This is a genomic window from Pseudomonas gingeri, assembly GCF_013385635.1.
In the GTDB taxonomy this organism is placed as follows: domain Bacteria; phylum Pseudomonadota; class Gammaproteobacteria; order Pseudomonadales; family Pseudomonadaceae; genus Aquipseudomonas; species Aquipseudomonas gingeri_A.
On the sequence record NZ_JACAPR010000020.1, the window covers coordinates 1 to 55,321 of the forward strand.

At 57.1% G+C, this 55,321-nt stretch carries 48 protein-coding genes and 1 pseudogene; 25 read left to right on the plus strand and 24 right to left on the minus strand.

Going from position 1 to position 55,321, the window contains the following annotated elements:
• Nucleotides 1–126: 126 nt before the first annotated feature.
• The 3 genes from HX851_RS44915 to HX851_RS44925 all read right to left on the minus strand — a co-directional run bounded on the left by HX851_RS44915 (nt 127) and on the right by HX851_RS44925 (nt 5,116).
• Nucleotides 127–1,974, minus strand: coding sequence for a UvrD-helicase domain-containing protein (locus HX851_RS44915; protein WP_177066078.1), 1,848 nt, complete (start codon nt 1,972–1,974; stop codon nt 127–129).
• Entirely contained in the window at nt 1,971–4,265 is a 2,295-nt protein-coding gene (locus HX851_RS44920) for an AAA family ATPase (protein WP_177066080.1), read from the minus strand. Before HX851_RS44920 ends, HX851_RS44915 begins: the two co-directional genes overlap by 4 nt.
• A gap of 434 nt (nt 4,266–4,699) precedes the next feature.
• Nucleotides 4,700–5,116 carry a DUF6124 family protein gene (locus tag HX851_RS44925; RefSeq protein ID WP_177066082.1) on the minus strand — a complete coding sequence of 139 codons (417 nt, stop codon included), beginning with the start codon at nt 5,114–5,116 and terminating at the stop codon, nt 4,700–4,702.
• Nucleotides 5,117–5,666: 550 nt separating this feature from the next.
• Here HX851_RS44925 and HX851_RS44930 point away from each other — a divergent pair.
• From HX851_RS44930 to HX851_RS44965, 8 genes are all read left to right on the plus strand, one after another.
• Entirely contained in the window at nt 5,667–7,130 is a 1,464-nt protein-coding gene (locus HX851_RS44930; RefSeq protein WP_177066093.1) for a TolC family outer membrane protein, read from the plus strand.
• A gap of 169 nt (nt 7,131–7,299) precedes the next feature.
• Nucleotides 7,300–9,444, plus strand: a complete 2,145-nt coding sequence (locus tag HX851_RS44935) for a type I secretion system permease/ATPase (protein ID WP_042935241.1) — start codon at nt 7,300–7,302, stop codon at nt 9,442–9,444.
• Nucleotides 9,445–9,450: 6 nt separating this feature from the next.
• Nucleotides 9,451–10,875, plus strand: coding sequence for an HlyD family type I secretion periplasmic adaptor subunit (locus HX851_RS44940; RefSeq protein ID WP_017125835.1), 1,425 nt, complete (start codon nt 9,451–9,453; stop codon nt 10,873–10,875).
• Between the two features lie 108 nt (nt 10,876–10,983).
• Nucleotides 10,984–11,553 (plus strand): hypothetical protein, encoded by a 570-nt coding sequence (locus HX851_RS44945; RefSeq protein WP_146049244.1) that lies wholly within the window; start codon nt 10,984–10,986, stop codon nt 11,551–11,553.
• 10 nt (nt 11,554–11,563) lie between these two features.
• Complete coding sequence (locus HX851_RS44950) at nt 11,564–17,092, plus strand: SPM autocatalytic domain-containing protein (RefSeq protein ID WP_177066084.1); 5,529 nt, start codon at nt 11,564–11,566, stop codon at nt 17,090–17,092.
• Between the two features lie 250 nt (nt 17,093–17,342).
• The gene (locus tag HX851_RS44955) at nt 17,343–18,590 is read left to right on the plus strand and encodes a DUF1173 family protein (protein WP_177066086.1); all 1,248 of its coding nucleotides are present in this window, start codon (nt 17,343–17,345) and stop codon (nt 18,588–18,590) included.
• Between the two features lie 184 nt (nt 18,591–18,774).
• A complete protein-coding gene (locus HX851_RS44960) occupies nt 18,775–18,981 on the plus strand; it encodes a hypothetical protein (protein ID WP_177066088.1) in 207 nt (68 codons plus the stop codon).
• A gap of 579 nt (nt 18,982–19,560) precedes the next feature.
• Nucleotides 19,561–20,034: a hypothetical protein gene (locus HX851_RS44965; RefSeq protein ID WP_177066089.1), complete on the plus strand. Its 474-nt coding sequence runs from the start codon at nt 19,561–19,563 to the stop codon at nt 20,032–20,034.
• A 212-nt stretch (nt 20,035–20,246) separates the two neighbouring features.
• Here HX851_RS44965 and HX851_RS44970 read toward each other — a convergent pair whose 3' ends face one another.
• The 4 genes from HX851_RS44970 to HX851_RS44985 form a co-directional block, all read right to left on the minus strand.
• The gene (locus HX851_RS44970; RefSeq protein ID WP_256262852.1) at nt 20,247–20,864 is read right to left on the minus strand and encodes a hypothetical protein; all 618 of its coding nucleotides are present in this window, start codon (nt 20,862–20,864) and stop codon (nt 20,247–20,249) included.
• A gap of 163 nt (nt 20,865–21,027) precedes the next feature.
• Nucleotides 21,028–21,522: a DUF1640 domain-containing protein gene (locus tag HX851_RS44975; protein ID WP_177066090.1), complete on the minus strand. Its 495-nt coding sequence runs from the start codon at nt 21,520–21,522 to the stop codon at nt 21,028–21,030.
• A gap of 372 nt (nt 21,523–21,894) precedes the next feature.
• Entirely contained in the window at nt 21,895–22,389 is a 495-nt protein-coding gene (gene radC, locus HX851_RS44980; protein WP_042935502.1) for a RadC family protein, read from the minus strand.
• 106 nt (nt 22,390–22,495) lie between these two features.
• Nucleotides 22,496–23,146 carry a DUF3577 domain-containing protein gene (locus HX851_RS44985; protein ID WP_177066091.1) on the minus strand — a complete coding sequence of 217 codons (651 nt, stop codon included), beginning with the start codon at nt 23,144–23,146 and terminating at the stop codon, nt 22,496–22,498.
• 496 nt (nt 23,147–23,642) lie between these two features.
• Here HX851_RS44985 and mobH point away from each other — a divergent pair, with 496 nt between their 5' ends.
• On the plus strand, nt 23,643–25,577 hold the full coding sequence (mobH, locus tag HX851_RS44990) for a MobH family relaxase (RefSeq protein WP_177066092.1): 1,935 nt from the start codon (nt 23,643–23,645) through the stop codon (nt 25,575–25,577).
• A 147-nt stretch (nt 25,578–25,724) separates the two neighbouring features.
• On the opposite strand, the gene HX851_RS44995 is transcribed toward mobH, so the two are convergent.
• Nucleotides 25,725–26,198: a hypothetical protein gene (locus HX851_RS44995; RefSeq protein ID WP_256262853.1), complete on the minus strand. Its 474-nt coding sequence runs from the start codon at nt 26,196–26,198 to the stop codon at nt 25,725–25,727.
• A gap of 904 nt (nt 26,199–27,102) precedes the next feature.
• Between HX851_RS44995 and HX851_RS45000 the strand changes: the two genes are divergently transcribed.
• Complete coding sequence (locus HX851_RS45000) at nt 27,103–27,969, plus strand: hypothetical protein (protein ID WP_256262854.1); 867 nt, start codon at nt 27,103–27,105, stop codon at nt 27,967–27,969.
• Nucleotides 27,970–28,362: 393 nt separating this feature from the next.
• Here HX851_RS45000 and HX851_RS45005 read toward each other — a convergent pair whose 3' ends face one another.
• Entirely contained in the window at nt 28,363–30,132 is a 1,770-nt protein-coding gene (locus HX851_RS45005) for a hypothetical protein (RefSeq protein WP_177066087.1), read from the minus strand.
• 631 nt (nt 30,133–30,763) lie between these two features.
• Between HX851_RS45005 and HX851_RS45010 the strand changes: the two genes are divergently transcribed.
• The 3 genes from HX851_RS45010 to HX851_RS45020 all read left to right on the plus strand — a co-directional run bounded on the left by HX851_RS45010 (nt 30,764) and on the right by HX851_RS45020 (nt 32,255).
• The gene (locus HX851_RS45010; protein WP_218171795.1) at nt 30,764–31,354 is read left to right on the plus strand and encodes a hypothetical protein; all 591 of its coding nucleotides are present in this window, start codon (nt 30,764–30,766) and stop codon (nt 31,352–31,354) included.
• 123 nt (nt 31,355–31,477) lie between these two features.
• Complete coding sequence (locus HX851_RS45015) at nt 31,478–31,987, plus strand: transporter suffix domain-containing protein (RefSeq protein WP_017126657.1); 510 nt, start codon at nt 31,478–31,480, stop codon at nt 31,985–31,987.
• 106 nt (nt 31,988–32,093) lie between these two features.
• Complete coding sequence (locus HX851_RS45020; RefSeq protein ID WP_017126656.1) at nt 32,094–32,255, plus strand: DUF2986 domain-containing protein; 162 nt, start codon at nt 32,094–32,096, stop codon at nt 32,253–32,255.
• Nucleotides 32,256–32,313: 58 nt separating this feature from the next.
• Here the strand turns inward: HX851_RS45020 and HX851_RS45025 are convergent, their stop codons facing one another.
• Nucleotides 32,314–33,708, minus strand: a complete 1,395-nt coding sequence (locus HX851_RS45025; RefSeq protein ID WP_177066085.1) for a sensor histidine kinase — start codon at nt 33,706–33,708, stop codon at nt 32,314–32,316.
• On the minus strand, nt 33,686–34,369 hold the full coding sequence (locus HX851_RS45030) for a response regulator transcription factor (protein WP_017126654.1): 684 nt from the start codon (nt 34,367–34,369) through the stop codon (nt 33,686–33,688). The genes HX851_RS45025 and HX851_RS45030 overlap by 23 nt, the downstream gene beginning before the upstream one ends.
• A gap of 322 nt (nt 34,370–34,691) precedes the next feature.
• Here HX851_RS45030 and HX851_RS45035 point away from each other — a divergent pair, with 322 nt between their 5' ends.
• Complete coding sequence (locus HX851_RS45035) at nt 34,692–36,311, plus strand: glucan biosynthesis protein D (protein ID WP_177066083.1); 1,620 nt, start codon at nt 34,692–34,694, stop codon at nt 36,309–36,311.
• Nucleotides 36,312–36,441: 130 nt separating this feature from the next.
• Here HX851_RS45035 and msrA read toward each other — a convergent pair whose 3' ends face one another.
• From msrA to msrB, 3 genes are all read right to left on the minus strand, one after another.
• On the minus strand, nt 36,442–37,167 hold the full coding sequence (msrA, locus tag HX851_RS45040) for a peptide-methionine (S)-S-oxide reductase MsrA (protein WP_177062385.1): 726 nt from the start codon (nt 37,165–37,167) through the stop codon (nt 36,442–36,444).
• A gap of 19 nt (nt 37,168–37,186) precedes the next feature.
• Nucleotides 37,187–38,995, minus strand: a complete 1,809-nt coding sequence (locus HX851_RS45045) for a cytochrome c biogenesis protein DipZ (protein WP_177066081.1) — start codon at nt 38,993–38,995, stop codon at nt 37,187–37,189.
• A 169-nt stretch (nt 38,996–39,164) separates the two neighbouring features.
• On the minus strand, nt 39,165–39,683 hold the full coding sequence (gene msrB, locus HX851_RS45050; RefSeq protein WP_177062389.1) for a peptide-methionine (R)-S-oxide reductase MsrB: 519 nt from the start codon (nt 39,681–39,683) through the stop codon (nt 39,165–39,167).
• Nucleotides 39,684–39,854: 171 nt separating this feature from the next.
• On the opposite strand from msrB, the gene HX851_RS45055 reads away from it, so the two are divergent.
• Both HX851_RS45055 and HX851_RS45060 read left to right on the plus strand, forming a co-directional pair.
• A complete protein-coding gene (locus HX851_RS45055) occupies nt 39,855–40,571 on the plus strand; it encodes a response regulator transcription factor (RefSeq protein ID WP_177062391.1) in 717 nt (238 codons plus the stop codon).
• Nucleotides 40,568–42,031: a sensor histidine kinase gene (locus HX851_RS45060; RefSeq protein WP_177062393.1), complete on the plus strand. Its 1,464-nt coding sequence runs from the start codon at nt 40,568–40,570 to the stop codon at nt 42,029–42,031. Before HX851_RS45055 ends, HX851_RS45060 begins: the two co-directional genes overlap by 4 nt.
• Before the next feature lies 1 nt (nt 42,032).
• On the opposite strand, the gene HX851_RS45065 is transcribed toward HX851_RS45060, so the two are convergent.
• On the minus strand, nt 42,033–42,620 hold the full coding sequence (locus HX851_RS45065) for a TetR/AcrR family transcriptional regulator (RefSeq protein WP_177062395.1): 588 nt from the start codon (nt 42,618–42,620) through the stop codon (nt 42,033–42,035).
• A gap of 40 nt (nt 42,621–42,660) precedes the next feature.
• Nucleotides 42,661–43,584 carry a LysR substrate-binding domain-containing protein gene (locus HX851_RS45070; protein ID WP_177062397.1) on the minus strand — a complete coding sequence of 308 codons (924 nt, stop codon included), beginning with the start codon at nt 43,582–43,584 and terminating at the stop codon, nt 42,661–42,663.
• A 94-nt stretch (nt 43,585–43,678) separates the two neighbouring features.
• Between HX851_RS45070 and HX851_RS45075 the strand changes: the two genes are divergently transcribed.
• Complete coding sequence (locus HX851_RS45075) at nt 43,679–44,560, plus strand: EamA family transporter (RefSeq protein ID WP_177066079.1); 882 nt, start codon at nt 43,679–43,681, stop codon at nt 44,558–44,560.
• A 6-nt stretch (nt 44,561–44,566) separates the two neighbouring features.
• Here HX851_RS45075 and HX851_RS45080 read toward each other — a convergent pair whose 3' ends face one another.
• On the minus strand, nt 44,567–45,697 hold the full coding sequence (locus HX851_RS45080) for a patatin-like phospholipase family protein (RefSeq protein ID WP_177062400.1): 1,131 nt from the start codon (nt 45,695–45,697) through the stop codon (nt 44,567–44,569).
• Nucleotides 45,698–45,918: 221 nt separating this feature from the next.
• Complete coding sequence (locus HX851_RS45085) at nt 45,919–46,674, minus strand: DUF899 domain-containing protein (RefSeq protein WP_177066077.1); 756 nt, start codon at nt 46,672–46,674, stop codon at nt 45,919–45,921.
• Nucleotides 46,675–46,926: 252 nt separating this feature from the next.
• Between HX851_RS45085 and HX851_RS45090 the strand changes: the two genes are divergently transcribed.
• From HX851_RS45090 to HX851_RS45100, 3 genes are all read left to right on the plus strand, one after another.
• Nucleotides 46,927–47,352, plus strand: coding sequence for a YciI family protein (locus tag HX851_RS45090; RefSeq protein WP_177062404.1), 426 nt, complete (start codon nt 46,927–46,929; stop codon nt 47,350–47,352).
• A 23-nt stretch (nt 47,353–47,375) separates the two neighbouring features.
• Nucleotides 47,376–47,783 carry a VOC family protein gene (locus tag HX851_RS45095; protein WP_177062406.1) on the plus strand — a complete coding sequence of 136 codons (408 nt, stop codon included), beginning with the start codon at nt 47,376–47,378 and terminating at the stop codon, nt 47,781–47,783.
• Nucleotides 47,784–47,900: 117 nt separating this feature from the next.
• A complete protein-coding gene (locus HX851_RS45100) occupies nt 47,901–48,605 on the plus strand; it encodes an HAD family hydrolase (RefSeq protein WP_177066075.1) in 705 nt (234 codons plus the stop codon).
• A gap of 12 nt (nt 48,606–48,617) precedes the next feature.
• On the opposite strand, the gene HX851_RS45105 is transcribed toward HX851_RS45100, so the two are convergent.
• Nucleotides 48,618–48,818, minus strand: coding sequence for a hypothetical protein (locus HX851_RS45105; RefSeq protein WP_177062410.1), 201 nt, complete (start codon nt 48,816–48,818; stop codon nt 48,618–48,620).
• Nucleotides 48,819–49,059: 241 nt separating this feature from the next.
• Here HX851_RS45105 and HX851_RS45110 point away from each other — a divergent pair, with 241 nt between their 5' ends.
• Nucleotides 49,060–49,761 carry a PFL_4669 family integrating conjugative element protein gene (locus tag HX851_RS45110; RefSeq protein ID WP_177062412.1) on the plus strand — a complete coding sequence of 234 codons (702 nt, stop codon included), beginning with the start codon at nt 49,060–49,062 and terminating at the stop codon, nt 49,759–49,761.
• 18 nt (nt 49,762–49,779) lie between these two features.
• Here the strand turns inward: HX851_RS45110 and HX851_RS45115 are convergent.
• Nucleotides 49,780–50,157, minus strand: a pseudogene (locus tag HX851_RS45115) (Lrp/AsnC ligand binding domain-containing protein); the annotation flags it as partial.
• A gap of 103 nt (nt 50,158–50,260) precedes the next feature.
• On the opposite strand from HX851_RS45115, the gene HX851_RS45120 reads away from it, so the two are divergent.
• Nucleotides 50,261–50,593, plus strand: a complete 333-nt coding sequence (locus tag HX851_RS45120; protein ID WP_177066071.1) for a PucR family transcriptional regulator — start codon at nt 50,261–50,263, stop codon at nt 50,591–50,593.
• A 43-nt stretch (nt 50,594–50,636) separates the two neighbouring features.
• Complete coding sequence (locus HX851_RS45125) at nt 50,637–50,981, plus strand: hypothetical protein (protein ID WP_177062417.1); 345 nt, start codon at nt 50,637–50,639, stop codon at nt 50,979–50,981.
• 44 nt (nt 50,982–51,025) lie between these two features.
• Here HX851_RS45125 and HX851_RS45130 read toward each other — a convergent pair whose 3' ends face one another.
• Nucleotides 51,026–52,597, minus strand: a complete 1,572-nt coding sequence (locus HX851_RS45130) for an aldehyde dehydrogenase (NADP(+)) (RefSeq protein ID WP_177066070.1) — start codon at nt 52,595–52,597, stop codon at nt 51,026–51,028.
• Nucleotides 52,598–53,224, minus strand: a complete 627-nt coding sequence (locus HX851_RS45135) for a cysteine hydrolase family protein (protein WP_177062419.1) — start codon at nt 53,222–53,224, stop codon at nt 52,598–52,600.
• A 99-nt stretch (nt 53,225–53,323) separates the two neighbouring features.
• On the opposite strand from HX851_RS45135, the gene HX851_RS45140 reads away from it, so the two are divergent.
• Together HX851_RS45140 and HX851_RS45145 are read left to right on the plus strand one after the other, a co-directional pair.
• A complete protein-coding gene (locus HX851_RS45140; protein WP_177066068.1) occupies nt 53,324–53,821 on the plus strand; it encodes a winged helix-turn-helix transcriptional regulator in 498 nt (165 codons plus the stop codon).
• 211 nt (nt 53,822–54,032) lie between these two features.
• On the plus strand, nt 54,033–54,293 hold the full coding sequence (locus tag HX851_RS45145; RefSeq protein ID WP_017126621.1) for a type II toxin-antitoxin system RelB/DinJ family antitoxin: 261 nt from the start codon (nt 54,033–54,035) through the stop codon (nt 54,291–54,293).
• A 43-nt stretch (nt 54,294–54,336) separates the two neighbouring features.
• On the opposite strand, the gene HX851_RS45150 is transcribed toward HX851_RS45145, so the two are convergent.
• Both HX851_RS45150 and HX851_RS45155 read right to left on the minus strand, forming a co-directional pair.
• Entirely contained in the window at nt 54,337–54,609 is a 273-nt protein-coding gene (locus HX851_RS45150) for a type II toxin-antitoxin system RelE/ParE family toxin (RefSeq protein WP_177062421.1), read from the minus strand.
• Nucleotides 54,610–54,864: 255 nt separating this feature from the next.
• Nucleotides 54,865–55,321: ribonucleotide-diphosphate reductase subunit beta (locus HX851_RS45155; protein ID WP_177004854.1), on the minus strand; the 457-nt coding region annotated here is incomplete at its 5' end.

The window sequence follows — 55,321 nt, forward strand, 5'->3', positions numbered from 1 at the left end:
GTTTGGTAGGGGCAAGTCCACTAACCAATTGAAAAACAAGGAATTTTATAAAACTGCCTGATGCCTTAAATTCTTTATAAATCAGTTGGTTAGGATGAAACGGCAACAGCCCCTAGGAGGAAGGCCTCACAGGATTTCGACCTCGCTCTCCTGAAGCCAGCCAGCAGCAACAACGTTTCGCTTGGCGAGTGTAGGCTGGGGTGTGTATACGACAATCGCCAGGCTCTTTTCAGCCCGACTACATGTCACGTAAAGCAGCCTACGAGTACGTGCTAGTGCGTTGTCCTTGCCGTCACGCTCGTTGTCCCGGTCAGTCTTTGTTGGTTCTTTTACACCCAGCAATTTGTCGTAGCTGAATAAGAAGCCGCCTGCCTCCTCATCGTTGATGACGACCATGACTCGTGGAAACTCCAGCCCCTTTACCCCTTGATGTGTACCGTAGGGTGAAAGGCCATCCGCATAACTCGCAAAGGCTGCCAGTTCCGAAAATGGACGCTCAAGGAATAGCTGGTAGGCGTAGTTGGTCATCGCGTTCGTATCTTCAGGATCTGGAGCCTCACTAGGGGCTCCCAGCACCATAGCCCCAACCAGATTGTCAGGAACGTCAAGCAGTTGGGTTTGCAACAGAAGCGTTGCGACCTCGCTCAGTGTTGGATCGTTTTTTTCGAAAAGAGAGAGCAGGGCATGCGTCGCGTCCTCTACACGTTGCATGTGGGCCGATTGATCCCCTGTTGATTGCATTGCATCCTTGCTGAGCAAGGGAGAGCGAGAGCGTACGGCTTCAAGCAGAAGGAAGTGATCGTCCTTTGCGGTAAGAATGGGAAGAACGCCTTCGCTGAAAACGCGAAGTGCGGGCAAGGTTCCATCCAGCAAGCCTGTTTGAAGGTGCTCAACCCCGTATAGGGGCGTGAACAGCTTTTCGAACCCCATCCGCCGTCCAGCCATCTTATGTTCGAGGATCAAGGTTTTTCGGCCTTCAGGACCGGTAGCCCATTCGCCGTCGTCGGTGATTGCAGCCATCGACTGAGCGATGCCTTCCTCAAGATTTGGTGCCTGTTCTTGGCTTTGACTAATGCAGTACATGCGCACTACACCTTCAATGGCATCGGGCTTGGGGGTCTGCTGATGGGTGTCTGCAGCGCGTCGAATCACGTTGATAAGATCTACTACCCTACGAGGGCAGCGGCGATTAACGACCTTTTCAGGTTTCAGCCAGTCATCCGGTATCGCTTTATCAAGGCGCGTTACTCCATGGCCGTAAATCTGTTGCATGGTGTCGCCCAGTAGTCCCAGGCAGAAGCGTGCCTGCGCCAATTGCTGGACTTTCAGAAAAGCCTCCATTACTGGAGCGTGGGTGTCCTGGCTTTCGTCGATCAATACAACTGGGTAGCGGTCTACTAGAACATCCAACAAAGGGCGTTCAGGAGCGAATGCTGCAGTTAACTTGATGACCTCATCGTGATTGAGAGCTTGCCGCTCTCTGTTGTCACCTGTGGGGCTGTAGATGAACTTGGTAATCTCGTCCAGAGTCTCAAGTCTACGTATTTTGCTTTGTAGCTTCCGTCGGTTTGCTCGAGATGTTTTATTGTCGCCTCTCGAGCGTGCTAGCTCGCCCTCGATCTTCCCAATGTCCTGGGCAAGTTTGATCCTTAGCCACTCTCTGATCTCGTTGTCGAATCCTTGAATTAGGCGCCAAGCGAACGCGTGAATGGTCGAAACTTCCACGAGTGGATCAAACTCTAGCCTCCGAAGAACTTCATCGCAGGCTGCGTTTGTATAGGTGATCACCGCAATGCGCCGGCCCTCGAACGTCAGGCGTTCTCGCTCGCGACTTTTGAGTTCGCGGATAGCCTCGACGAGTGAGTGGGTTTTTCCTGAGCCAGCACCTGCGTAAAGAAAAAAGCTCTTCGGGTCTGCCAGATTCAGGCAAGCCTGCATAATGGTGTCGGCATCTGCGACAGCTGCCTCGCTCATGGCGTCACCTCCGCGCCCTCGGGCGGAATTACCAGTAGCTCTTTTTGCTTGCTTCGCAATTTCGACTCAAGCCAGTTGAGGCCTTCACTGATGTATTCAGGGATTTCAAGGTTGGGGAAGTTTTTGTCGCCCAAAACGAGCAACACAAACTCTGCTTTCTTTCCTTCGCGTAATTCGTTGAAAAAACCTTCTCCGACGGCTTCCGATGTTTGCGCTTCATTCAAAATTTTTACGAAGGCCTTCATCAGACCAGTGCCGTTTGTTTTTTCCGCAAAGTGACCGGCGTTGCTAAGCACAAAGCTGTCTTCAAAGGTATTTGGTAGAGCTTGTATTGCTTCACCAGTAGCGGGCAGGTGGGTGGAAATAGGAGTTTGATAGGCGATGCGTACCGAGTACAGGTCGTCGATCTGGTGCTCTTTTTGATTCGCTGGCAGCTCAAGCAGCTCATCCACTGTGCTGCCCAGATGCATCAGTTTCATCCAGCTCCGCAATGTCGGATTGTTCGTAATCTGATCTGCGTTTCTTTGCACCGGTTTTGCCGCTTTATTAAATCCTGCATCGAGGTCTGTAATAACCAGAGTGAGGATGCCAAGCGCGTCAATTAAAGGCCTTAGTCGGTGTGCGTGACTGCCACCGATATCGAGGGTTGTGATGTAGCAGCGGTCAAGGAATGGAAACTTATTCCGCAAAAAATGCGGCAACATCATTCGCTCTGCTGAGCCCTCTACCAAGATGACGGCGTCGGCGAAGAATATGTCTGCGTGCTGTGCCCGCAGATACCTGGTTACGAACTCCTTCGTCTTTGTTCCATCGCCGAACACGTTAGAGAGGTTAGAGACCGTCGACACCGGTACACCGATGCCATACATCCCTGCTGGGAGTCGCCTGAAATACCTAAGGTTCTGGTACTCCACTTCATGAGTTACATGGCTGGAGTGCGTACTCACCAAAAGCTGAGTCTTCAGATTTGGGTAGCGTTCAAGCAAAGCGTCTCGGCATAGAACTTGGTAGGCGTGCCGCACGAACACTTGCTGCACTTGAACATGAAGGTGGGCTTCAGGCTCTTCAATGAGCACGAGGTGGATGGGCTCGACGCGGTCTATTACCTCCGCGCTGGCGGCCCTGGTTTTTCTTAGCCACTCATCCCTAAAACCCATCAGCCGGAAAATCATAGATATCAGGTTTTGATATCCCAACCCGTTAGCGGTCTCTGGTAAATGAAGAGGAGGGGCTCCTGGGGCCCCCTGAATTGAATCCAACTCAAAAAGGACGGCCGCTTCATGGTTCATGCCGTCAGTTGCTGCCAGGCGACTTGCGACTTTGATGCGTGGGTCATTGCGGCCAGGGTAGCCCAATCCCTCGACCTCTCTAATAGCAGATTCGAAGCTGCTACTTAGCCTGGTATCGAATGCCGACTGGGCTGCTTCTATCGCCCGCAACGCTTCGAGATCTGAGATATCTGGGCTGTCACCTGGATCTAGGTGTCGGGAGTAATAGGATCTGAGTTGTTCCGAGAGTTTTCGGGCACCGCTGGGTCTAGTGTTATCGCCTTGATTGTCGTCCGAATGGTCGCCGAATCCCCGCTGTGCATTGATCTCATGTACTCGAATTAATCCACTGAGGGGATTGCTTTCCAGAGGCAGGGAAGTAGGACTCAATTGCTGCATTTGAGCCATTCGAGTCGACTTGTCAGGCTTCTTAAGTTGTTGCGGATCTAGGCGATACCAACGAACCTTGAATTTATCTCCCAGCCGACGGTTCAAGTAATCATGAAGGCTCTGTGGCCATAGCGTCAGCGGGCTACCAGGCGGGTCCTCCTTCCCTAAAGCATCCTCAAGCTCTGCAACCCTCGCGCGCTCCTTGCGATAGTCCGTGTACAGCATATTCATATCATCTGGTTCAAGCAGGAAACGCATTCCCACAAGCCCCCCGCGCCACGCAAAGCTGGGAATGAGATCGCGGATGAAGTGGAACTCTCCTTGATCTGCCGACACCCAGATATCCAGACTAGGGAGCCAGTCGGCCCAGTCCTTGGCTGTAGGAATTTCAAAGTTTGCTGGTGGGTTCTCCCACTCCTTACCAATCTCGTCAAGCTTGGCGAAATGACAAAGAGTCAGATCCTGGAGCCGAAAAGCAGAACCCTTCGAAACCAAAAATCTCCGGAGTGCCAGCATGGCGGAGGATTTGCCGCTGTTGTTGGCACCTACAAGCAGCGTGGTCTCATTAGCGAAGTCAATTCGCACAGAAAGCAGCTTTCGGAAGTTAGATATCTCTACGTGCTGGATGCGCATGGATCGTCCTTGAAAGCCTGAGGAGTGTCAGTTTGCTATCAATATAGCTAGCTGCCTATAACAATCAAAGAGAGAACAATGGAGACAGATTTATTTTTGTAGCTCTAAACGGCTGCTTTTGGCCGATTGCTGCCTGTCGTCATCAGAGGCTGCGTTTTTCATGTCCAATGCGCACGGTCGTCATCATGAGTGCAAATGGGAGAGCAAGTGGAGCGCGGTTTCGTGTCTACTCACGGCTGACGGTACGGCTCAGATCCCGTTCTAGGATCGAAGCAGGAATTGTGTTGGCGGGCGGTGCGGGGTTTGCCGAGTTCAGGTCTTCCAGTTCTACAGACCTGACACTACCGACAAAAGCTTGAGGCTCGGCAAATCCCTTTTTGACCCAATCGGTCAGTGATCGGCAGCCGCAATATCGCTACTGCCGATTACTTGACTTAGGTGTAGGAGGGTGTGGCTGTCCCGTCAAGCAACGCATCCACAACCGTCCTGGACAACGTAACGGAGTGGATCAGCCCCATCAGCAGGTCCCGTTCAAAACCCTCGAGGCGCGGGCAGATTTCATCGGCGTTCAACTCAGCTGATTTGAGCAACTGCGACACCTGAGTCAGCGCTGCCTTGGCATTGACACCGGGTTGAACAGAGAACAGTGGCGGGGCAGATGAGTTGTCGGGCTCCACTGGTTTAACGGCTGCGAAGGAGAGGGCATAGAGGAGCTTGGACAGGAAGTTGCTCGGGGGCTTTGAATCGATCAGGGTCAAAGCTTCATGCATGAGCTTGCTCAGGTAGGTCGCTCTTTCCTCAACACTGGCAGTGTCGCTGGGTGGTGGATCAGGGGTGATTTTCTTGACCATTGTGAATCCTCTGTGTGTTGGAGGCGTTCACCACTTTCGTGTCCAAGCGAAGGGTGGCGAACTGTACGCAGGTTGGACAACCGGGACACAGAGAACCCGGCACACTCGAAAGTGTCCCGCGCACAGCCCGCCATGATGCGAGCACAAAAAAACCGCTATCGCGGTGCTGTACGCACTGTGTGGTCCCGGGTGTCCAAGCCCGATCGCTGAATTTGCAGCGATCTCCGGACTCTAGACACACTGGCAGGCGCACACAATATTCTCCCACGCCCATAGCGTGTAGGAAACCGGCGTATTTTCGGAGGGCTATTTCGCGTCGTTACCAGGTGTTGCGGCAGTTGGGCGGAAAAGGGCGAATACCTATCCAGACATTCGATAGCGCCACTCTCACTGCTTGTGATCACATCTATCTTCGCCAAGCCAAAGCGCATCGGTGGACCGCCTTCGCTTCATACGATTGTTGACCTGCAACACGCTCTAGCATAATTTCCTCGCCCGCGAGGCCACTATGCCCTTATCTCTCCTCCGGGCCTCACAAAAGGACTTGTTCATGACCCGCAGGTATTGCGTCTTCTTGATGGCGTGCATGGCACCTGCCAGTGTGTTCGCGGCGCAATCAGCCTCAGCGCCCTCGGACCGCGCGCAGCTTATGTCCGTCTACCAGGAAGCGGTCACCAACAACTCCGAAATCAAGGCAGCCCGTGCAGGATTCGAGGCGCAGAAGGAAGCCATTCCCCAGGCCCGGGCGAATCTGCTGCCGGCAATCACGACCAGCGCAACCATCGAATCGACACGACTGGAGCGTGATGCACCCGCACTGACGCGCGTGCGCAGCGGAACCACCTACCAGGCCAATCTGCGGCAGCCGCTGTTCCGGGCCGACGCCTGGTACGGCCTGAAGGTCGCCCAGGCCAGCACCTCGCAGGCAGCCTTTGAGCTGTCAGCAGCCGAGCAGGAACTGATCCTGAAAACCGCCGAGACCTACTTTGAGACCCTGCGCGCGTCGGATACGCACGCCGCCGCCGAGGCCGAAGAGATCGCATTCAAGCAACAGATGGATCAGGCCCGCGGGCGCCTCAAGGGGGGCCTGGCGAGTATCACCGACGTGCTTGATGCTGAGGCGGCCTACGATAACGCCCAGGCCAACCGCGAGCTGGCGGCGCGCAAAGTCGATGACGCCTTCGAGCAACTGATCCGTCTGACCAACCACGATTACGCGAGCATTGAGGGGATCGAGCATCAATTGCCCGTGCTGGTGCCGGTGCCTGCCGATGCGAAACAGTGGGTGGATGCCGCGATGAAGCAAAACCTCAAACTGCAGGCCAGTGATTTGGCCGTTGAGGCGGCGGAACAAAGCCTTTCCCAGAGAAAAGCCGGACACGCGCCCACCCTGGATGCCGTGGCGTCCTACCGCAAAGGCGATAACGACAGCTTCGGCTACAGCAACCCCAGCGACTTCGGTCGGGACGGCTATCAGAACAACGTCGCTCAAAGCTCCATCGGCTTTGAGGTCAATCTGCCGATCTACAGCGGTGGTCGGGTCAGTTCCCAGGCGCGCGAGGCTTACAAGAAGCTGAGCCAGAGCGAAGAGCAACGCGAAGGGCAGCGCCGGGAAGTGGTACTCAACACCCGCAGTTTCTACCGGGCGGTGAATTCCGACATCGAGCAGATCAGGGCGCGCAAGAAGACCATCCTCTCCGCGCAAAGCTCTCTGAAGGCCACCAAAGTCGGCGCCGATATCGGCAGCCGCAACACCGTGGACGTCCTCAACGCCCAGCGCCAGTTGTTCACCTCCGTGCGGGACTACAACAACGCCCGCTATGACTACATCCTGAACAACCTGCGCCTGAAGCAGGCGGCAGGCACACTCAGCCCGTCGGACCTGCAAAGCCTTGCCCAGTATCTGAAAGCTGACTACGACCCGCGCCGCGACTTTCTGCCGCCTGAAATGGCCGGTGCGAACCTCGAGCAACCGCGCCCATCTTCGATCCGTAGGGGCGCTGAGGGGCTGTAAAACGGGCGGTTTTCGGTCTTTTTTCATGTCAAATGAAATATTGCATCAAAAATGATACCGGTGATGTCGTTTTGCTCTTCCGCTGGTGAATCCAATCCGCCTATGATCAGCTTTCTCCCAGTTTCACGGGGGATTTCGAGCTTGAAGCCATCGGCAAGGATGCGGTTGTATGCACGGACAGGGCGAGGGGGCTGCGCAGCCTTCGGATACTCTTGATACAGGCCTGGCGTGCTTGGTCATGTTGGCAAGGTTTCACAGCGTGGCTGCATCGGCCGAGCAATTGGCTCACGAATACGTCGCCGAAGGTCAGCGTTTCTCAAGGCCGGAAATACTGCTCGCTGCCAAGCAGTTAAAGCTCAAAACCAAAGCCCTTCGCACCAAACCCGAACGCCTTCCCCAGACCCCTTTGCCGGCCATTGCCTGCGCGGACGACGGCAGCTTCTTCATCATTGCGCGCGTGGACCAGGAGAAAACACTGATCCACGATCCGCGCCTGCAGCGTCCGATCGTGCTCAGTGCCGAGGAACTGAAGGCCCGCTGGAGCGGCGAGTTGATCCTCATCCAGTCCGAGTCTTCGCAGGCCGGCGAGGTGTCGCGGTTCGATTTCACCTGGTTCATTCCCGCTATCGTGAAGTACCGCAAACTGCTGGGCGAAGTCCTGTTGGTCTCGTTCGTCCTGCAGATATTCTCCCTGCTGACACCGCTGTTCTTCCAGGTCGTGATGGACAAGGTCCTGGTTCACCACGGGCTCACGACGCTCGATGTCATCGCGGTCGGGCTGCTGGGCATCATGCTGTTCGAGTCGGCGTTGAGCGGCCTGCGCAGTTACGTGTTCGCCCACACGGCCAGCCGGATTGACGTGGAGCTGGGATCCCGACTGTTTCGTCATCTGGTGACCTTGCCCCTGGCGTACTTCCAGGCGAGGCGGGTGGGGGACTCCGTGGCTCGGGTTCGCGAACTGGAAAACATTCGCAGCTTTCTGACCGGCAACGCGATCACGCTGCTGCTGGACGTGCTGTTCTCGGTGGTCTTCATTGCGGTGATGTGGTTCTACAGTGGCTGGCTGACCCTGATCGTCCTGGTGTCGCTGCCGCTGTATTTCATCGTCTCGCTATTTATCACACCACTGCTTCGGGCCCGGTTGAACGAGAGCTTCGCCCGCGGCGCCGAGAACCAATCCTTCCTGGTCGAAACCATCAACGGCATCGACACCCTCAAGTCGATGGCCGTCGAGCCTCAGATCACCCGCAAGTGGGATAACCAGCTCGCAGCCTACGTGTCGGCCGGGTTCAAGACCCAAACGCTTTCTACCATCGCCAACGAAGCCGTTTCGCTGATCGGCAAGCTGGTCACGGTAGCGACCCTCTGGTTGGGCGCACGGTTGGTGATAGATGGGCAGTTGTCGGTCGGCCAACTGGTGGCCTTCAACATGCTTGCCGGGCGCGTGGCTCAACCGATCATGCGCCTGGCCCAACTCTGGACCAACTTCCAGCAGACGGGCGTTTCGGTTCAGCGACTGGGCGACATCCTCAATAGCCGGACCGAACTGTCCCAGGCCACCCGCAGTGCGCTGCCGACGCTCAAAGGACGTGTGGAGTTTGATCAGGTGCATTTTCGCTACCGTCCGGAGGGTTCCGAGGTTCTGCGCAGCGTCAGCCTGGTGATTGAGGCCGGAGAGGTCATTGGAGTGGTTGGGCGCTCGGGTTCGGGCAAAAGTACCCTGACTCGTTTGCTGCAACGGCTGTATGTCCCTGAGCGTGGGCGCGTGCTGGTCGATGGCATGGACCTGGCGCTGGCCGATGTGTCCTCGTTGCGCCGCCAGATCGGGGTCGTGCTGCAGGACAACATGCTGTTCAACCGCAGCATCCGCGAGAACATTGCGTTGACCGATCCAGGCGCGCCGCTGGAAGCCGTCATGCAGGCGGCCAAGATGGCCGGAGCCCACGAGTTCATTCTTGAGCTGCCCGAGGGCTACGACACCGTGGTGGGCGAGCATGGGGCCTCACTGTCCGGCGGCCAGCGCCAGCGCGTGGCAATCGCCCGGGCGCTGATCGGCAACCCCCGTATTTTGATCTTCGACGAAGCCACCAGCGCCCTGGACTATGAGTCGGAGCGGATCATTCAGCAAAACATGCAGGCAATCTGCAAGGGACGCACGGTGATCATCATCGCGCACCGGCTTTCAGCGGTGCGCGATGCCAACCGCATCGTCGTGATGGACCGAGGGCAGATCGTCGAGCAGGGCAGCCATGCTGAACTGCTGACTCATCAGGCCGGACACTACTCACGCCTCTACCGCTTGCAACAAGGATAAGTTGTCATGAGCCAACCATCGGCAGGTCGAGAGCTGTTTCGACGGTATCGTCGTATCTGGAAGCAGGCATGGGGGCAACGCAAGCTGCTGGATGCCCCCCAGCGTCTTCCCCATGAGGTGCAGTTTCTGCCGGCAGCGTTGGCGTTGCAGGATCAACCCGTCCACCCCGCACCGCGCTACATCCAATGGACGATCATGTTGTTTGCGCTGCTGGCCTTGCTCTGGTCCATTTTTGGTCAGATCGATGTCGTGGCCACGGCCACCGGAAAGATTGTGGCCAGCGGCAAGAGCAAGACCATCCAGCCGAGTGAGGTTGCGGTCGTCAAGTCCATCCAGGTCCACGATGGGCAGGTGGTGAAAGCCGGTGACGTGCTGGTCGAGCTGGACACCAGCGCGACGGGGGCTGACATCAAGCGCCTGAAGAGTGATCTGCTCGCCGCCGAGGTGGATAGCGCACGCGCGACAGCCCTGATCGAGTCCATCCAGACGGGTAAGGAGCCTGGCTCCCTGGCCGGCCATATTCCCCAGGCTGCCCCTGAACAGGAGAGGGCTGCCCAGCGTTGGGTACAGGGGCAGTACCTGGAGCTACGCAGCTCCCTGGAACAGATCGACGCTGAAATTGAACAGCGATCGGCAGAGATTCAGTCCACCAGGGCGACGTTGGCGTCGTTGCAGAAGACGCTGCCCATCGCACGCCGACTGGCCGAGGATTACCAGCAGATGCTGGAGCAGCAGTATGTCCCGCGCCATGCCTACCTTGAGAAGCAGCAGGCTTTGCTGGACCAGGAGCGGGACATGGCCGTGCAGCAATCCCGACTGGCCGAGGTCGGCGCCTCGAAGAAGGAAGCTGAACGCCGAAGGGCCGCTCTGCTGGCTCAAAGTCGGCGAACGATGCTGGACCTGCAGCAGCAGTCCGAGCAAAAGGCCGCGTCACTGACCCAGGAACTCAACAAGGCCGAGCAACGCGATCATTTGATGAGCCTGACCGCGCCCGTGGATGGCACCGTTCAGCAACTGGCGGTGCACACCATTGGTGGCGTGGTCACCGCCGCACAGCCATTGATGATCATCGCCCCGAGCGATCAGCCGGTGGAAGTCGAGGCGATGTTCGAGAACAAGGACATCGGCTTCGTCCGCCCTGGGCAACCCGTCACCGTGAAGGTGGAGACTTTCACCTTTACCAAGTACGGGGCCGTCGATGGCGAAGTGATCAGTGTGTCCAAGGACGCCATCGAGGACGAAAAGCGTGGCCCGATCTACAGCAGCAGGATCCGCCTGCTCAAAGACAAGGTCACCGTACAAGGCCAGGAGGTGTCGCTGTCTCCGGGTATGTCGGTGACGGCAGAAGCGAAAACGGATAAACGGCGCGTGATCGAGTACTTCCTGAGTCCGTTGGAAGCTTATGCGAGTTCGAGTTTGAAGGAGCGATAAATGCTATCTATGGTAGTGGTCATGCACTTTTATAACTACAGTGGCAAGTAAAATTGCCTTTCTTTGTTAGGTAGTGTTTTTTTTATTGTTTTTTTCTGAGGTCTTTCGATGAGCATTAATTTTAAAAATGTTTTGTTGATTTCGGGGGTAGGCATAGTAGGTTTCCTATTCCTGTTAAGACTTTATATCATGCAAAATTCGAGCGAGTCGGACCATTGGTCTGCTGGACGGTGTGTGTATGGCCCATTCGAGCTAAAAATAAATGAGCATGATTGCTCTAGAGTCAGGTTAGGTGGGGGGGAGGTTCTGACCCTTGGCTATGATCTTGATGGTTCTAAGTTGATTCGTGACGGCGCGGTTGAAGGTAATAAAGTTACAATAAGGATAAGGCCTCGGGGCAATTCTCTCGGGCGCTCGTTTTTAAATATTGAAGGAATGCAGCCGATCAAGTCGGAGCATGGCCGAAGCGTATATATGGTTAAAGGTGAGAAGGTAGTCGTTTTTCAAGGAGAGGATGGCGGGCAGGTCTATGTTGATACAGTGATTGCTACTTATGAACTAGATCGCATATACAGAAAAAAATACGAGGTCCTTTATCAATTTGATAAATCTATTGATGATTTTGAAAATGTTGATAAAGCGGTTTTGGAATTGTTGGATAAAATAATCGTTCGGTGAGAGGGAAATCATGAATCTTATAAATATGACGTCGGACCAAGTTTCTACCCTGAGTGGTCTTCGGGAGCAGGGAGACTATCCAGGCGCCTATAGATATCTTAGGAGTCTGGTAAATAATCAGTTGTTTTCTGCTGAGGGTGGTGGGGCTGATGCTTCGAGCCTTGTAAAGATTTCGAACTGGCTAACGGCTGCGGAATCAATCAATAAAAATGATGGTAGTTTTTTTAGCGATACGGTTCGTGGTTCGGTTAGGTTCGCAGGAGCGGCAAGTGGGAAAATTATTGGTGACTCTGAATTTCAGGTTGCCTCTGATGTGCTGGCTAATCAAGTAATTTCTGATGTTTTGGATCGTGGTGGCATACCTGAAGCCGGTTATATTATTGATGCAGATGTGCAATCCGCCGTTATCGGCTTGAAGCTTGAAAAGTGGAACTGGGCAGGGACAATTGGGGATTTTTTACCTTCTCCTTTTGGGTTGGGAGAAGATTACGTTCAGGTTGAAGGCGATTCTTTCTCCGAATATATGAAGAATCTGACCGAGGCGATGCTTCAGAATGCGGCAGGCTTGTCAAAATGGCTGGGTATTGATGCACCTATCGGATCTGTCTTTGAATGGATGTGGGGGGATCTTGGTTTAGATAAGTTTGGTCAGGCATTAGGGAGTTCAATCTATGACCAGATATCCTTTGGTCAGGGTCTAATTGAAAGTCTTAAAAAGCAGTTTGGGACGGCAGAAATTACCCGTAGTCCATTGATCTTAGATCTTGATGGCGATGGCGTACAGACTATTTCAGTGGGACAGGGCGTTAATTTCGATCTTGATGGGAATGGTTTCGCAGAGAAAACAGGCTGGGCAGGAAGGAATGATGGGCTGCTGGTCTGGGATAAGAATGGAAACGGAAAGATAGATAGCGGTTCCGAGCTTTTTGGTAATAATACAAAGTTAAAAAGTGGAGAGAATGCAGCAAATGGTTTTTTGGCACTTGCTGACCTTGATGAGAATCATGACGGAGTATTTGATGCACAAGACTCCGCGTTCTCAAAGTTGAAAGTTTGGCGGGATTTGAATTCTGATGGTGTGGTGCAAAGTGGTGAGTTGGCTGGGTTGAGTGAGTCAGGTGTGTCTTCATTTGATCTAAAATATACGGAGCCAGGAAAGGCCGATGCAAATGGCGATATCTCAAGCTCAGTAAAAGATATTAATGGAAATGAACATCGCCAGACAGGATTTTATACCCGTGCCGATGGAACTGTCGCTGCTATCAGTGATGTGTGGTTCGCTGTGGACGGAGCGAATACAGTAGATACTCAACTCGTAGAGGTCTCAAATGACATCCGTGCACTACCCGATATTTTAGGTTTTGGTAACGTTCATAGCTTGCATCAAGCGATGGCGCGGGATACGACTGGGAAATTGAAGTCGTTGGTGGAAAGCTTCTCGAAGGAAACAAACCCCGACCTGCTTCATCAGATTGTGCAGGAAATAGTCTATCGTTGGGCAGGCGTATATGATATTGATCCTAAAAGTCGCGCAGCTACGCAGATTTATGGGAACGTAATTGGCGATGCAAGAAAGCTGGCGACGCTTGAAACTTTTTTAGGTGAAAGTTATCTGGGAACATGGTGCTGGGGAGCGAGGGACCCGAATCCGCATGGTCCGGCAGCAGCTATTTTATTACAGGGTTTTGATAATCTCACATCGGCAGTTTACGATAAATTAATGTTTCAAACGCATTTTGGCTCATTTCTAGATGGGCTGAAAATCATTAAGACCAATGATGGTGTTTCTTGGGATGTGTCGTCGATAGTTGGAAAGCTAAAAGATAGATATGATTCGAATGAAGCGGCAGGTCAAGAATTTTTCAAGACCTTTGGAGAGAGCTTAAGTGGTCTCGGAAGCTTTGGGCTTGAACTGTTGTCTAAACTTAGGGGTGTCAATCCTACAGGTGTAGTGGGTTTTGATAACTTGATGATGGGTATCGGTATTCGTAGTCTTGTTGGAGGCAGCGGTAACGATGTTATTAATGGAACAGATGCCGACGATGTGATCTTGGGTAATGCGGGTGGGGATCGCATATATGGCGGTGCAGGTGATGATCATCTGGTCGGTGGTGTCGGTGATGATTATCTTGTCGGAGGAGATGGTAGCGATACCTACCATTTCTCACGAGGAGATGGGCATGACACCATTCTCAACGCAGATCAGGATGCTGAAGGCACAAAGCTTGATAGGTTGGTTTTCGGTGTAGGTATTAAAAGTTCTGATGTCAGCGTTAAGCGCAATTATTATGATCTTGTTGTTCAGGTAGATGGTGGTGCGGAAAGTGTCACTATTCAAAGCTATTTTGATGAAGATACGGTCGCAAACCACGGTTATGCTGTCGACGAAATTGTTTTTTCGGATGGTACTGTTTGGAGCGTGCATGACGTAAAAGCAATGCTTGTACGGCCCACTGATGGTGATGATCAAATATTGGGGTATCGTTCTGATGATGTGCTATTTGGCGGGCTGGGCAACGACACGATTTTGGGCAATGACGGAGACGATCTGATCACTGGCGGTAAGGGTAATGACTTTTTGGTCGGAGGTTCAGGGGCTGATGTTTATCACTTTGAAATTGGTGACGGGAAAGATGTAATTCTCGAAACTTTTGAACCGCAGCAGGAATTAGAAGGAAAGAAAAAAGATAGAATTAGTTTTGGTCAAGGCATAAACGCGTCCGATTTAAATTTTGAAGTTGGCTATGGTGCCGACGGCACTTCGGTACTGCAAATAAGCTACCCGGGTGGTGTTATTTCTGTTGTTGAGGGTATGTTGGGTGCGATAGGTGCTGTGACATTTTCGGATGGATCGTCAGTGGAATTGTCCTCACTGATCGCGCAGTCCCCGATCAAAGCGAACCTAGGAGATTTAGGTCATGAGTTCTTTGGGTCCTCGCGGAATGACGAAGTTAAGGGAGGAACTGGAAATGACAAAATCTATGGTGGTGACGGGGCAGACACCTTATTGGGAGGGCAAGGTAACGATTTGCTATTTGGAGGTGCTGGCGATGATTGGCTCGATGGCGGTAGCGGAAGTGACCGGCTAGATGGAGGGGAAGGGAACAACACATTTGTATTTTCAAAATACATGGGACAGGACACGTGGATAGCAGCCGAAGGCAGTCTGAACACTGTTTTGGTTTCAAAGGATATCTCTCCCTCTGAACTGCTCTTTGAACGAAGTGGTGATGATTTAGTCGTTAGCTATTTATACGAGTCTGCTAGCAATACTAGGTTAACTAATTATTTTTCCAATCCTGGCCTATGGAATATTTCATATGGCGGGGCTTCTCCTTTGTCATTGTCTCAGGCGATTGACTCTAGTCAGGCTAATCCGTTATCTCAAACTGATTATTATGCTGGCATATTCAAAGAGCGGATTTTAAACGGTCATGTCAGGCAGTTGCTGATTGATGGGTATGAGGGGAGGGATGGACTATATTCTTACAATAAAGTTCTAGTTCAGGGGAGGATTACATATTATCAGGACTCTAAATATGACGTTCGATTTGTAGAGGGGGCGCTGCAAAGAAGTGTAGGCGGTATGCAGGGTGGTAATGGTGAAAATGCTGTTTTAAGTTCGTATTTTACTGAGTCAACAGAGTCTAGTACGTTTGAGCAGGGGAGTACATATAGTACATCTTATAGAAATAGTAGCGGAGGGTTGTCTTATTGGACGTTTAAGTCAACTCAAATTCTTGTTGAGGCTGGTGAAAATGATCCTGATGTCAAGTTTATAAATCACTACTCTAATAATTCAAGTGTTATCACCTACTCTGTGATAAAGGGCGGAGATGTTGGTGGGCGCTATAATGTTCAGGGCGGTAACGGATATATAGGCGGAAAAGGTGATGACAAAATCGTTGCGTATGCATTCAATCCAGACGATCCGATAGGTGAAGGAACTTTCCTGGCAGGTGGCGAGGGGAATGACACACTGGTTGGTAATTGGGGAGATGACTTTCTTTTAGGTGGCGCAGGGACCAACTATTTGTCGGGGGGGGATGGGCGCGACACCTACATTATTGATGGCAATCAGACGAAAGATATCATTGTTGATATCAACCTCCCCGTACGTGATTGGATGACTGGCAGGTGGAGTTACCCGAATAACTCCTTGGGGTCGAGTGATGTTGTGGTTTTGCCGGGCGGCGTGAAATTTACTGATCTGTCTTTTTCCTGGGGCGCCGAGGTGGTAGAGGACATTGACGGATATAGAATATCGGCTGGCTATTCGGGGACGAGCAGTGACGGAATTCGTGTTGCGACTCAAAAAACAACACTGGATATTCGTTGGGGAACTGATCACTTGGTGCGAATAGCAATGCCAAACAGTACTGATTTTTTCAGTACGGGTATTGAATATATTCAGCTTGCAAGCGGGGAACGTATCAGCACTGCTGAACTGATACGTCAGGCCGGTATTGGAACGGCTCCAGACCTCCATGAAAATGGCATGAATGTCACTTACAATGGTCTGGTACAACTTTCCAGTGCCAGTAACGATTTATCATTTTCCGGTGGAAAGGGAAATGATTTTATTCGTGCTACACATGGCGAGACCATTTTCGGACGAGAAGGCGATGATGTATTAGAAGGTACTAACCTGGTAGGCGGTGAAGGTAATGATACCTTTTCGGTTTATAAATTCTCTGGCGAGCCTTCTCGTGGGTATTTCGATGGCGGCGCGGGAGATGATATTTACTTCTTTGGCGCTTCTGATGCGGGCGGGGAAGTTATTGTTGGTGGAGGATATGATGGTATCGTCTTCAATGAAGGGGTCGACTTAAGTCGATTGAGCTTTCATCGGCAAGATAATAGTTTGTTGATTCTAGTTGATGGTGATTTGGATCACTCTATCTCTGTTGCGAATCATTTTGCTGATAATGACTCACGATTGTCTTATGTTAAAACCTCAGCGAACGAGTTTTTGGATTTTAATCAAATTGATTCGCTGCTTAGTCCTTTGCCGGAGCCTCCTGGTCCTATTTTTGGTACTGATGGCGATGATACGTTGATAGGTACTAATAAAAACGATGTGATTATAGGTGGGAAGGGGAATGATTTTCTGTCCGGATTGGGTGGGCATGATTTTTACGAGTTTTCGCTCGGTGATGGTCAGGACATCATATACAACGACTCGCTAAATCCTGATCAAGAAGAAGATATTCTTGCAATTGTCGGAGGGTCGAAATTTGATGTCTGGTTGTCTCGGCAAGATCAATCATTGGTGCTGGATTTTTTAGGGGGCGATGATAAGATAACTATTAAAGACTGGTATGCTAGCGATAGCCACAAACTTGATTCGGTGATGATGGGGTCTGAGGTCCTCTACTCACAACAGGTCGATATGCTCGTAGAAGCAATGTCTAGTTTCGGGGTTCCTGCATCAGGCAGCATCGAGCTTACCCCAGATCAGCGCGACCGAATGGATATGGTTATTGCCAATAGTTGGCAGCGCCTAGGAGGTGGTGGCGGAACTGACGTACCTAAATAAGTTGACCTGACCTGGCCGATCCGCAGTGCGGTATAGAGCTGCGGATTTTGGATTAACCTCAGTCGGACTTACTCTTTCAGAATTTTTAACCGGCAGCCGTAATAGTGGGCTGCCGGTTACCTCCCTAGATGCGCGTACCCCAGTATTAAATACTTTGTAACGCCCTGGCAGTTAGAGCTGCACCATTGGCAGGTTACAGTCGATCAACAGCGCCCGCTGAATGATCGATTGAGGCAAGGAGAGCCCTGGCATGGTGTATGAGCGATTCCCGGTCGTGATTGACGGCAAACCCTTCTCGACGGCTTTCCAGACCCAGGACGAGTTCGCCAGCGGCTGGAAAGCCGTGCTCGAAAAAGCCTATGGCCGCACCCGCGCCGTGTGCCGTTGCCCAGGCAAGGGCGAGCGCAAGCTGGCGATCAAACGCCGCGATGAAACCGATGGCTTCCACCTGGCCCGATTCGCCGGTACAGGCCCCGAGCACGCCAACGAATGTCGCTACTACGCCCCAGCACCTGAGCGCTCAGGCATGCAGGGCTATGAAGCCGGTGTGGTCGAGGAGGGCGACGACGGGACACTGCGGGTCCGACTGGCCCGTGGCTTGGTCGAGCTGCCGGCCAGGACTGGCAGTGCCGGCAGGGACGGTGTCATTCATAGACCCTCCGCTGGCGACCGCAAACGCTCCATGACACTCCTGGGCCTGCTCTGCCTGCTGTGGCAGGAAGCCCGACTGAACATCTGGTACCCAGCCATGGAGGGCAAGCGCAACAGCGGCCAGATCCATGGCGTGCTGCGCAAGACGGCACGACGCATCAAGGCCGGTCGAGTGATGCTCAGCGAAGTGCTCCTGCTGTGCGCTACACCGCGCTCCGGTGCTGAAACGGCCAATAGGACCGTTGTGGAGGCAGTGATCAAGAAAGGCCGACGTGCCGTGGTCATCTCGCCCCTGGCACGCTTTGACACCAGTAAGCACGACGCCGCAATGCCCAAGCTGCCGCTGGCAGGCCCCTATGGCATTCCGTACCTGAAGATGGCCCCTGAGGTATGGGAAGACGCCCAGAAGCGCTTCAGGACCGAGATGGGCGCCTGGAAGCGCGGCGAACGTGTCATGGCCATCGCTCAACTCTCTGTCGAGGCCGGTAAGACCCAGGCCAGCGCCCAGGTGACGGACCTGGCGCTGATGCACATCAGCGAGCGCTGGATACCACTGGATTCCGACTATGAATCCACCCTGGAGAAAAGACTGACCGCCGCCGGCCGCAGCTTCGAAAAACCACTGCGCTACGACGCTGCCGAGTGCGAGTTCTTCCCCGACTTCTGGCTCCTGGACATGAAGGATGATTTCCCCCTGGAAGTCTTCGGCATGAACACCCCCGACTACCTTGCGCAAAAGGCTCGCAAGACCCAATGGTACAACCGGGTTTACGGTCCTCTGGGGTGGTGGAGCTGGGATGTCATGGCTGGTGAACGTGACATCCAACTACCTGAGCTACCTAAATAATCACCCCCCCCTGCTCAGCCTGTTGATCTGCCAGGGAACCGAAAAAGGCGCATTCGAAAGCAGTGTTTGACAGGGCCGTGTTACAAGCCGTATTTGGCGGCTGTAGAAGCAAAACTTCTAGGTGCCTTTAGTGTGTGTAGGTATGCTGTGGGGGCTGCTAATGGATAGAGGGAGGCGCTATTGAATGGGAGATGTATTGGCAGGTTTGATTGTCACTGCTATTTGCTTTCCTATTGGGTGGCCGATAGTCAAGTTGGTGACGTTGGGCAAGTACCCCTCCAGAGGTTCTTGGTTTGCTAGTACTGCGCAAGCTCAATGGACCACCATGACAGGATTTGCTTTTCTAATCATTGCAGTGATGGTCGCGTTGAAGCAGTTTGATGTTTTTTAGGATTGATAACAGTGGTTTTCTGGTTTTAGTGTATGAAGCTTGGTCTTAAACATTGTGGGGATAAATAAAAAACACCTGCAATACGTGCTGATTGTCGCAATAGCACAACTCTCTGTCGAGACCGGTCAAACCAGCCTCGTGCCCCTCTCATACATTTCACGTTAATACATATCAGCGAACACTGGACTTCTTCGACTCCGAGTACACGTCCATCTTGGGGGAAATTGTTCTCTGCCTGACTCAGCTTCGAAATACCGCTGTGCTATGACGCCGCCGCATTCGAATTCTGCCCTGATTTAGGCTCCCGGACATGAAGGAGGTTTTCCTTTGGAGATCTCCGGCATGAATACGCTCGACTACCTCGATCAAAAAATGCAAAGCGGAATGGTTCAACCAGGTCTATGGTCCTCAGGGCTGGTGGAGTTGGGATGCGACGTAGGATTGCATAGGAGACGTGGTTTCCGATCTGCCGACATGAAACACGGGTCATCACCACAATCAGTCTGTGCGAGGACAGACAAACGATGATGGTGGTTGGCATAACTCATAGAGTGAGGTTTTTTAACAAGGGAGTGGGAGATGCCTTTTGAAAGTGCCAACTGTTATGGCTATGCTTGGAACGTCAATCTTAACTTCGATCCTGGGTCAATTGCCATGAACAAAGACGTCCGTGCGGGAGTCGAAATAGATCATGACGGAACTCTTGAGTCGGCCAAAGCAAAAGTCATGGAAGCGTGTCGCAGAGATGGGTTGACGGACGTGGCAGGTGCCTTAAGCTATCCGATAGCAATATTTATCAATAAGTATGCAGAGCACTACGACTTTCATTTTTATCGATACGGCCCGAATAAATGGAGTCATAAAATGGGCAGCAACCCAGACGTTGAGATTGTAGAGGATATTGAGGATCCCGTGGCATATAACCTCCTTCTCGTAAATACATTAGACCCTAACAAAGATCTGATCACGGGCCAGCTATATTGCGGTGTACTGTACCGTCCCAATGACCGGACCGATCAGCAAATCTCGAATGCTGTTGATGATCTGGACTGAAGAGGTCTTAGTGGATGCGTGTACCTACTCATACCCGTCTTCTGGATGCTTAGGCCTGCCCAGTGTCGAGTTGGAGAATGGCTGCTTGACGGACCGCGTGCGCCACTCTGAGACGCCAGTGCACACCTGTCAAAAATAGAAAACCGCCTACTCACCCCAAGAGGTGAGCAGACGGTTCATGAGCCTCAGCTAGGCTGGGGTAGGGTGGTGAATCAGTCCTCCGAGGACAGGATCAGCGTGGTAAAACTTCTGTCCGCTTCGGTGATGATCTGTAGCCTGTTTTCCTCTCCGGCCTTCACCTCGTACGCTGAGAACAAGCGCGTGCCATGTAACAGCGCCTGCTCGTTGGCCTGCTTGTCTTCATCGCCCAGGTCCCCCCAATCACCGATAAGGTGACGGCGCAGGTAGGCCGATATATCCAGCAGACCTTGCTCCTTCAGCGCATCCACGCCTCGGGTTGTCAGGATATGGCCAGGAGCGAAGAACAATCCTGGCACACGTTGTTCAGGCACATAGACCTCATGCCTGAGCATGATTTGCAGCCCCTGGAGTTGCCCTTGCATACGCACGACGGCAAGGCGCAGTTCCAGTCGATTTCCATCAAGAACATCACACTCAACTCCGAAGTCATAGAACGCCGGGATTTCGTCCGAGGTGCACTGACAAATCGCCTCGTAGGCTGCTTGGATTGCATCACACCGACGTATAAACATCAGCACTCGAGCCAAAGGCCCCTGGATGTAAATGGTTTCAAACCAGGCGCTTTCACTGAAAACGATAGGCAGTTTGAGTAGCTGTGCCTGTTGCTCAGTAGGCGTTTCGATCTTCATGTGTCTCTCCAGAAAAACCCAAAACGGAGAGACACGTCGCCCGCACGGGGAGTGTTCCCCGCATGGGCAAAATAGGTGGTACATCAGCGCATGGGCAGTGCCCGTGCGTTACTGCTGGTAGGCTACAGGCAGGAGCCTGTCAGCCGAGGGTTGAAGCGTGCCGTCAGAACTTGAAGGTGTTGGCAAGGAAGTTGAGGAGCTCTCTGCCTACCGGTATGGCCAGACAGAGAATGATGATGCCAAACTGCCAATTGGCGAGTTTGTATCTCGACTCCAGGCTTAAATGTGATTCCCGAAGATCGCTGCCTTGCTTCTCCATGGATATTCGAAGGTCGTTACCTTGTCTTTCCATCGCAAGGCGAAGGTCATTTCCCTGTTTTTCCAGCGCCAGGCGAAAATCACTGCCTTGCTTTTCAATCAAGGCGCTTTGTTTCTCGATCGCCAAGCGGAATTCGTAACCCTGCTCCTTGATCGAGGAGTGAAGCTCTTCCCTGAGCTCTGAAATTGACCTGTTCAGTCGTGCCTCTGTTTCCGAGAGGTCGGACTTTGATGCCAGTGTTTGCACTTCAGCCTCCCAAGCTTCAACAACAGCTTTTGCGTCGTCTCGACTTACATTGGCGGATTGTAGAACATCGAAAAATACAGCCGATGGATTCATAGTTTCTCCTGCTGTCAGCGTGCGACAACGAGCACCCACCTGACGGTGAGTGACCGTCGTCGGTGGGGCCAAGCACTGTGTCGACGATTGAGCTCGACGACCGTTCGCACGTGCGATTGCTTGGCAAACTTGGGGTGATCAGTGCGCCCGAAGCGCACCGTAGCCTTGAAGATCCTGGCTACCTGGGTGACGCTCCTAACGACATCAATCCATGCCTGATAGTCGACTCAAAACCACGGAGTCGAACAGTCAGACATTGCTTAGGATGCTGTAGGCCTAAGCTTGGTTTATGACCTGCCACTGATCGTGCCTTTCGACCTCTTCAGTGGCGCGTGTCACTTGAAAAGCGCCCGGTGGACGCTTTTATCGGGCTTACAGCATGCCTCGTTCAGCCATGGATAACGGAGAACCGGCGGCTACGATGATGTGGTCCAGCAACCTCATTTCCATCAGCTCGAGGGCGTTCTTCAGGTGCCGAGTCAGCCTGCGATCATCTTCGCTTGGCAGCGCACATCCCGAAGGATGGTTATGCGCCACGATCAGGGCCGAGGCATTGTGTGCCAGGGCTCGCTTGATGATCTGCCGGGGGTGAACCCGTACATCGTTGATACAGCCATGAAACAACACCTCAAACTTCAGGATCTGGTGCTTGTTGTCCAGAAAGACCACGGCGAAAACCTCATGGTCCACCGCAGCCAGCTTCATCTTGAGATAGCTGCCGACCTGCAACGGGTTAAGCAACGAACCCTCGCGTGTGAACAACCGGCGATCCAGGATCTGCATCGCCCGCTCAATCACCCGATCTTCCTCGGCACACGACATCGCCTCAGGTGCTACGCCATCGGCCACAGTGATAGAAATACCCATGTACTGACCTCCGTCCAACATCAAGGAGGCATACCTTTCCCGAGGGAAACGTATTCCCCCGCGGGTAAAAGAAGGCGCCGGTGAGGGCGCCTTGAAAGCGTGAAGGTCAGGCCACGTGCTGTGTGCCTGTCAGGTGTTCCGATTGCTTCGACGATGCCAATACCTCTGGCGCCTCAATAGCCCCCGGATGCTCACTGCCCCCAACCTCATCAGCGTCTGCCGGTGGGATCGAGTCAGCCCTTGCAACGGTGGCCTCAGGAACACCCGGTGTACCAGAAGCCTGCGCCGCGTCAGGAGAGTCAATGGCTTCAGCCTCAGCAGCAGGTGCCGATGGTGCCGAATCAGCGTCTTCTTCCTTGGGTGGCGCGGTGTAGATCACGTCGCCGTTGATCATCACCATCAGCACAGACAGCAGGTTGGCCCGAAGACTCGCTCCTGGCTGACCTTGCTTCTCGCCCTGCTGATGGATGAAGGGCACGACCCAGATGCCACTCAGAATGAACCGTACCAGGACGGTTTCGCCTGAGTTGATGGCATGGGCGCACTTTTTGACGATTTCTTTTGCAGCGGTACCGATCACTCGGCAGTCAAAGTAGGTGTAGCTGCGATCATCCTCAGGACCATACAGCGCCCCCACTTTGACCAGCAGATACGGATCGCCTTTGGGAGGCGTAATCGTCCGTACATTGCTCAGATACCCCAAACCGTAAGTGTGCTGGTTGAAGTACTTCTTTTCTTCGCTATTGATCTCACTCATGTGCTTCTCCTTTTCAACATGGAAAGGGGGAAGCACCGACCCCGAGGGGAAAGTAACTTCCCCCAACGGGTGGTGCAGCATGCGTCCGCTCATCAGCAAGGCTGAGAAGTGACCGCATTACTGAACGCGACAGCGGCCTGGGTCGATCAACGCGAAGAACGCGCTGTAGCCTCCTAGATCATGACTACCCGGAAATGTCGCTGACAATGCCAGCAGAACACGCCTCCAGCATGGGAAAGCAATCCATGAAGGTCCAGTCCGCTTCTTCGATGGTGCGCGTAGGACAACTCACTTCATCACCAGGCTCTGGCAAAACCCTCACGCCTCAACCCCGTTTTCCCATGGAGGCAATCGGCCTGAAAAGGTCATAACGCAAAGGAGAAAAGGAAAGGGGAGTAAGGGAAGCAAAGCGAAGGGTAAAAGGCCTACCCGAAAAGGCCTCCCTGGAACCGAAAAGGAAAAGGACCGTATTTCCATGAGCACGGATGACACCTGAATGATTTGGCGCTGGCTGCTGAAAAAACCTTCCGTACCTCCCACCCCGAACAAGGGCGAACTCCCCGCCGAATACTTCCAGCCCCAGTCGGCGACCGAGCTGCTCTCCACCCCGCGCCGGGAAAAACTCCTGGGGCAGATCTGGCAGCGTACCTCCCTGTCACGCCAGCAATTCGAGGAACTCTATCGGGTCCCCATCGAGCGCTACGCCGAACTGGTCCAGCAATTGCCCGCCTCGGAAAACCATCATCATGCGTATCCCGGCGGCATGCTCGACCACGGCCTGGAGATCATGGTCTACGCCCTGAAGCTGCGACAGTCCCACCTGCTGCCGATAGGGGCCGGGGCTGAGGCCCAGGCTGCCCAAACGGAGGCCTGGACCGTGGCCATTGCCTACGCGGCCCTGTTGCACGACATCGGCAAGATCATCGTCGATGTCGAGGTGGAGCTGTCCAATGGCGCTCTATGGCACCCCTGGATGGGGCCACTCAACCGACCGTACCGATTCAGGTACGTCAAAGACCGCACCTACAAGCTCCACGGCGCTTCGGCGGGCCTGCTCTTCACCCAGATACTGCCTCACGCCACCCTCAACTGGCTGATCACCTACCGTGAGCCCTGGAGTGCCCTGACCTATGTCATGGCCGGGCAGTACGAACACGCCGGTCTTCTGGGGGAGCTGGTCATTCAGGCGGACCAGGCATCGATCGCCAAGGAGTTGGGTGGCAACCCGACCAAAGCCCTGGCCGCGCCCAAATCATCTCTGCAACGGCGGCTGATCGAAGGCCTGCGTTACCTGGTCTGCGAGCAACTGAAACTCAACCAGGCCCGTGCCTCGGACGGCTGGTTGACCGAGGACGCGCTGTGGCTCGTCAGCAAGACGGTGGCCGACAAACTCCGGGCTCATCTGCTGTCCCAGGGCGCGGAGGGCATTCCGTCTTCGAACCCCATCCTGTTCAACATCCTTCAAGACAACTCGATCATTCAGGTCAACCCCGAAGGCCAGGCGATCTGGACCGCCACCATTCAAAACGGCAAATGGAAAAAGACCCTGACCTTCCTCAAGGTGGCACCTGCACTGATCTGGGAAAAGGCCGAACGACCACCGGCCTTTGCGGGCTCAGTCACCGTCGAGGTGACCACCGAGAAGAGCGAGGAGGGCGAGCCTACCGGTCACGCCGAAACACCCCGGGACACCACCGCTGAGCTTTGTCCACCCGAGCTGCCTCCCAGCTGGGACACAACACCGGATTGGCCTCAACCCCATGCACAGGAGGAGATGGCATTCGAAACGCCGCCTCACTACATCACCGATGTCCCGGATCACGACGATCATGCTCCGCAATGGGCACAGAACGATACCCACCACGACACCGACAGCCACGCTGATCAGGTTCCGGCCTACGTGCCAGCCCCTTCAATGAGGCCCGCGGATGACGTCCTTGAGCCGCCGGCCAAGCTCGTTCCCGAGTCCGCCGTCCCCCCTGCGTTGCCGAAGAGGAAAACCACTCCAACCACTGCCCGATCCTCACCGTCCGATACGCCCGCTGACGCCCTGGGCAAGGCCTTCATCCAGTGGCTGCGCAAAGGCATCCTCACCAACAGGATCACGGTCAACAATGCGACCGCCAAGGTTCATAGCGTGGCCGGTACAGCCTTTCTGATCTCCCCAGGCATCTTTCAGTGCTACACCGACGAGCACCCCGAAGTCGCCCGGGCTGCAAAGCTGCAAGGCACCACTGATTGGCGCTGGCTACAACGCTGCTTCGAGAAACTGGGTGTACACCACAGGAGTGAAGCCGACGAGAACATATGGATCTGCGAGGTCCAGGGCCCACGCAAAACCCGGAACATCAAAGGCTATCTGCTCAAGGATCCTCTGCTGATCTTCAGTGAGGTGCCCTATGACAATCCCTACCTGCGAATGAAGGAGTGAGTACACGACACCTTCGCCAGAGGCACTCATCCAGTTTTAGGAGCTAAGTGTTCAGTTGCAGGAACGCTTCTGGCAGCGCCTGCTATCGGCCAAAAGCTGCCCGTGATGATCGGTAGCTTTTTACGAAAAAGGCCCGATCGAATCAAATCACTTTTTAACCGGTGTATCCCAGCATTCGGGATTAAGCGAGCATACGTTGTATTGCCGATCCATCAACGCCATGCGGTTGAGATGGGCATCAGTGGCGGCGTTCAGTGATTGCTCACTGGTGACCATGTAGCGCGCGGCTCTATCGCTCATGCGAGCACTCCATTGGCGCCGAATCTTTTCATCCAAGGCTTTTGGTGACGTGGCCATGGCTTGAAGTGTACCGTCGTCTACTCGGCTCAACTCGTCGCGGTAGGTTTCGATGTACTGGGCTCGTGCGGCGTCGTGCTGGTGATTTAGGTCGTACTGGAGCGCTTCCAAGTTTTGCTTGTAAAGGGTCCAGTAACCGTCAGGCAGCACGCCACCGTCTTTCTTTCGTAGCGCGGCAATACGCCCATCGTTGTCGGTATTGGCGCTGAGTACCGGCTTGAGCGACGAGATGATAACGGGGTCATTGCTGATAATCTGGTTCATCAACACAGTACGTAAACTAGTCTGAGGCAGACTCTGGCCCAGGGGCTCCACGTGGATCGGCTCCGCTGGTTTCAGGGAAACAGGTTGGCTCGCGCAACCTGTAACCAACAAGGCCAAAAAGAGGATCGACGAGAGTGGATGACGTAAAAACATAAGCTACCCATGAGCATGGTTGGTTAGGGAATCGAGCATAACACCCGCCAATCGATAGTGTCATTTTGACATCCCTCCAGCCCTGTCAACCTTCCTGTTACCGGAGTGCAAGCCCGACTCCACTTATACTGCCTGCCGCCGCAAGGTCAGGATGTCAGCTCGGGTCGGCATCTGCCCGTCATGATAGACGTCTGTCGGCCAGAAGCAGCCCCTCACCATCTCACGCTATTCGTCGACTATAGGGGGCCTCTCAACCTTCAGTCCAAGCAATTCACCAGCGCAAAGCCTGCGAAGGTCATAAGTGTGAGCCGGTGACGTGTTTGAATATCGGGTTCACGATGACACCAGTTGCACACTGCTAAGCACCTCGGGCATAACCACCTGAGAGCGCCGCATCTTATTTTTCCGGTGTAAAACTACGATGCTTGGAAGCCGGCCTGGTTTTTGGGGCGGGGCTAAGGGTGAAAAATTATGTACGCGCCCTAATGGCAAAGGCCGGCAGTTAGACGCCCAGAGCAGCGCGGCTCGTCGATAGAGGCTGATTGCGGCATTCCTGCCAGACTAATCTATGCAATGGGCGTTCATTCGTCGGCCTTCAATCACAGCCGGAGATAGCGAGACGGGTATTGCCTGGCATGAAATCTAGTTGATGCGTACAAAAAGGCGGGAGCGGTGGCTTTCTAATGTTAGTGCAGCTACGCTGTCGCATACCGTGGGCGAACCACCCTTCAATCGAAGATAGAGAGCTTTGATGTCCATTTTCATACCGCCGTGGATAAAGGTAGTCGTAGAAGGTGAATCCGGCGAGGTCAAGTACGCTCAATCACTATCTGATTTTTACCAAAAACCTTCGATCGACGTTCAGATTGCCACTTATGGCAGTACACTTTTGGATGTATTGATTGAAGAATCATATGTTTCTGAAAATCTTGTTCTGACTCATGTCTTAACTGGAAATCACCATGCCGATGCGACTCGACTTATTGGCAGTATAGCCGAATCATTAGTTGTAAATCTGTGCAACAAATACCCGCAGGTTAATCGCACCTTAGGTATGCATGCTCGCTACGGAGTGCGGCCTCATAAGAAACTGGATGACTACATTGCAGTTGCTACAGGATCGGCACGAACCAAAAACTTGTTCAAGCAGCACTACAACCCAAGTGACACTCAAAGGGACATTGTATGGGTTGAAAAAGACAACACAGAAAACCAACTTTTTTGTATTGGTTCTAGTAGCGTGTCAGGAAAGCCAGCAGGCTTGCAAGTGAAAGCAAGCCATGATGGAATTAACTATGTTCTACCCACAATACAGGACTATCACTATCCTATTCTCTATTTTGATTTAAGTGGAGATTGGGGGGTCGTCAATAAAGCAGTTATGACTGAGTATCCGGGCAGCTCACTTATTCATCCGGACGAAATTCAGCACGAGATCAAACATATTCTTAAAGGGTATTTTGACATCATAGTTTCATTATTTAGAGGAGAAACAACTATCGAAAGGATTATACGAGATGCCAGATATAACGGGGACTCTGTACTGGGTTCAGGGGTGGATGCTTCAGAAGTGACAAGTCAATCTAAGATCATTTTGCCACCTTATATTAGCCGATAAAAGCTAGTGTGCCTCGGGGAAGTACATGAGTGGTGTGCGATTCTAGTGATGCATAGAAAAGGGACACAAGGGCCTTCCGCGACGAGCCCTTTTATCAACGCTTAGCTTCGTTCGCCCTGAACACTTTGACCATGGCTTCTTATGGTTAACTGAACCCCTGCAATGGCTCGTTAGCAGCCGTTCACGACAGGCTGCTTCCGACCCATTGCAGCCCTTCACGCCGGGCGACAATCTGCCAGAAGCGGACGATCATAAAAGGCAGCTTTCGACCATCTCAGCGTTGGCATTGCTATCGCTGCGCGCGAAGCCGCTGCGCTAAACTGGCGAGCGGCTTCGCGGACGAGTGCCAGGCGAGCCGAGGGGAAGAATTAATCTTCCCAGCGTCCTTAACTGCTACTCGACTAGACCACCAGGCTCGCCGAACAAGTATTTTCCTGTATACCAAATCGACCGCCCAACGTTGTGAATTAGCTGCTCTCCTTGCCGTAAGGGCGAGTTATCTTCATTGACGCCCGCGAGCTTGATCGCATCTGTAACCTTCGAACCAGTAGGGTGCGCATCTCCCACTCGCATGTCATAAGCACCGGCAATTTCAGCAAACACTCGCTGGGCGCCGTCGGTTCCAATACTCTGAGCCAGGATACTTTGTAGCAATTTATTCGAGCCAAGCTTATCTTTCTCCGCGTGTGTAGAAAGCTTGCGTAATTCGCGCACGTTGAGTCTGTCCGAGAATACTCGAATAATATCTTTGGCCAATCTGAGTAGGGTTGGTCTATCCTTGCTCGAAAATCTAGATATTTGTTGTCCGGCCTCGGTGTCATTAATGTCATGGGTAAATAAGGATATATTGTATTTTTCCCGAAACCCATCCTCTAGAAGCCTCATGCTTCCAAAGAATAGTTCTTCAACCGCATGTGTAGATGCTGGTTTTGCCTTTACCTGCGATTCTAGCAACTCGCTTGAGACTTTCCCTTCTGGAGCAGTGTTATGTGCTGCCCAAACATGTTGTTCCCACGAGGCCAAGCGTGCGATGTCATTGGCGTAGACAGTAATCAGGTCAGCGCTATTGATCCCAAAGTGAGTTTTATACCCTGATGTGGACTGAATAGCCCCAGTTTCGCCAGTGTACCAGGTCAACTTAAAGCCGCGGTTATTCAGAAGCTCAGTGACAACGCTCGCCCGAAACCATAACCAACGACCGATGTCCTCGTTCCTAAGCGCCCGTGATGGCATTCGAGTTCCATCAGTTTCCACGATGAATTGAGGGAGGTTCTGATCGGTATCTCCACGAACGCGCTGGCTTTTTGATTGGTGGTCGACCCACTCCTCCCGCCAAAACTCACCCTCGACTCGAACGCCTGCATAGCCTCCACGTTGCCCATCGGAGCTTTCATGGCCTGTGTTCGTATCATTTTCAGGCCCCATCACCGGAGCGTCTTCATCCTCATCGACGTCCGTCCTCCAAGCACGAAACATCGCCCAGCTTCCCCCGAACACGTCATTGAGATCCCTAACGATTAGCTCGAACCTGCCGTTATCTCTTTCCTCGCTTCGTGTTTGCAAATTTGAATAATTGCTATTCTGCAAAGCGGCGACATTTTCTACTCTCTGTCGATAATACGATAGGCGAAGTGACAAATTTCTAGCTGCCAAATAATCAATTAGAAACTCTCTTTTTATCTCAATAAGACGATGTTCGCCGTTCGCGTCGAAGGTTTCGCGAGCTACTACTACGAAGTTTTCTTCAGGTCTAACCCAGTTATCACCTTCTTTGATGAGACGCAGCGCAACGATGAGATCCGGACTCAATATCCATTTATTGCCACCTATGACGGGTTGCGGCAGCACGTAAACCAAGTTAAAGCCGATCGGCTCTTTATCGTTATATTGATATTGATCGATTGACGCATAATATCCATCTTCGTACGCATACGGGGCGACCGTGTGCCCTATTCCTATGTCGCTCCAGCCAAGGCGCTCTTCTACAAAGACTCGATGTTCTGGAGGGAATGCAACCGAGCCACAACCGAAATACTCACTGACATGACCTATCTCTTTTAAATCTCCTTTCTTGTCTTCTACAGACGCTCTCAAAGGAACCCATGTCGCGTTACAAAATACTCTGCGAGTTTCTTTGGTTTGGAGAATCCACTCTTCATTCATGGTTGAACTTCCGTTATTCATAATAGCGTTTGGTAATAAAAGAGTGCCCTTCGCTTTGTTTAGCATTTTAGCTCGCGACTGGTTGGCATCGGTGCGCAGGCTACTCAGGATGCCAGGGCTGAGGATAGAGTAGCAACGCGCCTAGCCTTCGAGGGGCTAACAGTTGTATGGATCTGCTGGTGCTCAAACGGGGAAGGAACTGCGTTCAACGGAAGTCCGCTTTTGGCCGATTTCTGCCGGTTACGAGCGATAGAAAACAGCCAGATATCCCCCTGGTATGGCTATCGCGTGTCGGTCGTGCTGGGAGTCCAACCCTCGTAGAGGTTGCATCTTGAGCCAGCCGCGTGCGGCATACATCGAGGTGAAGTCGAGCGCCTGTGCATCCGCCGAGGTGGCGATGGCGTTCGTCGGGATAGAGACCGACACCGGAGACGCCGTACGTGCCGGCCACGCCAGGCGCTTCCTCATGGAGAGGCATGACGTCATGACTATCCAGGGCCGCACTCCTGATGGCTCGACCGCTTGAGCCCACAGTTCGAAGAAGCCTTATACTGGCGATCCGCAGCAAGACTTCATCGCGAATACGGCGAATGGAAAAGGACCTGCATTCACTGAGCAAGAGAACGCCCCCATGTTATCTGCACAACAAGCCTGCACTATCGTGCTCGCCCTATACGACGGCGTTCTCAGGGATGGAGAACCTGAGCGTTTTGTCATTCAGTCTTGTGAGCTGTCCGCGAATGGCGACTACTGGGTGGTTCGTAGCAATAGCGAAGATTGTGTCGTGCGCGGTATGACGGAATATTGCTACGTCGGCGTCGACGCCCACTTGGTCGACGTCATTAGCGGAGCGATTGAGACGGTCGCCAGTGGTGGCAGTGTTGAGGAATACCTGCAAGACCTGTATGACCTGCGTGCGGCGGCAGGTCATTTGTATGTGCTGACCCCAGCATTTTTCGTCGACGATAAACCCGCGATGATCAACTTGCGGCAAAAACTGGCGCGCACCTATCCGCAAACGCTGACTCTGCTTTCAGGAGAGCGCCGGCAATGGCTCACCGGTAGGCGCAGGCACCTTCAAGATGCACAGCGACTGCTGGCGGACCACGGGGTAGCGACAAATGTCGAACTGTTACCCGACGCGACTGGAGCGATATGCATAGGGGTCGAACATTGGCACATCGATGCCGTGCTCAAGGCCATTCGCAACAGACTGCTCTAAACGCCCGGTGTTCTCAATCGGCCTCGTCACTGCCTGACGAAGACAGCTTGGCATGCTATATCAACTGCTACGCTTTTCGGCGTGCCAACACGCTGCAGCAACCCATTACAAAGGTGCATCATCATGACGACCCAACCCCATTCGGCCGGCTGGCGTTTCAAGCTGGGTATCGTGATTCTTTGTCTCATGCTGGGATCGTGGCTGATGGTTCCACTGGTGGCTGCCTTGGGTATGCCGGGGTCAAGAATTGCCGCGCTGACGGGTATCCTGTTTATCAGTAACAAGGTCCTGCTGATCCTGGTTATCGCTGTCATGGGCAAGGCAGGGTTCCAGCAGTTGAAGCGCAGCGTGTTCGGCTACGTGACGTCACTGGCACCGAGCCTGGACACTGAAGTTGGCCCGGTGCGGCATCGCGTCGGTCTCGTCATGTTTTGCCTGCCGCTGATCGCGGCCCTTCTTGAACCCTACGTCGATATTATCTGGCCGGGGCTGCGGCCAAACCTCTGGCAGTTTCAGCTGTTGGGCGATCTCATGCTGATCGGCAGTTTTTTTGTGCTGGGGGGCAATTTCTGGGACAAGGTGCGAGCCTTGTTCATTCGCACCGCGCGAGTGGCCACTACCGAAGCGGCGTGACCTGCCTCCTGGCAAGCGTGGTCCATGGCGAGGCCGTGACCCAGAAAGTCTGGTTCAATATTTGAGTCTGGTATCATTCCAGCCTCTGCAAACCGAGTAGAAATACATGAATCGCCGTAAAAAAATAAAGCAGCTTCTGGATGCTCACGCCAAAAAGGCCAGTGCCAAGCTGGCACCGAAGAACAAGCCTAAATACATCAGCAAGGCTGATCGCTTGAAACTGGATGCCGAGTCCAGTCAGGACTCGATTATTTCCTCTGAAAGCTGATCCATGTATTTCAAGCGCCATCGCTCACTGAGCACTGATATCGCTGACCACGCAGAACTCAATCCACCGCAATCAAACTGTCCTTGCACTCCAGAATCAACCGCGCCCCGGCCCGGTCACTGGTACCGATCTCCAGGCTGAAGCCGTGCAGATTGATGATCGCCGCGACAATCGATAACCCGAGCCCAAAGCCGCTGTGCTGGCTACCGTCGTCGCAGCGATAGAAGCGCTGGAACACCGCGTCGCGCTCGGACGGCGGTATGCCGGGACCCGAGTCCATCACTTCGATCCGTGTGCTGCCGCCATCGTTGGCTGCCAGCAACACCACCTCACCGCCCGGTGGGGTGAATTTGATCGAGTTGCTGAGCAGGTTCGCCAGTGCCTCGAACAGCAGGGCGCGGTCGCCGGTGATAAACGGCAGCGCCTCCGGCAGGTCCAGGCGCATGCTGATTTCCGCCTCTTCGGCCAGTGGCAGGTAGAAGTCGTACAGCTCGCGTAGCAAAGGCAACGGGTCGAGCACGACAAAACCCGAGCGGCGTTGATGGTCTTCCAGCTCGGAAATCCGCAACAGTCCCTTGAAGCGGGCCATCAGGGTGTCGGTTTCGGCGATCACGCCGTCCAATTGCAGGGCCTCGGGCGAGTCTTCCGGGGCCTGTTGCTGGATGCGGTAGAGCTGGGCACGCAGGCGGGTGAGGGGCGTGCGCAGGTCGTGGGCGATGTTGTCGCAGACGCCCTTGACCTCGTTCATCAGCCGTTCGATACGGTCGAGCATGGCGTTGACGATGGCCGCCAGCATATCCAGTTCGTCCCGTCGGTTGGACAGCGGCAGGCGATGACCGAGGTCGCCGGCGACGATGGCCTCGGCGCTGGCCTGGATCGCCCGGATCCGGCGGATCGGTTGCCGCCTGAGCAGGTGCCAGCCGGCCACGCCGGGCAGGATGGTCAGCGACACCGCCCAGAACAGCGCGTGCAGGATGATCCGGGTCACGCCGAACAACGAGCCGTTGTCGCGCACCAGCAGCAACCAGCTGCCGTCATGGGTCTGGGTGGCGACGGCGTCGCAGCTGTCCTGGGGCAGGTTGGGGTCGTCGGAGTCGATGCAGTTGGCCAGTTCGTGGATGCGGCCGTCCATGATCAGGTCCGGCGGCATTTCCAGGATTGGCCCGCTGAGGTGCATTTTCTGCGCATTGAACAGGCCGTAGGCGTCCACGCCACGCATGTCGAAGGTCATGCTGGTGGTCAGGGCGTCCACCAGCTGCTGGCCCTGGAAGCGTGAGAACAGATGCTGGCGCTGCATCAGCGAATGCCGCGCCAGGGTGTTGAGGTAACCGGAAACCTCGTAATAGAGCACGCCCATCAGGCTGCAGCTCCAGGCCACGAACAGAAAACTGTACAGCGCCAGCATACGGCTGGTGGACGAGCGCCAGCCCTTAGAGGGGTTCGGCAATGACATAACCCGAGCCTCGCACGGTGCGGATCAGTGGCGCCAGGCCCGGACCGTCGATTTTCTTGCGCAGGCGACCGATATGCACGTCGATGAGGTTGGTGCCCGGGTCGAAATGATAACCCCAGACTTCCTCGAAGATCATCATCCGCGACAGGATCTGCCCGGTGTTGCGCATCAGGAATTCCAGCAGCTTGTACTCGGTGGGCAGCAGGCTCAGCAGTTGCTCGGCCCGGGAGGCTTCGCGGCTGATCAGGTTGAGTTCCAGGTCGGCGACCCGCAGCGAGGTTTCGAATTCCCGCGCCGGGCTCTTGCGCCGCAGCAGTACTTCCACCCGCGCGGCCATTTCGTCCGAGGCGAACGGCTTGGTCAGGTAGTCGTCGCCGCCGGCCCGCAGTCCGCGCACGCGCTCGTCGACATCGGACAGGGCACTGATCATCAGGATCGGCGTGGCGACGCCGATGGTCCGCAGGGTAGTGACGATGGCCAGGCCGTCGAGCTCCGGCAGCATGCGATCGAGGGTGATCAGGTCATAGTCGCCGCTCACGGCGCGCACCAGGCCCTCACGGCCATTGTCCACCCAATCCACTTCAAGCCCGTGGCTGCTCAGCTCGGCCACGATTTCCTTGGCGGTTACAGCATCATCTTCGATGGTCAGGATGCGGGTCATTGCAGTTGCCTCGTACGAACCTTCACAGCAGGTGTGGGATTTTGCCAAGAAAGAGGTGAAGACTTTCTGAATAAATCTTCATGTCGGTCCTGGCGGTCGCTAAGGGGGCGCCCCGAAATCGGATCAGGGCTAGAAACATCTAGCCACACCTTTGCTGAATGGAGGCTGTCGTCAAGTTTTGCAAAGCCATTGCGAACGTTCATCAGGATTTGGTATCTGTTTGTCGGTAGCCGCGTTTGCTCGCCGTCATGAGCGAATGCTTCTTTAGTCCGGTGCCGTGCAGCCGCCAGGCATCCGGAATGTCCCCAGTACAGGTCTCTTTATGCATCGCCGCAATCTCCTGAAAGCTTCCATGGCCCTGGCGGCCTATACCGGCCTGTCGGCCAGCGGTTTGTTCGCGGCCCGGGCGCTTGCCGCCACCGCGGACGGTGACATCGAACACTTTGATTTCGAGGCGTTGCAGACCCACGCGAAGAAACTCGCGAGCAATCCTTATGTCAGCACCCGGCAGGTGCTGCCGCCGACCCTGGCGAACATGACCCCGCAGCAGTTCAATGCCATCCAGTACGACGCGAAGCATTCGTTGTGGAACGAACTCAAGGGCCAGTTGGACGTGCAGTTCTTCCACGTCGGCATGGGTTTCAAGCAACCGGTGCGCATGTACAGCGTCGATGCCCAGACCCGCCAGGCGCGGGAGGTGCACTTCCGTCCGCCGCTGTTCAACTACGCCAACAGTGGTGTCGATCAGTCCCAGCTCAAGGGCGACCTGGGTTTCTCCGGCTTCAAGCTGTTCAAGGCCCCGGAGATCGACAAGCACGATATCCTCTCGTTTCTCGGCGCCAGCTATTTCCGCGCGGTGGACAAGACCGGCCAGTACGGCCTCTCGGCCCGCGGACTGGCCATTGACACCTATGCGCAGAAGCGCGAGGAGTTCCCGGACTTCACCAAGTTCTGGTTCGAGACGCCGGGCAAGGAAAGCACCCGCTTCGTGGTCTATGCCCTGCTCGATTCGCCGAGCGCCACCGGTGCCTATCGGTTTGATATCGATTGCCAGGCCGAACAGGTGGTGATGGCGGTCGATGCCCATGTCAACGCCCGGGTCGCCATCGAGCAACTGGGTATCGCGCCGATGACCAGCATGTTCAGTTGCGGCACCCACGAGCGGCGCATGTGCGACACCATCCATCCGCAGATCCACGATTCCGACCGCCTGGCGATGTGGCGAGGCAATGGCGAGTGGATCTGCCGACCGCTGAACAACCCGGCGAAACTGCAGTTCAATGCCTTTGCCGACAAGGACCCGAAGGGCTTTGGCCTGGTGCAGACCGACCATGAGTTCGCCAGCTATCAGGACACGGTCGACTGGTACAGCCGCCGGCCGAGCCTGTGGGTCGAGCCGACCACCCCCTGGGGCGAGGGCTCGGTGGACCTGCTGGAGATCCCGACCACGGGCGAGACCCTGGACAATATCGTTGCCTTCTGGACGCCGAAGCAGCCGGTCAAGGCCGGCGATTCGCTGAACTATGGCTACAAACTCTACTGGAGTGCCTTGCCACCAGTGGGCACGCCGCTGGCGCGGGTGCATGCGACCCGTTCGGGCATGGGCGGCTTTATCGAGGGCTGGGCGCCGGGCGAGCATTATCCTGAGGTCTGGGCGCGGCGCTTTGCCGTGGACTTCAACGGCGGTGGGCTGGAGCGCTTGCCGGAGGGCACGGGGATCGAGCCGGTGGTCACCACGTCCAATGGGCAGGTGAAGGATTTCAATGTCCTCAAGCTGGATGAGATCGGTGGGTATCGCGTGACGTTCGACTGGTACCCGACCAATGACAGCATCGATCCGGTGGAACTGCGGCTGTTTATCCGCACCCAGGACCGGACGTTGAGCGAGACCTGGTTGTATCAGTATTTCCCGCCGGCGCCGGATCAGCGGCGTTATCCCTGAAGGACGCCAGGCCTCCCTTGAACAAGGGGGTGCCTGTTATGGCCCTTTCGCGGGCAAGCCCGCTCCCACAGGGGGGCTACGCAACTCGGTCCATGTGGGAGTGGGCTTGCCCGCGAAGAGGCCATCGAACTCACTGCACGTCCGGCACCAGTACCGGATCGGCCCGGTACAGGTCCGGATCCATGCGCTTGAGGTTCTCCACCTTCGGCATATCGTTGATGGCGATATACGGCGCATACGGGTGCAATGTCAGGTAGTTCTGGTGATAGCCCTCGGCCGGGTAGAAGACCTTGTTGTCTTCGATCCTGGTGACAATCGCAGACGCAAACACCTTGGCCGCATTCAATTGCTCGATATAGGCCTGGGCGACTTTTTCCTGGTCGGCATTCACCGGGAAGATGGCCGAACGGTATTGCGTGCCGCTGTCCGGGCCCTGGCGATTGAGTTCGGTCGGATCATGGGCCACCGAGAAGAACACCTGCAGCAGCTTGCCGTAGCTGATCTGGCTAGGGTCGTAGGTGACCTGCACCGACTCGGCATGGCCAGTGGTGCCGTCGCCGACATCCTCGTAATGCGCCGTGCCCGCCGCGCCGCCGGTATAGCCGGAGACCACGTTCTGCACCCCGCGCACATGCTGGAACACCCCCTGGACGCCCCAGAAACAGCCACCGGCAAACACCGCCGTGGCCTGGCCGGCCGCTGCCGGCTCATCCAGCGCCGGCGGGGCAATCTGCACCGCCGTCTCGGCCGCCCCGGCAAAGCGCTGGATCATCAGCACCGACAGCGCCACGCCGGCAACTCCGGCGATCATCAGCAACGGCGACCTGGGTTTTTTCTGATTCACGGACTTGTTCATGCTGTTTTCCTCTTGGGTATCAACCGAAGGTGAAGGCGTAGGCCTGGACACCCGGATCAAGAAACTCGATGGAGAAGGTGTGGTCGCCGATGTCTCCGGCCTGGCGCACCATTTGGTAGAGGCGTTGCTCGGTCACGGTGCCTTCGCCATTGGCGTCGGTATCGGTGCCATGGTTGGCGCCGGGCATGTCGCCGTCGATGCGGACCTTGAAGCGCACCGGCTTGCCATCGCTCGCCGGGCCGAGCACCAGGTGCAGGTCGCGGGCGTGGAAGCGGTAGATGACCTTGCCCGAGGCCTGGTTCAGCGCGGCCTGTTCCGAGTGCACGGTCCAGTTGCCTTCCAGGCCCCACTGGTTGAGCGTCGGTTGTTTCGGTGCCGAGTAGTTTTTCGGGTGATCGGCAACCTGCTCGCCAGGGGAGGCGAAGTTCTCGGCGCGGTCATACCCGACGTAGGTTTCCGGGGACTTCACTTCCGACTCGTCGGCGGCCTGCATCACGCCCTGGGCCTGGGTACTGACCATGCCGCCGGAGACGTTCTTGTTACCGGCTTCGGCCAGCAGTTGCTGGATGACCTGCTCGGAGCCGGCATAGTCGCCTTCGCCGAAGTGGTGGTAGCGCACGCGGCCCTGAGCATCGACAAAGTAATGTGCCGGCCAGTACTGGTTGTTGAAACCACGCCAGATCGCATAGTTGTTGTCGATCGCTACCGGGTACTGGATGCCCAGCTTGGCGACAGCCTGGCGCACGTTGTCGATGTCCCGCTCGAAGGCGAATTCCGGGGCGTGCACGCCGATCACCACCAGGCCCTGGTCGTGGTACTTCTGCGCCCAGGCGTTGACATAGGGCAGGCTGCGCAGGCAGTTGATGCAGGAGTAGGTCCAGAAGTCGATCAGCACCACCTTGCCCTTGAGGTCGGCGGCGCTCAGCGGTGCCGAGTTGAGCCACTGCACGGCGCCCGAAAGGTCGGGCAGGGTACCCTCCACCGGCAGGGCGCGTTCGCCGCCGCCGGTCTTGGCGGCCATCGCCATCATGCTGCCGCCGGCCTGGTCGCTGTTGACCGCGGCCATCATCGCGCCGCCTTGCGCCGGGGCGTCCTTCTGCACGACCGGGGTCAGGGTGTCGAGCAGCTTCTGTTCGATACCGGAGGTGGCAACGGTGGAGACCTTGGTCAGCAGGCCGGTGTCCAGACCCAGGGCAATCGCCACCACGCCGGCCAGCATCGCCGCACCCAGGCCACGGCGCAGCCATTCGCCGGTGCCGAGGTTGCGTTTCATCGCGGTGAACAGACGACCGCCCACCAGCAGCGCGCCGGCCAGGGACGTCGCGGCGCCGGCGGCATAGGCCAGCAGCAACAGCGTGGTGCCGATATTGGCGCCTTGCAGCGCGGCACCGGTGAGGATCAGGCCGAGGATCGGTCCGGCGCAGGGCGCCCACAGCAGGCCGGTGGCAATCCCCAGCAGGAAGGACGACTTGACGCTCGTCTGGCCGCTGCCGTCCTGGGCCGAACGCGACAGGCGATCACCCGCCGACACCAGCGGTTGGGCCAGGCGATCGGCGAGGTGCGGGAACAGCAGGGTAATGGCGAAGAACGCCATCAGCGCCATGGCCAGCCAGCGGCCGTACTGGTTGGCCTGGACCACCCAGCCACCACCGACGGCGGCCAGGGTGGCGACCAGGGCGAAGGTCAGGGCCATGCCGCAGAGCAATGGCAGGCCGCTGCGGCGGAACGGTTCGCCGGAGCGGGCAAAGACAAACGGCAGCACCGGCAGGATGCACGGGCTGAGGATGGTCAGCAGACCGCCCAGGTACGCCAGGACAAGTAGAAACATGGTTGAAGATCCTTGTGATAAGTCGTGATGGAGCGGTCTTGCACAAACTTGTTGGATCGTTCCCATACTCCGCGTGGGAATGCCTCACTGGACGCTCCGCGTCCGCTCCTGCGACGCAGAGCGTCACGGGCTGCATGTCCCACGCAGAGCGTGGGAACGATCATGAGAATCAGGCGGCGCCTGGGGCGAAGGTCATGGCCACGCCGTTCATGCAATAACGCAACCCGGTCGGCCGCGGACCATCGGCGAACACATGACCCAGGTGCCCGCCGCAACGGTGGCAATGCACTTCGGTACGGGAAACCCCCAGCGACGTGTCGCGACGGGTGGCCACGGCGCTTTCCAGCGGCGCCGTGAAGCTGGGCCAACCGGTGTGGCTGTCGAACTTGGCGGCCGAGGAGAACAGCGTCAGCTGGCAGCCGGCACAGGCGAACACGCCGTCGCGGTGCTCCTCGTTGAGTGGGCTGCTGTAGGGGCGTTCGGTGCCTTCATGGCGCAGCACCTGGTACTGGTTGTCGCTCAGCAGCGCGCGCCATTCGGCATCGCTGCGGCTGACTTCGAAGGTCTCGTCCGGGGCGGCCGGGGCCGCGTTACCGCTCAGGGTGGCGGCCACGGCGCGCCAGTCGACGAAGCCGGCGGCGAGCAGGGCGGCGGCACTGGAGAAAAGAAAGCGTCTTCTGGAGGACATGGCGTCACTTCCACGGCAGTGGGTCAGGCTTGCAGTGTCAGCCGGCAACGGTCGCCAAATCCTCCCGTAAAGTTAAATTAATTGTGAATATTTCCGCGTAACGATCCGGCACAATGATTCAGGCTTTGTTGGCCGCGATGACCGCGGATATTTCTTGCAGGAACGCTGCCCATGGATTCACCCAAACGCATACTGATCGTCGAGGATGACCTGCACCTGGCCGGGCTGCTGAGCCTGCACCTGCGTGACGAAGGTTATGAGGTCACCCATTGCGCCGACGGCAATCTGGGGCTGGCGCAACTGGAGAAGGGCTCGTGGGATGCATTGATCCTCGACCTCATGCTGCCGGGCGTCGATGGCCTGGAGATCTGTCGCCAGGCACGGGCCATGGCGCGCTACACGCCGATCATCATCACCAGCGCCCGTTCCAGTGAAATGCATCGGGTGCTCGGTCTTGAACTGGGCGCCGACGATTACCTGGCCAAGCCGTTCTCCATGCTCGAACTGGCGGCGCGGGTCAAGGCGCTGCTACGGCGGGTCGATGCCTTGGCCAAGAGCCTCAAGGTCGATGCCGGCAGCCTCGAACTCAACGGTCTGAGCCTCGATCCGCTGACCCGCCAGGCCGAGGTCAACGGCCAGTACCTGGAGCTGACGCCGAGGGAATTCGACCTGCTGCACTTCTTCATGAAGAACCCCGGCACGGTCTACTCGCGCATGGACCTGCTGAACCAGGTCTGGGGCTACCAGCACGACGGCTACGAGCACACGGTCAACACCCATATCAATCGCCTGCGGGCGAAGATCGAGGTCGACCCGGCGCAGCCCGAGCGAATCCTTACGGTCTGGGGCCGGGGTTATCGTTTCGCGCCTGCGGGGCGTGCCGAATGAACCTGACCCTGTCCCAGCGCTTGTCCGTGGTCTTTTCTATCCTGTTGCTGGCCTGCTGTGGCGCCTCGGTGTGGTTGCAGGTGCGTGCCAGCGACATGCACGAGAAGGAAGTGGTGCAGGGGCTGTCCCGCGACCTGGCCCGCAGCATCGCCCTGGAGAACCGTCTGGTGGGCACCGAAGGCCTGACCATGGAGGGTGTGCGGGCGCTGTTCGGCCAGTTGATGAATGTCAATCCGAGCGTCGAGGTCTACCTGCTCGATCCGGGCGGGCGGATCACTGGCGATGCGGCGCCGCAAGGCCATCTCAAGCGCGACCATGTCGACCTGCGCCCGATCCAGCGCCTGCTCGACGACCAGCCGCTGCCGATCCTCGGTGACGACCCGCGCAGCAATGACGGGCGCAAGGTGTTCAGTGCCGCCGCGTTGCAGGGTGGCGGCAAGAACCTGGGCTATCTCTACGTGGTGCTGCAGGGCGAAGAGCATGACCGCCTGGCGGCGCGGGTCTCGGCCAGTTCGGTCCTGCGCACCACCTTGTGGGCCATGACCCTGGTGGCGCTACTCGGGCTGATTGCCGGCCTGATCGCCTTCCGCCTGATTACCCGACCGTTGCGCCGCCTGACCGACACCATGCGCGATTTCGACACCGATGTGCCGCCGGCTCGCTTGCCGGTGCTGTCGAGCGCGGGGTTCGGCAGTCGTGACGAAATCGAAGTGCTGGAAGCCAGCTTTGCACAAATGGCCGCCCGTATCGGTGAGCAATGGCGGACCCTGACCCAGCTCGACCAGGACCGCCGCGAGCTGGTGGCGAATATCTCCCATGACCTGCGCACGCCGCTGGCCTCGCTGCACGGCTACCTGGAAACCCTCTCGCTCAAGGACGGCGTGCTGGCGGTCGACGAGCGTCGGCGTTACCTCGGTATCGCCCTGGCCCAGAGCAACAAGGTCGGCAAGCTGGCCCAGGCGTTGTTCGAGCTGGCGCGCCTGGAGCACGGCGCGGTGCGCCTGGAACGCGAGGACTTTTCCCTCAGCGACCTGATCCAGGACGTGTTCCAGAAGTTCGAGCTGATGGCCGAGACCCGCCAGTCGAAACTGCTGGCGGTATTGCCCCGCGGCGCGTCGATGGTGAGTGCCGACCTTGGCATGATCGAGCGGGTGCTGACCAACCTGATCGACAATGCACTGCGCCATACCCCCGAAGGCGGGACCATCGAAGTGGCGCTGGTGCATGAGGCGGGGAAGGTGCAGGTGACGGTCAGCGATACCGGGCCGGGGATTCCGGCCAAGCTGCTGGAAAACCTCTTTCGTCGTCCCTTCAACCATGACGGCGACCGCCGCTCCGGTGGCCTCGGCTTATTGATCGTGCGACGCATCCTGCAACTGCACGACAGCCAGGTCCGTCTGCTGTCGATCCCGGAGAAGGGCGCTGTGTTCTATTTCGAGCTGATGGCGGCGGGTGACTGATTCAGCCGTTGGCCGGCAGCAGGGCGGCGTGGGCGGCTTCGAGGATCTCATCGGAGATCGCCCGGCCACGGGTCGAACGGGCCAGGGAGAGGGCGCCGACCAGCAATGAGTATTGCACCAGGGCGGTTTTCCGCGCTTCAGGCTCGGGGCTGTCGAGCAGAGCGCTGTAGGCGCCCACGAGTTTTTCCAGGCCTTCGACGTAGCTCTGGCGCACGGCGCTGTCGCTGTCCTCGTGGGCGAGGTCGCCGCAGAACGCTACCACCGGGCAGCCTGCGCCGGGATTGTCGCGGTGTTCGGTACTCAGGTAGTGCTCGACGATGGACTGGCGCGCCGCTTCGTGGCTGGGGGCTTCGGCCGTGCGTTGTTGCCAGCGTTCGGTCGATTGCTCGAAGCTGCGGCCACAGGCTTCGGCCGCCAGGGCTTCCTTGGAATCGAAGTGACCGTAAAAGCCGCCATGGGTCAGCCCGGCCGCGCCCATCACCTCGATCACGCTCAGGCCCTTGAGGCCGCGTTCACGGAACAGCCGCGCGGCGGCATCGGTGATGATTTCGCGGTTGAGTTCGGCCTGTTTGCGCGAGACGCGGGGCATGATGGCTCCTGATAATAGATTCACGTAGACATCTATTCTATCACAGGTGCTCCTGAGCAATCTCGTTGTCGGGGACGAACTGGAGCGGGGCGGCGGGGATATTCAGTTCTTCTTCGAGGAAGCGCTGCAAGGCCCGCACCGCGGCCGCCTGGGCCAGGGGTACACGGCGTACATAAAGACCGAAATCGACGGTCGGTGCCGGTGGCAGGCCATCGAGGGGGCCCAGTACGCGCATGCTCTGCGGCTGCACATTGCTTTCCAGCAGCACCGCGATGCCCAGACCGGCCTCGACCGCCGATTGCACCGCCGGCAGGCTGGTGCTGCTGCACACCACGCGCCAGGCGATACCGGCCTGTTTCAGCAGTTGCGCCACCCGCGGTTGCCACAGACAGGTGCCACCGAAGGTCACCAGCGGCACTATCCGGTTGGACAGATCGGGGTCCAGCACCAGTCCCCTGGCGCCCACCCAGAACAACGGCTGGTTCCAGCTCACCTGGGGTTGGGCGTCGATGCCCTGGGAATCACCGATGACGATATCCAGCGCGCCGTCCAGCAGCCGGGCAGACATCGCCGCGCTGCTGTCGATGGTGATCTCCAGGGTGATATGCGGGTATGCCGCCGAAAAGCGGTGCAGGGCACGGGGCAGGCGGCCGACGGCAATGTCCTCCAGCAGGCCGAGGCGCACCGTGCCCGCCACCTGGCTGATGGACAGCGCCCGCCGTGCATCGGCGCCGGCCCCGAGAATGCTGTGGGCATAGGGCAGCAGCAGATGGCCGGCCTCGGTCAGACGCAGGCCGCGTGGGGAGCGGTCGAACAGGCGTCGCTGCAGATCCTCTTCCAGGCGGCGCAACTGCATGCTCACGGCGGCCTGGGTTCGGGCCAGGCGCTGGGCAGCTGTGCCGACCGCACCGGTTTCGGCAACGGTGATAAAGGTTCGCAACAGGTTGCTGTCGAGATCGCGCATTATCAATATTCTTGAAGTAGCGATAAGAAATATCAGCTTATTTGAAGTTAGGGGGGCTGGCTAGGATGACCTGACTTTCACAGGAGGTTTTGTCATGCAGGAAAATGCCGCCGTGCTTCCCGTTACCGCCACTGCGCGGCCCCCCCGCCGGGCGTTGCTGCTGGCGGCGTCGTTGTGTGTGTTGTCGATGTGTCTTGTCCAGTTCGGGGCCGCCTTGTCGTCACCGACCATGGACACCTACGGCTCCCTCAGTACCACCTGGCTGCGCCTGTGCTGGGCCGCGACCTTGTTGATGCTGGTGGTGCGGCCGCCACTGCACACCTATTCGCTCTCACGCTGGGGCGCCGCTGCCGGCCTGGGCCTGGCGATGGCGGTGATGACCAGCTGTTTTTTCGCGTCGATTCAGCGCATTCCGCTGGGGCTGGCAATCGCCATCGAGTTTCTCGGCCCGCTGCTGCTGGCGAGCCTGGCCATCCGTCGCTGGCGGGCGCTGATCTGGCCGCTGCTGGCGATGGCCGGTGTGCTGTTGCTGGCGCGCAATGAACAGGGCTGGATCGGTGAACCGCTGGGGCTGGCCCTGGCGTTTGGTTCGGCGGCCGGTTGGGGCGCCTATATCCTGCTGATGAAGCGGGTCGGTACGCTGTTTCCGGGCTTTGAAGGCTTGTCGGTGTCGCTGCTCGCGGCGGCGGTGCTTACTGCGCCTCTGGGGTTGTGGCAGAGCGGTGGGCATCTGCCATGGCTGCAGGTTGCCAGCTGTGCCGGATTGGCGCTGTTCGTGCCGTTGCTGCCCTATGGCCTGGAGATGATCGCACTGCGGCGGATGCCGGCGTCTTCGTTCGGCATCCTGATGAGCGTCGAGCCGGCAGTCGGTGCCCTGGCCGGTTATATGGTGCTGAACCAGCCAATGGTGCCGCTGCAGTTTGCCGGCACCGCGCTGGTGGTCAGCGCCAGCCTCGGGGTGCTGATGGTGCCATGAGTCGTGTCAGGCCGGCGCGGTGGACTGGGCGGCTAGGGCGGGTGATTGCACTACCCCGTAGTGCCGGTCGGTGGCCTCGGCCACGGCATGGCCATGTCGGGCGATGCGGTCGAACACCTCGGGTTCGAGGCGATCCAGGCTGGTGGCGAAGTTCGCGGCAAATGCCGCGTCGCTGCCGGCCGGGGCTTCGATCAGCGCGCTGGCGATACCCAGGTAGCCGCCGCGTCCCGGTGCCTGGTTCAGGTATTCGACAAAGGTCCGTGTACGCAGGGCCCGCGACTGGTTGGACATGATGTCGGACAGGCGCTTGAGTCGCCAGGGACTGAGCATGCCGGCCTGGAACCCGGATTTGAGCGGGGCGCCGGCATCGGACACGACAATCGGATATTCGTAACGCTTGCTGTGTCCGGTGGCGGCGTCGAAAAACGGCTCCAGGCCGAGGTTGTCATACACCCCGCCGTCATACAGGTGCAGCGTGCTGAACGGCAGCATGGCCTCGACCGCGCTATCGAGTGGCGCATCCCAGCCCCGCTGCATCCACTTGAAACGACGGCTGTCGAGAGCCAGCGGGCCGATACCGCCGGGGAACGCTGCCGACACCGCCAAGGCCTTGGCAAGGGGCACGCCGAGGGTGGCGGCGTAGCCGATGGAATAGTCGCCCATGGTGGTCCGCTTGAAACGAAAGCGCTTGCCGTTCTCGGCGGTGGTGCCATTGATCGACCAGTCCGGCCTGGCGCCGATCTCCGACAGCAGGCCGGTCACTCCCCATTCGTTGCGCAGGCCCAGTTCCAGCAGATTGGCCCGGGACAGGATAAAGCGCCAGTTCAGCGGGTTGAGCAGCTGGCGCAGGGCACTCCAGAGCAGACTGCGCGAGCACAACTGCTCACGCAGGCGCGGATAGATCGTCTGCAGGAAGACCGTCGAAGCGGGCCATTGCCCACCATTCTCATGCAGCATCAGGCCCACCAGCAGGCTGCCGCCGGAGACGGTAGAAACCTGGCTGACCCGTTCCAGTGCGTTCTGCTCGGCCAGGTACTTGAGCACGCCCAGATGAAACACCATGGCCCGGACACCGCCGCCGGACAGGGCCAGGGCGAAATCCGGAGATTGACCGATCGAGACTGCAGGAGAATCCATTTTTCCTCTCTATATGGGGGTGATGCGGGGCGTGGCTTTTCGATATTACCTGCTTTGTTGGCGAATCGTTACGCGCGGTTTGCCCGCACCCGGCCCTCTGGCCGGGTGCTGTTGGTGTGGTGTCAGCACGTTTTGTAGGACCCCTCTGAATTGCCGGTCGGGGCACCCGAAGGCGTGAACTTGTCGCGGTCCGGGGTTCTTATGTCGAACCCTCGGCAATCTCATTTTTTATCGTCGTGGGAGCCGCAGCAGGCAGGCTGCCCGGAATGTTCATAGCGGTCATGGTGCCTGACCCAGTTCATGGTCCCGCTTTCGTTACGACCCTTGGGCATCAGGTCGAGAAAATTGTAGGTGCCCACCAGGATGTCCAGGCCCCGCGCATAGGTCGAATAAGTATGGAAGATCTCACCCTCGGGGTTGCGGTAGAAAACGCTGAGTCCGGGCAACTCTTCTTCGCTGCTGTCGATCAGTTCGTAGTTGTAGCGGGTCTTGCCGGCGGCTTTTTCCGCCGGCGAAGGGCTGACACCGAAGTCCTGGTTGAAGTCGCTGCCGGCCGACGACAACCAGTCGAAGTGCCAGCCCATGCGTTGCTTGAAGGCCTGGAACTGTGCCCAGGGCGCGTGGGACACCGCGACAAACGCAACGTCGTGATGGGCCAGGTGAAGGTTCGCGCCGTCGAAGTGATCGGCGAGGAACGAGCAGCCGGTGCAACCTTCCTTCCAGCCGTCGGCGAACATGAAGTGGTAGACGATCAACTGGCTGTGGGCGCCGAACAGATCGGCCAGCCGTTGCGAGCCATTGGGGCCTTCGAATTGATAGTCCTTGTCGATCCGCACCCAGGGCAGGGCGCGGCGTTCGGCACTGAGCTGGTCGCGCTGATGGCTGAAGGCCTTTTCACGGGCCAGGTGCTGCTGGCGCGCGGCCAACCATTCCTGGCGCGATACCACGGGATGCTGTTCAACAGTGTGCTCGTTCATCACGAGGTCTCCTTGACGGCGGCGCCCGGCGGGTTTGTCGGGCGGCAGATGAGGTACTGGTAGAGGGCGTACTTCTATGCTTAGTCGATTGACCGCGGGTGTTCTCGACATTCACCCAGGACAAACGAAAAAACCGGACCGGCGGCCCGCCGGAAAAATAATTTCGCCGGCGTGTCGATTTCGCCGATTGCTGTTCGATTAACCCGTAGAACCGCCAGTGGGACGGTTCACCCACCATCAGGAGAAAAGACCATGCGATTTATGGTGATCGTCAAGGCCAGCCCGGAATCGGAAGCCGGAGAAATGCCCAGTGAAGCACTGCTGGCCGCCATGGGCGCCTACAACGAAGAGCTGGTCAAGGCCGGCGTGATGCTCGCCGGTGAGGGCCTGCACCCCAGCGCCAAGGGCGCCCGCGTGCAGTTTTCCGGTGAACGTCGCAGCGTTGTCGACGGGCCCTTTATCGAAACCAAGGAACTGATCGCCGGCTTCTGGATTTTCCAGGTTCCGTCGCTGCAGGAAGCCATCGACTGGGTCAAGCGCTGCCCCAATCCGATGGTCAGCGACAGTGAAATCGAAATTCGCCAGATCTTCGAAGCCGAGGATTTTGGCGAGTCCTTTACCCCCGAGTTGCGCGAGCAGGAAGAACGCCTGCGGGCGCAGATGTCCGGCCAATCGTGAAACCTGACCACAGGAGAACCACCATGAGAATCATTCCCTACCTGACTTTCAACGGTAACTGCAAGGAAGCCTTCGCACAGTACGAGAGGGTACTCGGCGGCACGCTGTTTTCCATGTCCTTTGCCGATGCACCCGCAAACGCAGGTGTGCCCAAGGACGCGAACCTGATCCTGCATGCCTGCCTGACCGTGGGCGACTTCAGCCTGATGGCTTCCGACTGCCCGCCGGGCCAGCCGTACCACAAGCCGCAGGGTGTGTCGGTGTCCCTCAATGTCGACAGCGAGAAAGAGGCCAGACGGTTGTTTGAGGGCCTCAGTGATGGCGGCAAGGTCTTCATGTCACTGGAGGAAACGTTCTGGGCGAAGAGTTTCGCCATGTTCGAGGACCGTTTCGGCATTGCCTGGATGGTCAATTACGAAGGGAAGCAGTAAGCATCAACGCTGAAGTCCCTGTGGGGGTGGCCGGGCAAGTAGCACTCCCGCAGGTGTCGGTGATAGGGTGATCCTGATGGATAACCATCGCTCGGCGGGCTTCAGGATGTGAATGCAATGAAAAACCCAAGTAGTGGGGTGCTGGAGTCCCATGAAGAGCGTGCTCTTTCGGGGAGCGTCGATCAACGCCCCTGCGTGGCCTTCGACTTCGATGGCACCATCACCACCACGGACAGCCTGCGGGATTTCGTGCGTTACAAGGTCGGCAATCGACGTTTTCTGCTCGGCGGCCTTCTGGTGTTGCCGTGGCTGCTGGGCATGGTCACCGGTCGCTGTGGTCGGGCCGAGGCGAAAAGTCGCTTTCTCGCCGTTACCCTGCGTGGTCGGCCCCAGGCCGAGCTGGAAGACTTTGCCCGGCACTATGCCGCCACACGCCTGCCCAGGCTGATTCGCCCGGAGATGGTGGCGCGCATCGAGGAGCACAAACGCCTCGGTCACCGGCTGGTGCTGGTCAGCGCTTCGCCGGTGCTGTACCTCGAACACTGGGCGGCGGCGGCCGGTTTCGATGCGGTGCTGGCGACCCGTCTGGACTATCGCGACGGGCATTTTTCCGGGCAACTGGCGTCAGCCAACTGCTGGGGACCGGAGAAGGTCCGTCAGCTTCAGCAATGGCTCGGTAACGAACAGGCTCAGGTCCTGTTCGCCTATGGCGACAGCCGTGGCGATCAGGAAATGCTGGCTTTTGCCGAGCGTGGCTGGTTGCGTGGGCAGGGCGCCATGCCAGCCCTGGACACCTTGTCCGTGAGCTTGTCCCAGGGTTGACTGCGCCGTTCGCTAACGCAGGCCGGACTGTCCGGCCTTGCGCCGTTCTTCCCCGGTCGGACTGCCGAGATCGATCAGACGGCGCTCCACCAGCACATTCAGCAAGGCTTCGCGCGAGGGTTTGTCCAGTTGATGGGCGCGATCCTTGAGCTCCAGCAGGATCGGGCTGGACCAGGTGCGATAGGTGCGTTCGGCCATTCTTACGGGGGTCATCAATGTCTCCCTGAGCAGTGGTCCGCCGAGCAGGCCGGACCGGTTCCATGAGCGCCAAAGCCTAGTAGAGAAAATGGACTGCCGCTAACCGTCTTGTTAGAACATGTTGCTATGTGCAAAGACGGTTACGGGGAAGGGCCGGACGATAAAAACAGATCGTTCGCCAACCTGTTTCCCGACTGACGATCGACCGGTTCGCGATGACACTGCTGCCCTGACCTTTACCCATCAGGAGTACGCGATGTCCAGTTTTTCCCCCCTCGAAATCGGCCCGCTACGCAGTACCATGAACTTTACGCTGCACACCTGGCATGCGGCTCAAGTCTGGCAAGGCAGGCCGATGAGCGAAGAAAAAAGACGCATCATGGGTCTTGTCGGATTTCTCGGCCTGATCGGCAGGGTCGGGCGCGGCGCCGCCCTGGATGATCCTTACTCCGACTTCTGGATGATCCGTCTTCACGAAAAACTGCAAAGCGCGAAAGTCGAGCTGGCGCAGATCCAGGAACAACTGGCACCGCTGATGAGCCGTCTGCCCGCCGCGCTCAGTGTCGGCGAAAACCTCAGTGTCCAGCCTGTCACGTTGCCATTGGTCGTCAGGTCCCCGTTGGGTTTCCTGGCGGTGTATCTGTTGATCGATTACGACAGCATCGTTCGCCAACTGCTGCTGGCCCATAGAACGGCATTGATCGACCGCCGCACCATGGAGCGCTGGATCAGCGCCAGCGGGCGGGTGTTTCGCAGCCTGTTCGGGTTGGCCCGTCAGTACCGGTTCTCCGGAGCGACGCGTGCTGACTTCATTGTGGGCAATGCCGTGGCACGTGAGGCTGCCGAACGCTTCGGCGAGCTGCCGGCGGATGTTCTCGAAGGCACGCGGCGCTCGGAGTTCGCGCCCAGAATCATCCTGCCGCGGATCGATGCCGAAGCCCGTCAGGCGGGGGGGTGAAGACATTGGCGGGTGGCGTTAGTCCGAGGCGAGCAAGGCGTTCAATGCCTGGATCGGCAGTGCGCCGCCGGTCTTGATGGTCTTGGTGACGATGTAGGTGAAGTAGCGCTCGATGCCCAGGTCTTCCAGCAACAACTGGTCGATGAAGCGCTGGTACTGATCGATGTCCGCGGCCTGGATCATCGCGATGTAGTCCACGCCGCCACCGGTGGCGTAGCAGAACTGTACTTCGCCGGCATCGCCCATGCGTTGTTCGAAGCGGCGCATGTCCTGGGACGTGTACCGTGCCAGGGTGATTTCCACCAGCAGTTGCTGGCTCTTGAACACCTGGTTGCAGTCGATCAGGGCGCGGATGATGCGCAGCTTTATCCGCTTTCGTTTTGAAACCCGGACCCAGACCGAACTGCTGTTCGAAGTCCTCGAAGGCCGCTGGCGCGACGCCGACGACATCCTGCAGCGGGCCCGGCGCCTGGGTATCCACTTCAACAACGCGCAGCAGATGATCATCGTCGACTATGGCGGCAAGGCCCACGATCGCAAGCACCACACGCCGTACCTGGAAACACTGACGGCCTATCTGCGCGAGAGCTGCCGCAGCCAGGCCTGCGCGGATGCGATGGGGAGCCATGTGACGACGCTCAGGTATCGGCTGTCACGGATCCAGGAGCTGTTCGGCATCGATCTCGAGACGCCGGAACGGCGCTTTTCCACTGAGTTGGCGATTCATTTGCAACGGGTGATCGATAGCTGGGAGGTCCGCGCAAGCCATTGTTTTGCTGCGGATTTGCACCGATTACAGCAACCGACGGCCAAGACTGGTAGAATCCGTTAGCTTCCTAAATGTTCAACCGCCTTCTGTAATGAGACACCCATCAATGAGTAATGAACTGAGCGAGGAGGAGATGCGCCTGGCGCTGTTTGGTCCCTCCAGCCCAAGCGCCGAGCCGGTACCGGCCCCCGCGCCAAAGTCTGAACCGAAACCTGAGCCGACGTTCGTATCAACCCCGCCACCCGCTCCCAAGCGGCGCCCTGTGGCCAAGGCGCTCTCGCCAAAACTGCGGGTTACGCTGCACGCGACCCGCGAGTTTGAAGGCGAGATCGAAGTGCTCACTTATGACGCCAATACCCTGAGTACCTTCGTCGCGGAACAGGAAGCCAAGAACGAAGCGAAAAAGAAGAAGTTCCGTTACTTCGATGTGGTGTCGGTCAAGCCAATCTAGAGACTGCTACGCCACGAGGAAATCCTCGGCAATGGTATTTTCATTCAGTTGATCTGGCCGTCGATGAGACGATCCAGGCGCAGTGGATTGCCGTCGCGCAGTGCTTCGGGCAGTAGGGCGTCGGGAAACCCCTGGTAGCACACCGGACGCAGGAAGCGCTCGATGGAGGTCATTCCCACGGAGGTGAAACGACTGTCCGACGTTGCCGGATAAGGCCCGCCATGGATCGCCGCGAATGACACTTCCTGCGGGTGGGCAAAGGCATTGACGACGATGCGGCCGGTGCGTCGTTCCAGGATCGGCAGCAGGCGCCGGGCCGCTGGCAGGTCTTCGGCTTCCAGGTGAATGGCGGCGCTGAGCTGGCCGCGCAGCGAACGGGCGACCGCGAGCAGCTCTTCCTCATCCCGGACCTTGATCAGCAAGGCGGCAGGGCCAAACACCTCTTGCGACAGGGCGGGCTCGCCGAGAAATTGTTCGCCGTCCACCTCCAGCAACATCGATTGCCCATCGACCGCCGTTGCCGATGCCAGGCCTTGGGCGATGAGGGCCGCACCGGCGTGCTGCACGCTTGCCAGGGCTTTCACGTAGGCGCCATGGATGCCCGGGGTGAGCATGGTGCGCGCCGCTGCCTGGGCCACGCGCTGGATCATCGCCGTGCGCAACAGCTCGAAGCCCGGACCGTCAATCGCAATGAGAAGGGCGGGTTTCAGGCAGGCTTGGCCGACATTGACCAGCATGCGTTCGATGAAGCCGTCACCGATGCTCGCGCCTTTTTGAGCCAGCGTATGAGCGAGGACAAAGGTCGGGTTGACGCTGGTCATTTCGGTAAACACCGGGATCGGCTCGTGGCGCTGCTGGGCACGACGATAGAGGGCCATGCCGCCGTGTTCCGAGCCGGTGAAGGTGACGGCCTTGACCAGTGGGTGGTCGACCAGGGCTTCACCGATGGTGTTGCCTTCGCCGCGAACCATCGAAAACACGCCTGGGTGCAGGCCGTGCTTTTGTACCGCCTGACGAATCGCCCAGGCTTGGATCTCCGACGCGCCGGGATGTGCGTTGTGCGCCTTGAGGATCACCGGTGCGCCCGCCGCCAGGGCAGAGGCGGTATCGCCACCGGCAATCGAGTAGGCAATCGGAAAGTTGCTGGCGCCGAAAATGGCGACCGGACCGATCGCCATTTTCTGTAGCCGGTGATCCATCCGTGGGCGCGGTTGCCGATCAGGTTGTTCCGGGTCGATGGACAACTGGAGGAAACGCCCTTTGCGCACGACGTCCGCGAACTGGCGAAACTGTGTCGCCGCCTTGGTCGCTTCACCTTCGAGCTGGGCTTGGGGGACGCCGGTTTCAAGTGCCGCCCGGGCCGTCAGTTCCAGACGGACAGCGTCGAGGTTGTCGGCAATGCTTTCCAGGAACGCGGCCCGCCAGGAGAGCGAGGTATGGCTGTAGCTGTCGAATGCCTCGTCGGCGAGGGTTGCTGCGGCATCGACACTAGCCGCGTCACCCAGCGCGAAAGCGGGTTCTATCCTTTGGTTGGTCGCCGGGTTGAGTGCCTTCAGGGTCTCCTCGATAGCGGGGAGATCACCTGCGCCGATAAAGAGCTTGCCAGTCAGTTGCATCTACTTGCCCTCCAGTGTGGCGATGAGCTCATCCGTGGCCACGATCGAGTGGGCAAATGTCGGACCGTTGAGCTCGTGCGCGGCGTGCATCATTTCCGGTTTGAGGGCGGCGGTGGCGTCCCGCACCAAGGTCACGTGATAACCCAGTTCCACCGCATAACGGGCAGTCGCCTCGATACAGGTATTGGCCAGCAGGCCGACGATGATCACATGGGTGATGCCTTGCTGCTTGAGGCGAAAGTCCAGGTCGGTATTGGCGAATCCGCTGGAGCCCCAGTGTTCCTGCACGACGATATCGCCGTCCTTCGGCGCGAAATCAGGATGCCATTCGCCACCCCATTCACCCCGTGCGAAGTGATGCATATGCATGACTTTGCATTGTGTCGGGCTCGGGTGGTCCCAGCGTTCGTAGTCGCCTTTTTCCCAACGACGGTGCGGTACAATCACTACCTGGATGCCCTGGCCCCGTACGGTCCGGTCAAGGGCGCGCAGGTTGTCGAGCAGGTGAACCTGGTTGGCGACGGGTTCGATGAAGGGGTAGACCTTGCCGCCTTCCGAGAGAAAGTCATTGTAGGGATCGACCAGCAGATAGGCGGTCCGATCGATAGGGTAGGTGACAGTCGACATAGCGGGATCTCCAGTGATGTTGGATAGCCAGGGCAGCGGGGGTTGCCTTGGTATTACTATACTATGATAATCATAGTAACTTCCGAGAGGCAAGGTGGTATGTCGTTGAAAGAAAGTGCGCCCGAAACGTTGTGCCCGATCGCGCGGGCGGAGGAAATTGTAGGTGGCCGCTGGACTCTGCTGGTTTTGCGCGAGCTGTTCATGGGCAATCGTCGCTTCGACGAGATCCAGATCCAGACGGGCGGAACGCCGCAGATGATTGCCGGTCGCCTGAAAAGCCTGGAGGCTGACGGACTGGTTGAGCGGCGCCCCTACAGCGAGCGTCCGCTGCGCCACGAATACCACCTGACGCCCAAAGGCGAGGGGTTCTACTCCGTGGTCCTGGCGTTACGGGCGTGGGGCGAGACCTGGTGCAAATCGGAAGAGGAAGAATTGGCGGTGCGCTATACGCACAAACTCTGCGGCCAGCCAGCGGGCCTGGGGCCGCTTTGCGAGCATTGCGCGCAACCGCTGCGTCGGGAAGAGTTGATCAGCGAGCCCGGCGCGGCCTATGCCATGGAGCGCAAGGTGCGGCGTGAGGTGTCGAAAGGGAATTGAAACGAATAGTCAGCCCAGGTGCTTTATCAGTGAGACGATGAAATACAGGGCCAGCGCCGTACCGGCTCCCAACCCGAACGACAGCCATACCTTGTAAGGACTGGAGGGTGAGTGAAGGACTCCGGCATGAAACGAACGGAAAGTGTTCGACGCAAGAGGCAGTTGGCACTATAGTTTGCTTATTGTAGCTACAACGAGCCTGGAGTGAGCTATGGCGCATACTGAAGTGGTACGTACCCGGATTGACAGTGAACTGAAGGCCAATGCCACGGAAATTCTCGATGGGATGGGCATGACGGTTTCCCAGGCAATTCGTATGCTTTTGGTTCAGATCGTTCAGGACAAGGAGCTTCCCTTCAAGGTGAAGGCCCCTAACGCCAAGACCCGGGCGGTGATGGAGGCCACTGATCGCGGTGAAAACCTTCGTGAGTATGAAAGCACAGAGGCGTTGTACAAGGACCTGGGAATCTGAATCCGGAAGGGTGCCTCAAGGTGCCGTTCTGGCTTTTTCAGGTTTACTCGAAGAGGTCTTTCACGCTTCCTGTCCGTTCCAGCGTAATCGTTCCTGCCATGGCATCGCATTTGTAGAGCAGCCACCAGTCGAAGCCAATCTTGCAATTCCAGCGTCCCCAGGTTCCCGGGATAGGGTTGTCACAGCAGTAGAGTGGCAGCTTTCGTTGATGGGTAAGGCCTTCGATGATTGGTTTGATTCGGTCGAGGTCTTGGCCTAAGGCCTTTTGAGTTTTAACGTCCAAGGCGAATTGTTCTGTGATTCTGATCTTCAGCATTCTTTCCCCATCAGCTTTGGGAGAGTGAAAAAGTCTTCTGGAGGCAGGTAAAAAAGAAGGCTCGCCGAACGGTGGGCTTTTCCGTTTCCGGCTTCGATGATCTCTGAAATCGCTCTTTGGGGCAGGCAGGGGAGTGATTCATTTCATTTCTGGAAGGTCCTGAACCTATCGAGTAGAACAGGCCAGCCTATAAACAAAAAGCCCCGAACAGGTTCAGGGCTTTCAGTGTTTCGGACTATTCGTGCAGGACGAAGATCAATCCCAGCTCAACGCACCGCCAGTCTGGTACTCGATCACACGGGTCTCGAAGAAGTTCTTCTCTTTCTTCAGGTCCATGATCTCGCTCATCCAGGGGAACGGGTTGGTGGTCCCCGGGTACTCTTCCTTCAGGCCGATCTGCGACAGGCGACGGTTGGCGATGAACTTGAGGTAGTCCTCCATCATCGCCGCGTTCATGCCCAGTACGCCGCGGGGCATGGTGTCACGGGCGTATTCGATTTCCAGCTGGGTGCCCTGCAGGATCATCTGCGTGGCTTCTTCCTTCATCTCGGCATCCCACAGGTGCGGGTTTTCGATCTTGATCTGGTTGATCACGTCGATGCCGAAGTTCAGGTGCATGGATTCGTCGCGCAGGATGTACTGGAACTGCTCGGCGACGCCGGTCATCTTGTTGCGCCGGCCCATGGACAGTATCTGGGTGAAGCCGCAGTAG

Bases quoted from the DNA above. Each gene is read 5' to 3' on its own strand.
- HX851_RS44915 (WP_177066078.1), bottom strand. From the start codon at position 1,974: ATGAGCGAGGCAGCTGTCGCAGATGCCGACACCATTATGCAGGCTTGC.
- HX851_RS44920 (WP_177066080.1), bottom strand. From the start codon at position 4,265: ATGCGCATCCAGCACGTAGAGATATCTAACTTCCGAAAGCTGCTTTCT.
- HX851_RS44925 (WP_177066082.1), bottom strand. From the start codon at position 5,116: ATGGTCAAGAAAATCACCCCTGATCCACCACCCAGCGACACTGCCAGT.
- HX851_RS44930 (WP_177066093.1), top strand. From the start codon at position 5,667: ATGACCCGCAGGTATTGCGTCTTCTTGATGGCGTGCATGGCACCTGCC.
- HX851_RS44935 (WP_042935241.1), top strand. From the start codon at position 7,300: ATGCACGGACAGGGCGAGGGGGCTGCGCAGCCTTCGGATACTCTTGAT.
- HX851_RS44940 (WP_017125835.1), top strand. From the start codon at position 9,451: ATGAGCCAACCATCGGCAGGTCGAGAGCTGTTTCGACGGTATCGTCGT.
- HX851_RS44945 (WP_146049244.1), top strand. From the start codon at position 10,984: ATGAGCATTAATTTTAAAAATGTTTTGTTGATTTCGGGGGTAGGCATA.
- HX851_RS44950 (WP_177066084.1), top strand. From the start codon at position 11,564: ATGAATCTTATAAATATGACGTCGGACCAAGTTTCTACCCTGAGTGGT.
- HX851_RS44955 (WP_177066086.1), top strand. From the start codon at position 17,343: ATGGTGTATGAGCGATTCCCGGTCGTGATTGACGGCAAACCCTTCTCG.
- HX851_RS44960 (WP_177066088.1), top strand. From the start codon at position 18,775: ATGGGAGATGTATTGGCAGGTTTGATTGTCACTGCTATTTGCTTTCCT.
- HX851_RS44965 (WP_177066089.1), top strand. From the start codon at position 19,561: ATGCCTTTTGAAAGTGCCAACTGTTATGGCTATGCTTGGAACGTCAAT.
- HX851_RS44970 (WP_256262852.1), bottom strand. From the start codon at position 20,864: ATGAAGATCGAAACGCCTACTGAGCAACAGGCACAGCTACTCAAACTG.
- HX851_RS44975 (WP_177066090.1), bottom strand. From the start codon at position 21,522: ATGAATCCATCGGCTGTATTTTTCGATGTTCTACAATCCGCCAATGTA.
- radC (WP_042935502.1), bottom strand. From the start codon at position 22,389: ATGGGTATTTCTATCACTGTGGCCGATGGCGTAGCACCTGAGGCGATG.
- HX851_RS44985 (WP_177066091.1), bottom strand. From the start codon at position 23,146: ATGAGTGAGATCAATAGCGAAGAAAAGAAGTACTTCAACCAGCACACT.
- mobH (WP_177066092.1), top strand. From the start codon at position 23,643: ATGATTTGGCGCTGGCTGCTGAAAAAACCTTCCGTACCTCCCACCCCG.
- HX851_RS44995 (WP_256262853.1), bottom strand. From the start codon at position 26,198: ATGAACCAGATTATCAGCAATGACCCCGTTATCATCTCGTCGCTCAAG.
- HX851_RS45000 (WP_256262854.1), top strand. From the start codon at position 27,103: ATGTCCATTTTCATACCGCCGTGGATAAAGGTAGTCGTAGAAGGTGAA.
- HX851_RS45005 (WP_177066087.1), bottom strand. From the start codon at position 30,132: ATGAATGAAGAGTGGATTCTCCAAACCAAAGAAACTCGCAGAGTATTT.
- HX851_RS45010 (WP_218171795.1), top strand. From the start codon at position 30,764: ATGTTATCTGCACAACAAGCCTGCACTATCGTGCTCGCCCTATACGAC.
- HX851_RS45015 (WP_017126657.1), top strand. From the start codon at position 31,478: ATGACGACCCAACCCCATTCGGCCGGCTGGCGTTTCAAGCTGGGTATC.
- HX851_RS45020 (WP_017126656.1), top strand. From the start codon at position 32,094: ATGAATCGCCGTAAAAAAATAAAGCAGCTTCTGGATGCTCACGCCAAA.
- HX851_RS45025 (WP_177066085.1), bottom strand. From the start codon at position 33,708: ATGTCATTGCCGAACCCCTCTAAGGGCTGGCGCTCGTCCACCAGCCGT.
- HX851_RS45030 (WP_017126654.1), bottom strand. From the start codon at position 34,369: ATGACCCGCATCCTGACCATCGAAGATGATGCTGTAACCGCCAAGGAA.
- HX851_RS45035 (WP_177066083.1), top strand. From the start codon at position 34,692: ATGCATCGCCGCAATCTCCTGAAAGCTTCCATGGCCCTGGCGGCCTAT.
- msrA (WP_177062385.1), bottom strand. From the start codon at position 37,167: ATGAACAAGTCCGTGAATCAGAAAAAACCCAGGTCGCCGTTGCTGATG.
- HX851_RS45045 (WP_177066081.1), bottom strand. From the start codon at position 38,995: ATGTTTCTACTTGTCCTGGCGTACCTGGGCGGTCTGCTGACCATCCTC.
- msrB (WP_177062389.1), bottom strand. From the start codon at position 39,683: ATGTCCTCCAGAAGACGCTTTCTTTTCTCCAGTGCCGCCGCCCTGCTC.
- HX851_RS45055 (WP_177062391.1), top strand. From the start codon at position 39,855: ATGGATTCACCCAAACGCATACTGATCGTCGAGGATGACCTGCACCTG.
- HX851_RS45060 (WP_177062393.1), top strand. From the start codon at position 40,568: ATGAACCTGACCCTGTCCCAGCGCTTGTCCGTGGTCTTTTCTATCCTG.
- HX851_RS45065 (WP_177062395.1), bottom strand. From the start codon at position 42,620: ATGCCCCGCGTCTCGCGCAAACAGGCCGAACTCAACCGCGAAATCATC.
- HX851_RS45070 (WP_177062397.1), bottom strand. From the start codon at position 43,584: ATGCGCGATCTCGACAGCAACCTGTTGCGAACCTTTATCACCGTTGCC.
- HX851_RS45075 (WP_177066079.1), top strand. From the start codon at position 43,679: ATGCAGGAAAATGCCGCCGTGCTTCCCGTTACCGCCACTGCGCGGCCC.
- HX851_RS45080 (WP_177062400.1), bottom strand. From the start codon at position 45,697: ATGGATTCTCCTGCAGTCTCGATCGGTCAATCTCCGGATTTCGCCCTG.
- HX851_RS45085 (WP_177066077.1), bottom strand. From the start codon at position 46,674: ATGAACGAGCACACTGTTGAACAGCATCCCGTGGTATCGCGCCAGGAA.
- HX851_RS45090 (WP_177062404.1), top strand. From the start codon at position 46,927: ATGCGATTTATGGTGATCGTCAAGGCCAGCCCGGAATCGGAAGCCGGA.
- HX851_RS45095 (WP_177062406.1), top strand. From the start codon at position 47,376: ATGAGAATCATTCCCTACCTGACTTTCAACGGTAACTGCAAGGAAGCC.
- HX851_RS45100 (WP_177066075.1), top strand. From the start codon at position 47,901: ATGAAAAACCCAAGTAGTGGGGTGCTGGAGTCCCATGAAGAGCGTGCT.
- HX851_RS45105 (WP_177062410.1), bottom strand. From the start codon at position 48,818: ATGACCCCCGTAAGAATGGCCGAACGCACCTATCGCACCTGGTCCAGC.
- HX851_RS45110 (WP_177062412.1), top strand. From the start codon at position 49,060: ATGTCCAGTTTTTCCCCCCTCGAAATCGGCCCGCTACGCAGTACCATG.
- HX851_RS45120 (WP_177066071.1), top strand. From the start codon at position 50,261: ATGATCATCGTCGACTATGGCGGCAAGGCCCACGATCGCAAGCACCAC.
- HX851_RS45125 (WP_177062417.1), top strand. From the start codon at position 50,637: ATGAGTAATGAACTGAGCGAGGAGGAGATGCGCCTGGCGCTGTTTGGT.
- HX851_RS45130 (WP_177066070.1), bottom strand. From the start codon at position 52,597: ATGCAACTGACTGGCAAGCTCTTTATCGGCGCAGGTGATCTCCCCGCT.
- HX851_RS45135 (WP_177062419.1), bottom strand. From the start codon at position 53,224: ATGTCGACTGTCACCTACCCTATCGATCGGACCGCCTATCTGCTGGTC.
- HX851_RS45140 (WP_177066068.1), top strand. From the start codon at position 53,324: ATGTCGTTGAAAGAAAGTGCGCCCGAAACGTTGTGCCCGATCGCGCGG.
- HX851_RS45145 (WP_017126621.1), top strand. From the start codon at position 54,033: ATGGCGCATACTGAAGTGGTACGTACCCGGATTGACAGTGAACTGAAG.
- HX851_RS45150 (WP_177062421.1), bottom strand. From the start codon at position 54,609: ATGCTGAAGATCAGAATCACAGAACAATTCGCCTTGGACGTTAAAACT.